This window comes from Streptomyces sp. NA04227, from assembly GCF_013364195.1.
GTDB lineage: Bacteria > Actinomycetota > Actinomycetes > Streptomycetales > Streptomycetaceae > Streptomyces.
Genome location: NZ_CP054918.1, coordinates 2,817,301 through 2,874,232 on the forward strand (window position 1 = coordinate 2,817,301; position 56,932 = coordinate 2,874,232).

The 56,932-nt window shown below is 70.9% G+C and carries 48 protein-coding genes, 1 tRNA gene, 1 pseudogene and 1 riboswitch (2 of these 51 running past the window's edge); of the genes and pseudogenes, 20 read left to right on the plus strand and 30 right to left on the minus strand.

What is annotated here, in order from left to right:
• On the minus strand, positions 1 to 751 hold the 5' portion of the coding sequence (locus HUT18_RS11990) for a cyclopropane-fatty-acyl-phospholipid synthase family protein (protein ID WP_176100303.1). It extends 713 nt beyond the left edge of the window; only the first 751 of its 1,464 coding nucleotides appear in the window; it begins with the start codon at positions 749 to 751; the stop codon falls past the left edge of the window.
• Positions 752 to 1,127: 376 nt separating this feature from the next.
• The gene (locus HUT18_RS11995) at positions 1,128 to 2,513 is read right to left on the minus strand and encodes an NAD(P)/FAD-dependent oxidoreductase (protein WP_176100304.1); all 1,386 of its coding nucleotides are present in this window, start codon (positions 2,511 to 2,513) and stop codon (positions 1,128 to 1,130) included.
• Between the two features lie 557 nt (positions 2,514 to 3,070).
• On the opposite strand from HUT18_RS11995, the gene HUT18_RS12000 reads away from it, so the two are divergent.
• Together HUT18_RS12000 and HUT18_RS12005 are read left to right on the plus strand one after the other, a co-directional pair.
• On the plus strand, positions 3,071 to 3,343 hold the full coding sequence (locus tag HUT18_RS12000) for a type II toxin-antitoxin system Phd/YefM family antitoxin (RefSeq protein WP_176100306.1): 273 nt from the start codon (positions 3,071 to 3,073) through the stop codon (positions 3,341 to 3,343).
• On the plus strand, positions 3,340 to 3,609 hold the full coding sequence (locus HUT18_RS12005) for a type II toxin-antitoxin system RelE/ParE family toxin (protein ID WP_176100308.1): 270 nt from the start codon (positions 3,340 to 3,342) through the stop codon (positions 3,607 to 3,609). Before HUT18_RS12000 ends, HUT18_RS12005 begins: the two co-directional genes overlap by 4 nt.
• Positions 3,610 to 3,662: 53 nt before the next feature.
• On the opposite strand, the gene HUT18_RS12010 is transcribed toward HUT18_RS12005, so the two are convergent.
• The 9 genes from HUT18_RS12010 to HUT18_RS12050 form a co-directional block, all read right to left on the minus strand.
• Positions 3,663 to 4,673, minus strand: a complete 1,011-nt coding sequence (locus tag HUT18_RS12010; protein WP_176100310.1) for a Ppx/GppA phosphatase family protein — start codon at positions 4,671 to 4,673, stop codon at positions 3,663 to 3,665.
• Positions 4,670 to 5,275, minus strand: coding sequence for a DUF501 domain-containing protein (locus tag HUT18_RS12015; RefSeq protein WP_254878983.1), 606 nt, complete (start codon positions 5,273 to 5,275; stop codon positions 4,670 to 4,672). The genes HUT18_RS12010 and HUT18_RS12015 overlap by 4 nt, the downstream gene beginning before the upstream one ends.
• A 283-nt stretch (positions 5,276 to 5,558) precedes the next feature.
• On the minus strand, positions 5,559 to 6,056 hold the full coding sequence (locus HUT18_RS12020) for a septum formation initiator family protein (protein WP_176100312.1): 498 nt from the start codon (positions 6,054 to 6,056) through the stop codon (positions 5,559 to 5,561).
• A 106-nt stretch (positions 6,057 to 6,162) separates the two neighbouring features.
• Complete coding sequence (gene eno, locus HUT18_RS12025) at positions 6,163 to 7,449, minus strand: phosphopyruvate hydratase (protein WP_176100314.1); 1,287 nt, start codon at positions 7,447 to 7,449, stop codon at positions 6,163 to 6,165.
• 365 nt (positions 7,450 to 7,814) lie between these two features.
• A complete protein-coding gene (locus HUT18_RS12030; RefSeq protein ID WP_176100316.1) occupies positions 7,815 to 8,498 on the minus strand; it encodes a transglycosylase family protein in 684 nt (227 codons plus the stop codon).
• 4 nt (positions 8,499 to 8,502) lie between these two features.
• Positions 8,503 to 8,724: riboswitch (cyclic di-AMP (ydaO/yuaA leader) on the minus strand.
• Positions 8,725 to 8,888: 164 nt separating this feature from the next.
• Positions 8,889 to 9,950 (minus strand): transglycosylase family protein, encoded by a 1,062-nt coding sequence (locus tag HUT18_RS12035; protein ID WP_368661520.1) that lies wholly within the window; start codon positions 9,948 to 9,950, stop codon positions 8,889 to 8,891.
• An 829-nt stretch (positions 9,951 to 10,779) separates the two neighbouring features.
• Positions 10,780 to 12,159, minus strand: a complete 1,380-nt coding sequence (locus tag HUT18_RS12040; RefSeq protein WP_176104446.1) for a cytochrome P450 — start codon at positions 12,157 to 12,159, stop codon at positions 10,780 to 10,782.
• Positions 12,160 to 12,161: 2 nt separating this feature from the next.
• Positions 12,162 to 13,211: a MazG family protein gene (locus HUT18_RS12045; protein WP_176100319.1), complete on the minus strand. Its 1,050-nt coding sequence runs from the start codon at positions 13,209 to 13,211 to the stop codon at positions 12,162 to 12,164.
• A 209-nt stretch (positions 13,212 to 13,420) separates the two neighbouring features.
• Positions 13,421 to 14,098 carry a SurA N-terminal domain-containing protein gene (locus HUT18_RS12050; protein WP_254878542.1) on the minus strand — a complete coding sequence of 226 codons (678 nt, stop codon included), beginning with the start codon at positions 14,096 to 14,098 and terminating at the stop codon, positions 13,421 to 13,423.
• A gap of 352 nt (positions 14,099 to 14,450) precedes the next feature.
• On the opposite strand from HUT18_RS12050, the pseudogene HUT18_RS12055 reads away from it, so the two are divergent.
• Positions 14,451 to 15,161, plus strand: a pseudogene (locus HUT18_RS12055) (phosphatase PAP2 family protein); the annotation flags it as partial.
• A 96-nt stretch (positions 15,162 to 15,257) separates the two neighbouring features.
• Here the strand turns inward: HUT18_RS12055 and HUT18_RS12060 are convergent.
• Entirely contained in the window at positions 15,258 to 15,995 is a 738-nt protein-coding gene (locus tag HUT18_RS12060) for a response regulator transcription factor (protein ID WP_303246539.1), read from the minus strand.
• Positions 15,992 to 17,599, minus strand: a complete 1,608-nt coding sequence (locus HUT18_RS12065; RefSeq protein ID WP_176100324.1) for a sensor histidine kinase — start codon at positions 17,597 to 17,599, stop codon at positions 15,992 to 15,994. Before HUT18_RS12065 ends, HUT18_RS12060 begins: the two co-directional genes overlap by 4 nt.
• 330 nt (positions 17,600 to 17,929) lie before the next feature.
• Here HUT18_RS12065 and cpt point away from each other — a divergent pair, with 330 nt between their 5' ends.
• On the plus strand, positions 17,930 to 18,487 hold the full coding sequence (gene cpt, locus HUT18_RS12070; protein WP_176104448.1) for a chloramphenicol phosphotransferase CPT: 558 nt from the start codon (positions 17,930 to 17,932) through the stop codon (positions 18,485 to 18,487).
• Positions 18,488 to 18,577: 90 nt separating this feature from the next.
• On the opposite strand, the gene HUT18_RS12075 is transcribed toward cpt, so the two are convergent.
• On the minus strand, positions 18,578 to 19,600 hold the full coding sequence (locus HUT18_RS12075) for an NADP-dependent oxidoreductase (RefSeq protein WP_176100327.1): 1,023 nt from the start codon (positions 19,598 to 19,600) through the stop codon (positions 18,578 to 18,580).
• Positions 19,601 to 19,701: 101 nt separating this feature from the next.
• Here HUT18_RS12075 and HUT18_RS12080 point away from each other — a divergent pair, with 101 nt between their 5' ends.
• A complete protein-coding gene (locus HUT18_RS12080; protein WP_176100330.1) occupies positions 19,702 to 20,622 on the plus strand; it encodes a LysR family transcriptional regulator in 921 nt (306 codons plus the stop codon).
• A 29-nt stretch (positions 20,623 to 20,651) separates the two neighbouring features.
• Here the strand turns inward: HUT18_RS12080 and HUT18_RS12085 are convergent, their stop codons facing one another.
• The 3 genes from HUT18_RS12085 to HUT18_RS12095 all read right to left on the minus strand — a co-directional run bounded on the left by HUT18_RS12085 (position 20,652) and on the right by HUT18_RS12095 (position 22,929).
• Complete coding sequence (locus HUT18_RS12085; RefSeq protein ID WP_176100331.1) at positions 20,652 to 20,981, minus strand: hypothetical protein; 330 nt, start codon at positions 20,979 to 20,981, stop codon at positions 20,652 to 20,654.
• A 135-nt stretch (positions 20,982 to 21,116) separates the two neighbouring features.
• Positions 21,117 to 21,878: an HNH endonuclease family protein gene (locus tag HUT18_RS12090; protein WP_176100333.1), complete on the minus strand. Its 762-nt coding sequence runs from the start codon at positions 21,876 to 21,878 to the stop codon at positions 21,117 to 21,119.
• Positions 21,879 to 22,092: 214 nt separating this feature from the next.
• A complete protein-coding gene (locus HUT18_RS12095) occupies positions 22,093 to 22,929 on the minus strand; it encodes a hypothetical protein (protein WP_176104449.1) in 837 nt (278 codons plus the stop codon).
• Between the two features lie 260 nt (positions 22,930 to 23,189).
• Between HUT18_RS12095 and HUT18_RS12100 the strand changes: the two genes are divergently transcribed.
• The gene (locus HUT18_RS12100; protein WP_176100335.1) at positions 23,190 to 23,849 is read left to right on the plus strand and encodes a TetR/AcrR family transcriptional regulator; all 660 of its coding nucleotides are present in this window, start codon (positions 23,190 to 23,192) and stop codon (positions 23,847 to 23,849) included.
• A gap of 75 nt (positions 23,850 to 23,924) precedes the next feature.
• Here HUT18_RS12100 and HUT18_RS12105 read toward each other — a convergent pair whose 3' ends face one another.
• A complete protein-coding gene (locus HUT18_RS12105) occupies positions 23,925 to 24,977 on the minus strand; it encodes a GNAT family N-acetyltransferase (RefSeq protein ID WP_176100337.1) in 1,053 nt (350 codons plus the stop codon).
• A gap of 148 nt (positions 24,978 to 25,125) precedes the next feature.
• A complete protein-coding gene (gene mfd, locus HUT18_RS12110) occupies positions 25,126 to 28,680 on the minus strand; it encodes a transcription-repair coupling factor (RefSeq protein ID WP_176104450.1) in 3,555 nt (1,184 codons plus the stop codon).
• Positions 28,681 to 29,074: 394 nt separating this feature from the next.
• On the opposite strand from mfd, the gene HUT18_RS12115 reads away from it, so the two are divergent.
• Positions 29,075 to 29,662 carry a Uma2 family endonuclease gene (locus HUT18_RS12115; protein WP_176100339.1) on the plus strand — a complete coding sequence of 196 codons (588 nt, stop codon included), beginning with the start codon at positions 29,075 to 29,077 and terminating at the stop codon, positions 29,660 to 29,662.
• Positions 29,663 to 29,751: 89 nt separating this feature from the next.
• Here HUT18_RS12115 and HUT18_RS12120 read toward each other — a convergent pair whose 3' ends face one another.
• The 4 genes from HUT18_RS12120 to HUT18_RS12135 all read right to left on the minus strand — a co-directional run bounded on the left by HUT18_RS12120 (position 29,752) and on the right by HUT18_RS12135 (position 31,506).
• Positions 29,752 to 30,405, minus strand: coding sequence for a bifunctional 2-polyprenyl-6-hydroxyphenol methylase/3-demethylubiquinol 3-O-methyltransferase UbiG (locus HUT18_RS12120; RefSeq protein ID WP_176100341.1), 654 nt, complete (start codon positions 30,403 to 30,405; stop codon positions 29,752 to 29,754).
• A gap of 48 nt (positions 30,406 to 30,453) precedes the next feature.
• On the minus strand, positions 30,454 to 30,747 hold the full coding sequence (locus HUT18_RS12125; protein WP_176100342.1) for a hypothetical protein: 294 nt from the start codon (positions 30,745 to 30,747) through the stop codon (positions 30,454 to 30,456).
• A gap of 12 nt (positions 30,748 to 30,759) precedes the next feature.
• On the minus strand, positions 30,760 to 30,978 hold the full coding sequence (locus tag HUT18_RS12130; protein ID WP_254878543.1) for a hypothetical protein: 219 nt from the start codon (positions 30,976 to 30,978) through the stop codon (positions 30,760 to 30,762).
• A gap of 114 nt (positions 30,979 to 31,092) precedes the next feature.
• Entirely contained in the window at positions 31,093 to 31,506 is a 414-nt protein-coding gene (locus HUT18_RS12135) for a hypothetical protein (protein ID WP_254878544.1), read from the minus strand.
• Positions 31,507 to 31,702: 196 nt separating this feature from the next.
• Here HUT18_RS12135 and HUT18_RS12140 point away from each other — a divergent pair, with 196 nt between their 5' ends.
• Together HUT18_RS12140 and HUT18_RS12145 are read left to right on the plus strand one after the other, a co-directional pair.
• On the plus strand, positions 31,703 to 32,557 hold the full coding sequence (locus tag HUT18_RS12140; RefSeq protein WP_176100344.1) for a helix-turn-helix transcriptional regulator: 855 nt from the start codon (positions 31,703 to 31,705) through the stop codon (positions 32,555 to 32,557).
• Positions 32,558 to 32,573: 16 nt separating this feature from the next.
• Complete coding sequence (locus HUT18_RS12145; protein WP_176100346.1) at positions 32,574 to 32,771, plus strand: DUF397 domain-containing protein; 198 nt, start codon at positions 32,574 to 32,576, stop codon at positions 32,769 to 32,771.
• A gap of 131 nt (positions 32,772 to 32,902) precedes the next feature.
• On the opposite strand, the gene HUT18_RS12150 is transcribed toward HUT18_RS12145, so the two are convergent.
• Both HUT18_RS12150 and HUT18_RS12155 read right to left on the minus strand, forming a co-directional pair.
• Positions 32,903 to 35,473 (minus strand): ABC transporter permease, encoded by a 2,571-nt coding sequence (locus HUT18_RS12150; protein ID WP_176100348.1) that lies wholly within the window; start codon positions 35,471 to 35,473, stop codon positions 32,903 to 32,905.
• A complete protein-coding gene (locus tag HUT18_RS12155; protein ID WP_176100350.1) occupies positions 35,470 to 36,258 on the minus strand; it encodes an ABC transporter ATP-binding protein in 789 nt (262 codons plus the stop codon). Before HUT18_RS12155 ends, HUT18_RS12150 begins: the two co-directional genes overlap by 4 nt.
• Before the next feature lie 538 nt (positions 36,259 to 36,796).
• Between HUT18_RS12155 and HUT18_RS12160 the strand changes: the two genes are divergently transcribed.
• Positions 36,797 to 38,470, plus strand: coding sequence for an MFS transporter (locus tag HUT18_RS12160; RefSeq protein WP_176100352.1), 1,674 nt, complete (start codon positions 36,797 to 36,799; stop codon positions 38,468 to 38,470).
• A gap of 38 nt (positions 38,471 to 38,508) precedes the next feature.
• Here HUT18_RS12160 and HUT18_RS12165 read toward each other — a convergent pair whose 3' ends face one another.
• The 3 genes from HUT18_RS12165 to HUT18_RS12175 all read right to left on the minus strand — a co-directional run bounded on the left by HUT18_RS12165 (position 38,509) and on the right by HUT18_RS12175 (position 43,536).
• Positions 38,509 to 39,531 (minus strand): LCP family protein, encoded by a 1,023-nt coding sequence (locus HUT18_RS12165; protein ID WP_176100353.1) that lies wholly within the window; start codon positions 39,529 to 39,531, stop codon positions 38,509 to 38,511.
• Between the two features lie 80 nt (positions 39,532 to 39,611).
• Entirely contained in the window at positions 39,612 to 42,554 is a 2,943-nt protein-coding gene (locus HUT18_RS12170; protein ID WP_176104453.1) for an SUKH-4 family immunity protein, read from the minus strand.
• A 7-nt stretch (positions 42,555 to 42,561) separates the two neighbouring features.
• Positions 42,562 to 43,536: an SMI1/KNR4 family protein gene (locus HUT18_RS12175; protein WP_176100355.1), complete on the minus strand. Its 975-nt coding sequence runs from the start codon at positions 43,534 to 43,536 to the stop codon at positions 42,562 to 42,564.
• A gap of 359 nt (positions 43,537 to 43,895) precedes the next feature.
• Here HUT18_RS12175 and HUT18_RS12180 point away from each other — a divergent pair, with 359 nt between their 5' ends.
• A complete protein-coding gene (locus HUT18_RS12180; protein ID WP_176100357.1) occupies positions 43,896 to 44,447 on the plus strand; it encodes a YwqJ-related putative deaminase in 552 nt (183 codons plus the stop codon).
• Positions 44,448 to 44,474: 27 nt separating this feature from the next.
• Complete coding sequence (locus HUT18_RS12185; protein ID WP_176100358.1) at positions 44,475 to 44,960, plus strand: SUKH-3 domain-containing protein; 486 nt, start codon at positions 44,475 to 44,477, stop codon at positions 44,958 to 44,960.
• A 130-nt stretch (positions 44,961 to 45,090) separates the two neighbouring features.
• Here the strand turns inward: HUT18_RS12185 and HUT18_RS12190 are convergent, their stop codons facing one another.
• The gene (locus tag HUT18_RS12190; protein ID WP_176100360.1) at positions 45,091 to 46,839 is read right to left on the minus strand and encodes a sensor histidine kinase; all 1,749 of its coding nucleotides are present in this window, start codon (positions 46,837 to 46,839) and stop codon (positions 45,091 to 45,093) included.
• A gap of 167 nt (positions 46,840 to 47,006) precedes the next feature.
• On the opposite strand from HUT18_RS12190, the gene HUT18_RS12195 reads away from it, so the two are divergent.
• From HUT18_RS12195 to HUT18_RS12225, 7 genes are all read left to right on the plus strand, one after another.
• Complete coding sequence (locus HUT18_RS12195; RefSeq protein WP_254878545.1) at positions 47,007 to 47,741, plus strand: hypothetical protein; 735 nt, start codon at positions 47,007 to 47,009, stop codon at positions 47,739 to 47,741.
• A 36-nt stretch (positions 47,742 to 47,777) separates the two neighbouring features.
• Positions 47,778 to 47,849, plus strand: a tRNA-Gln gene (locus tag HUT18_RS12200).
• A 119-nt stretch (positions 47,850 to 47,968) separates the two neighbouring features.
• Positions 47,969 to 49,465 carry a bifunctional UDP-N-acetylglucosamine diphosphorylase/glucosamine-1-phosphate N-acetyltransferase GlmU gene (glmU, locus tag HUT18_RS12205; protein WP_176100362.1) on the plus strand — a complete coding sequence of 499 codons (1,497 nt, stop codon included), beginning with the start codon at positions 47,969 to 47,971 and terminating at the stop codon, positions 49,463 to 49,465.
• Between the two features lie 145 nt (positions 49,466 to 49,610).
• Positions 49,611 to 50,585: a ribose-phosphate diphosphokinase gene (locus HUT18_RS12210; RefSeq protein WP_176100363.1), complete on the plus strand. Its 975-nt coding sequence runs from the start codon at positions 49,611 to 49,613 to the stop codon at positions 50,583 to 50,585.
• A 390-nt stretch (positions 50,586 to 50,975) separates the two neighbouring features.
• On the plus strand, positions 50,976 to 51,581 hold the full coding sequence (locus tag HUT18_RS12215; protein ID WP_176100365.1) for a 50S ribosomal protein L25/general stress protein Ctc: 606 nt from the start codon (positions 50,976 to 50,978) through the stop codon (positions 51,579 to 51,581).
• 146 nt (positions 51,582 to 51,727) lie between these two features.
• Positions 51,728 to 52,330, plus strand: coding sequence for an aminoacyl-tRNA hydrolase (gene pth, locus HUT18_RS12220; protein ID WP_176100367.1), 603 nt, complete (start codon positions 51,728 to 51,730; stop codon positions 52,328 to 52,330).
• A 236-nt stretch (positions 52,331 to 52,566) separates the two neighbouring features.
• Positions 52,567 to 53,058 (plus strand): hypothetical protein, encoded by a 492-nt coding sequence (locus HUT18_RS12225; protein ID WP_254878546.1) that lies wholly within the window; start codon positions 52,567 to 52,569, stop codon positions 53,056 to 53,058.
• A 272-nt stretch (positions 53,059 to 53,330) separates the two neighbouring features.
• Here HUT18_RS12225 and ppc read toward each other — a convergent pair whose 3' ends face one another.
• The gene (gene ppc, locus HUT18_RS12230) at positions 53,331 to 56,078 is read right to left on the minus strand and encodes a phosphoenolpyruvate carboxylase (protein ID WP_176100368.1); all 2,748 of its coding nucleotides are present in this window, start codon (positions 56,076 to 56,078) and stop codon (positions 53,331 to 53,333) included.
• Positions 56,079 to 56,338: 260 nt separating this feature from the next.
• On the opposite strand from ppc, the gene HUT18_RS12235 reads away from it, so the two are divergent.
• Positions 56,339 to 56,932, plus strand: the 5' portion of a protein-coding gene (locus tag HUT18_RS12235; protein ID WP_176100370.1) for a fatty acid desaturase. It continues 396 nt past the right edge of the window; the window shows 594 of its 990 coding nt (coding positions 1-594); it begins with the start codon at positions 56,339 to 56,341; its stop codon lies beyond the right edge, outside the window.

A 56,932-nucleotide genomic window follows, 5' to 3' on the forward strand; every position in this document is an offset into this window, starting at 1 on the left:
TCCCGGGCCGCAGCCCCAGCTTGCGGCAGACGAGTTCGAGCTTGTCGCGCTGGGCTTCCTCCAGGGTGGGGCCGGGTTCAGCGGGTTCAGCGAGGTCACCCGGTGCAGCGGGTTCAGCGGGTTCGCCGGGCCAGTAGGCGCAGGAGTACACCATGGAGGGGCCGAGAACGAGGGCGTAGAAGTCGTTGCCGACGTCGTAGTGGTGGGTGACGGCGCGGCGGTCGGTGCGTTGGGTGTGCAGGTGCAGCCTGCCGCGGGCGCGGATCTCCTCGCGCGGAGGCCGGGGCGGCGGCAGTGGCCGGGCCAGGCGCACCAGCGCCGCGGCGGCTGCGCGTGCCCGTGGTTGGCGGAGGGCGCGCAGGGTGCGCAGTGCGCCGCGTACGCGTGAGGCGCCCGCCGCGCCAGGGGCTTCCGTGCGCGCCGAGGCGCTCGCCGGGCCCGGGGCCGTTCCCGCCGTTCCCGCTGCTTCGGCCCAGATGATCCCGGCGTCCCAGACGATTCCGGCGATCCGCGCGAGACCCTCGTAGAGATCACCCTCGACGTCGAGATCACCGGCGACCCAGGCACGGGCGAGGCCCAGCTCACCGGGGCTGCCGAGCAGATGCCGCAGGGCTCGTCGGCGGCGCAGGACCAGTACGGCCCCGCCGGGCGGCCCCGCTTCGCTGCCGTCCCAGGCGCGCAGCCGCACCGGCAGCTCCACGCCCGTCAGCTCCTCGGCGATCCACTTCAGCCGCTGTGCCGCGTCCCGCATCGGTGCGCACCTCCGGTCGCTTCGGCCCCGGTGCCCCGGGGGACCGGGTCCCGACGGAACTTCCGGGGATCCCGCAGGGTCCTCACCACGTAAACACCAACCGGGGGATCGAACAGTCCCGTTGACATGTCATACATGCGCAAAGTCGTCAAAATCCACGGCGGGGCATACGTATATACGGAGGAGCTACGCCACGGACGGCACGAGCGGCACCAGCGGCACCGGCGACCCATCCGCCTCGGGGGTCACACACCGCGGCGGATGCGCGCGGGCGCGCACACAGCGGATACGCGGGAGCACACGCCGAAGGGGCGCTCGCACCACGGATGGCGAGCGCCCCTTCGGGCCGTACTGGGCTGTGCTGGCGGCCGTTGCCTCAGGAGGCCTTGGCCTTCTCCGCCTCGGGCTTGGCGACCGCCGGGGCCGGGGCGGGCTTGGCGGCCTCGTAGAACTCCTCGCGGGGCGACTCGATGGCGCCGAGCGAGACGACCTCGCGCTTGAGGAACATGCCGAGGGTCCAGTCGGCGAAGACGCGTATCTTGCGGTTGAAGGTCGGCATCGCCAGGCCGTGGTAGCCACGGTGGAAGTACCAGGCCAGACGGCCCTTGACCTTGATCTTCATCTTGCCGACGACGACCATCGCGACACCCTTGTGCAGGCCCAGGCCCGCCACCGCGCCCTTGTTGGCGTGGCTGTACTCCTTCTGCGGGAAGCCCCGCATGCCGGAGATGACGTTGTCCGCGAGGACCTTGGACTGGCGCAGCGCGTGCTGGGCGTTCGGCGGGCACCAGGCGTTCTCGTTGCCCGCGCGGCGGCCGACCATGTCCGGGACCTGAGCGTTGTCGCCCGCGGCCCAGATGTAGTCGGTGCCCTGCACCTGGAGCGTGGCCTGGGTGTCGACGTGGCCGCGCGGACCGAGCGGCAGGCCGAAGCGGGCCAGCGCCGGGTTGGGCTTGACGCCCGCGGTCCACACGATGGTGTTGGAGTCGACCTCGAGACCGTTGTTGAGCACCACATGGCCGTCCACGCAGGAGTCCATGCCGGTCTTGAGGTAGATCTCGACGCCGCGGCCCTCGAGGTGCTCCTTGCCGTACTGGCCGAGCTTGGGACCGACCTCGGGAAGGATCTTGTCCGCGACGTCGACGAGGATGAACCGCATGTCCTCGCGCTTGACGTTGCTGTAGTACTTGGCCGCGTCACGGGCCAGGTCCTCGACCTCACCGACGGTCTCGGCGCCCGCGAAGCCGCCGCCCACGAAGACGAAGGTCAACGCCTTGCGGCGGACGTCCTCGTCGGTGGTCGAGTCGGCCTTGTCGAGCTGCTCGAGCACGTGGTTGCGCAGGCCGATGGCCTCCTCGATGCCCTTCATGCCGATGCCCTGCTCGGCGAGGCCGGGGATCGGGAAGGTACGGGAGACGGCGCCGAGCGCGATCACCAGGTAGTCAAAGGGCAGTTCGTAAGCCTCACCGACCAGCGGGGCGACCGTGGCGACCTTGCGGTCCTGGTCGATGGTGGTGACCCGGCCGGTCAGAACCTCCGCCTTGGGCAGCACGCGCCGCAGCGGGACGACGACGTGCCGCGGCGAGATGTTGCCGGCAGCCGTTTCGGGAAGGAAGGGCTGATACGTCATGTACGAACGCGGGTCGACGACCGTGACGGTCGCCTCGCCGTAGCGCATCTTCTTGAGGATGCGGCGAGCCGCGTACAGGCCTACGTACCCGCCGCCTACTACGAGGATCCTGGGACGCTCCGTGGTGCTCATGCCATCGAGTATCCACCCGCCCCGAGGGGGTCGCTCGTGCGCCCCTTCACAAGCATGGGTATGCCCTCTGCTATAGTGCGCGACTCCGTTGCCGCTGATCATGGTCCGGCGGACCGGCCGCGGACCGCCTCGCACCGGCCTCGACCCCGTGTGAGCTGCGCCTCTGATTCCCAGGCGGGCTGAAAACACTGCCTCGCTTCACACGGTTGCAATGCACCGCTTCCCTGGCGGAGTTCGCGTAAATCGCCTTCCGGCACCCCTCCGGGGGCCCTCCAGGGCGCTGCGCGGGACCGAATGAGGCCGAATCCTTGTGAAGAACTTCACGAACTTTTCCCGCGGGGTGAGCGCCGAGGGTCTCCCGGCCTCCCTGGTACGCGCTCAGACGATACCCGAACCGCTCAGCGGAAGCATTACCCACAAGTAACAAAGCCCTGTGAGCAGGCCCTTCACCGGTGGTGAGGTGCCGTCGCGAGAACGGACCCAATGACCCCGGGAAGAACCCGTGAGGGCGAGCCATAGGGCGTACCCGTGTACACGAAGACGCGTACACTCGTTTCATGGCAGATAACAACGTGACCGTACGGGAGGCCCGCGCACACCTCGCGGACCACATCAATCGGGCAGAGGAGGGTGTTCCGACAGTCATCACCCGCAATGGCGCTCCCGTGGCTGCCGTAGTGCCGATCGCGGACTACGAAGCGCTTGAAGAGGCGGCCGACGTGATGCTGGCCCGCGAGGCGGAAGCGGTCCTGGCCGAGGGCGGCCCCACCGTGACGATGGCAGAGCTGCTGGCAGACCTGTTCACCGAGCACGGCGACTCCGTCGCGTGAAGTACGCGTTCCGGTTCACCACTGCGGCACAACGACAGCTTCGAACCATCAGCCGCCCCGAGGCCATGCGCATCCTGGCCGCGCTGACCGCACTCGGCGACGATCCCTACCGTGAAGACGCCGACATCAAGAAACTCACCGGCCCGTCGGGGCTCTACCGACTCCGGGTCGGCAACTACCGGGTCGCTTACCAGATCAACGACGGCGAACTCCTCATCCTCGTCGTCAAAGTGGGCAACCGACGAGACATCTACCGCAATCTGTGAAGTCCTGCCGCCCTGACGGCACCTCACCCGCGCAGGGCCGGGCCCCCGGCCTCTCACTCAGGGTCGGGCACCAGGCTCCAGGCGATCCCGTCCAGAATGTCGTGCTCGCTCACCACGACCTCCCGCGCGCCGGTGCGCTCCATGATCGTTCGCAGGACGAGGGCGCCCGCACCGATGACGTCGACCCGGCCGGGGTGCATGACCGGGATCGCGGCGCGTTCGGCGTGGGTGGAGGTGAGCATCCGCTCGGTGACGGCGTCGACCTGGGCGCGGCTGATGCGGGAGTGGTGGATGGCGGCGGAGTCGTACGCGCTCAGGCCGAGCGAGATCGCGGCGACCGTGGTGACCGAACCGGCCAGGCCCACCAGGGTGCGCGCCTCGTGCAGCGGAACGGTGCGCTCCACCTCGTCGAGCGCCGCCTCGATGTCCGCCTTTATGGCGGCGATCCGCGCGGGCCCCGGCGGATCGGCGACCTTGCCGTCGTGGACGAGATGGCGCTCGGTCATCCGTACGCAGCCGACGTCCACGGAACGGGCCGCGCGTACGTGCTGCTCGCCGACGACGAACTCGGTGGAACCGCCGCCGATGTCCACGACGAGGAAAGGCAGTTCGAGGCCCTCCCGTCGCCCACCCCCGCCCTTCTGCCGAGAGCGCTCCGCGCTCGCGCCTTCCCTTTCACGGCCCGCCAGCTCCCTGGTCGCCCCCGTGAAGGAGAACTCCGCCTCCTGGTCGCCGCTGATGACCTCCGGTTCGACGCCCAGGATGTCCAGGACGCCCCGTACGAAGTCGGCGCGGTTCTCGGCGTCGCGGGAGGCGGAGGTGGCGACGAAGCGGAGGCGCTCGGCGCCGTGTTCCTTGATGAGTGCCGCGTACTCGTGGCAGGCGGCGAAGGTGCGCTCCAGGGCCTCGGGGGCGAGGCGGCCGGTGCGGTCGACGCCCTGGCCGAGGCGGACGATCTGCATCCGCCGGTCCAGGTCGGTGAGTTCACCGGTCGCCGGGTCGGCGTCGGCGACGAGCAGACGGATGGAATTGGTACCGCAGTCGACGGCCGCTACCCGGGTCACTGGGACTCCTCGTTCACTTCGCCGGACGGGGCCGGGTCGACGGTGGCGCCCGGCGAACCGGCGCCGGAAGCGGAACCAGTACCGGAACCGGAACCGGTCCGACTGTGGCCGACGCAGGGGCCCTTGCGCCACCACGCGGGCAGCATCTCGATCGCCTCGTCGCCGAGCGGGTTGACGCCGGGGCCCGCGGCGAGCGCGTGGGCGACGAGTACATGCAGGCACTTCACGCGGTCGGGCATCCCGCCCGCCGAGGGGAAGCCGGTGAGCTCCTCGATCTCGTCGCGGCGGCGCAGGTAGTCCTCGTGGGCGGCCCGGTAGTGCGCGGCGAGTTCGGGGTCGGTGGCCAGACGGGCGGTCATCTCCTTCATGACGCCCTCGGCCTCCAGGGTGCCGATGGCCGAGGAGGCCCGCGGACAGGTCAGGTAGTACAGCGTCGGGAACGGCGTACCGTCCGGCAGCCGCGGCGCCGTCTCCACCACATCGGGTTCACCGCAGGGGCACCGGTGCACGATCGCGCGCAGCCCGCGCGGGGGCCGTCCGAGCTGCTGCTTGAAGGCCTCGACGTCCGCCTCGGTCGGCTCGGTGCGCGCGGTCGGCGGCAGGTCGGAGCGGGTGACGACGGCGAGTTCGCCGTGCGGGGAGGCGGGGCGGCCGGGCGTGGTGCCCGCGCTCGCGGGCCCCTCCTCGGGGTTGCCGGGCGCCGGGGCGGAGGTGTTCATGCCTGAACTGTGTCTTTCCGTCGTGGTCTTGGGGCACCGGGGCGGTGTCCGCTCGGTCCGCTGAAGCGGCCGGGCCGGTACGGTCCCCAGCGCCGGGGGCGGGGCGGGGCGGGGACGGCGGGACGTCGGGGTCGGGGAGCGCGTCGGGAACGGCGCTCAACGGCGCTCAGCCGACCGGACGGTCCGCCCGGTCGACGCCGTCCCAGACGTTCGAGTACCAGGGACGGTCGGTGCCGCCCTCGGAACGCGGGCGCTCACCGCTCGCCTCCGGGCCGACGACCGTGTACCCGGTCTCGCCGGGGCGTACGTAGTGCAGCCGCTCGCGGATCTGCTGCTCCGCGTACTTGTCGTCCTGCCAGCGCGCCTTGGCGTCCCGCAGCTTCTCCACCTCTTCGCGCTGCTCGGCCTTCTCGCGCCGCAGATCGTCGATCTCGGCCTGCTGCGAGACGTACTGGCGCATCGGATACGCCAGCGCCACCACCAGCGAGCAGAGCACGAGGGCGAGCAGAGCGGCGCGGCCGGTGAGCCGGGAGCGGCGGGCCTGGCGGCGGGTCTGGGAGCGGTAGACGCGTTCGGCGGTCTGTTCGCCGATCAGCCTGAGCCGGGTGGCGGTGGAGAATCTGTCGGCATCCCGCGGTCCTCCGGGGGCCTGACGGCCTGCCATGTGACGCCTCCCCACTGCTCCCATGCACGTACCTGTGTCCCCGCACACGGTACGGGACCGGGCGCGAGGACACAGGTAACCGGGCGCGGGCCGAACGGCCCCGGGCCTACTGGTCGGCGCGGAACCGCGGGAAGGCGCTGCGGCCCGCGTACAGCGCGGCGTCGTCGAGGATCTCCTCGATACGCAGCAGCTGGTTGTACTTGGCCACACGCTCGGAACGGGCCGGAGCACCGGTCTTGATCTGGCCGCAGTTGGTGGCGACGGCCAGGTCGGCGATGGTGACGTCCTCGGTCTCGCCGGAGCGGTGCGACATCATGCACTTGAAGCCGTTGCGCTGGGCCAGCTCGACCGCGTCCAGGGTCTCGGTGAGCGAGCCGATCTGGTTGACCTTCACGAGGAGCGCGTTGGCCGCGCCCTCGTCGATGCCGCGGGCCAGACGCTCCGGGTTGGTGACGAACAGGTCGTCGCCGACGAGCTGCACCTTGTCGCCGAGCCGGTCGGTGATGACCTTCCAGCCCTCCCAGTCGTCCTCGAACAGCGGGTCCTCGATGGAGACCAGCGGATACGCGGCGACGAGCTCCTCGTAGTACTCCGTCATCTCGGCGGCGGAGCGTGCCTTGCCCTCGAACTCGTACGCGCCGTCCTTGTAGAACTCGGAGGCGGCGACGTCGAGGGCGAGCGCGACCTGCTGGCCGGGGACGTAACCGGCCTCCTTGATCGCGACCAGGATCAGGTCCAGGGCCTCGCGGTTGGAGCCGAGGTTGGGGGCGAAGCCGCCCTCGTCACCGAGGCCGGTCGACAGGTTGCGGTCCTTCAGGACCTTCTTGAGGGTGTGGTAGACCTCGGTGCCCCAGCGCAGCGCCTCGGAGAAGGACTCCGCGCCGATCGGGGCGATCATGAACTCCTGGATGTCCACATTGGAGTCCGCGTGCGAACCGCCGTTGAGGATGTTCATCATCGGCACCGGCAGCAGGTGCGCGTTGGGTCCGCCCAGGTAGCGGAACAGCGGCAGGTCGCTGGCCTCGGAGGCGGCGTGGGCCACGGCGAGCGAGACGCCGAGGATGGCGTTGGCGCCGAGCGAGGACTTGTCCGGGGTGGCGTCCAGGTCGAACATGGCCTGGTCGATCAGGCGCTGCTCGGTGGCGTCGTAGCCGACGAGCTCCGGGCCGATCTGCTCGATGACCGCGAGGACGGCCTTCTCGACACCCTTGCCGTTGTAGCGGCTGGCGTCCTGGTCGCGGAGCTCCAGGGCCTCGAAGGCGCCGGTGGAGGCGCCGGACGGGACGGCCGCACGGCCGGTGCTGCCGTCGTCGAGGCCGACCTCGACCTCGACGGTGGGGTTGCCTCGGGAGTCCAGGATTTCCCGGGCTACGACGACGTCGATGGACGGCACGAGCATCTCCTTCTGGGATGTGACGTGGGACTGCGGGACGGCCCCTCGGTGGAGGCTGCCCACGCGGCAAGAGCCTAGCCGCAGTGACCCCGGGCGAGGTTCGACGGCCCACACACCGGGACGAAATGGGGGACAAAGGCGGCTGAATGCGGGTGAAGCCGGTGAGTGGTGGGTGAACTCGGCTTTCCTGTGCGGGTGCGGAGTGCGTACGACGCGGGGCACACCCCGGCCGCAAAAGAGCCCCGCCCCGGCGCGTACGGGGGAGAACGCGCGGGGCGGGGCGGTCTGCGAGAGCGGTGACGGTCCGGGCGGACCCAGGGGGGTGAAGCCGCCCGGTCCGGACGGGGTCGCCCTCGCGGGCAGGGTCAGCTCAGGTGGAGCCGCTGACCCGGGTAGATGAGGTCGGCCTCGTCGACGATGTCGTCGTTCAGCTTGAACAGCTTCTGCCAGCCGCCCTTGACCTTGTGCTCGGACGCGATCTCGCTGAGGGTGTCGCCCTTGACGACCTTGTACTCGCCGTCACCCTTGGCGACCTTCTTGCCGGTCGGGGTCTTGACGGTCTCCTGCTTCGCCGGGGCCTTGCGGTCCTCGGTGCGCGAGGAACGCTCCTCGGCGGGCTTGGTCTCCTGCTGCGGGGCGGGCTCGGCGGTGCCGCCACCCTGGTACGGGGTGTTGGACAGGCCCACACCGCAGGACGGCCAGGCGCCCTTGCCCTGGCCCGCGAGGACCTTCTCGGCGACGGCTATCTGCTGCTCCTTGGTGGCCAGGTCGGCGCGCGAGGCGTACTGCGTACCGCCGTAACCGGCCCAGGTGGAGCTGCTGAACTGCAGGCCGCCGTAGTAGCCGTTGCCCGTGTTGATGGACCAGTTGCCGCCGGACTCGCACTGGGCGACCTTGTCCCACTCGGAGGCGGTGGCGGCGGAGGCCGAGCCGGTGGCGACCAGCGGGGCGGCGACCGCGGCGCCGGCGACACCGGCGAGCGTGACGACGCGGGCGGTGCGGTTGAAGAAGGTCGGGCGACGGTGCTTGCCCTTGCCGGAAAGCAGCATGGAGTGATCCCCTCACCGACGCCTGCGAGGTGAGCTGTCGGGTTCGGGCCGATGGGGTGCCCCCGACTCGGACGAGCCGGTGACGAATTTGCCCGGCCGCACGCTTCAGCTGTGCGACTTCACCCCTAGCCGGTTCCCGCGGGCGGGCAGCAGCTCGCTGCCCGGCCGGCACGGGCCCCGGCGCAAACCTTGGGTCCCCCGCTCCTGCCAACGGCGCTTGACGCGACGACTGTTCCCGGCGGACGTCGGCAGGATTCGGCGTGACGACCACAGGGGCCCGCTGTGGCGAGCGGTCACGACCGTAAACATGCGATCGTCGGTTTTCCAAAGACGATCAGGGCTTCTGAGACCCATCTCTCAGTTTCACCAAAACGGACATCAAGGCACTAACTAGCCTTTGCGTGCGTCCGATTCGGACCCAAGAGACAGCGTCTGACCGGGGAGAATGAGGTCCGGATCGCCGCCGACCGTCTGCCGGTTCAGCGCGTACAACTCCGGCCAGCCGCCCTCGATGTCATGTGCACCCGCGATGGCCCAGAGATTGTCCCCGGCCCGGACGGTGTACGAACCCTCCGCACCCGCAGGCGCATCACCCGGGCGCGAGTGACGGCCGGAGCCCCTGCCGGGGTGCTCATCAGGGGTGTCGTCGGGAGCCGGGTCGCCGCGGTGACGGCCGGTGGGGTCTTCGGAGGGGGGGTCGGACGGAGTGTCCGAGGGGGTGCCGGACGGGCTGTCCGGCGGGGTGCCCGAAGGGGCGTCCGAAGGGGCGTCCGAAGGGGCGTCCGAAGGGGCGTCCGAAGGGGCGGGCTTCGGGTTTGAAGTCTCGCCGGTTTCGGGGGAGTTGTTGCCTCCGGGGGTGGTATCGCCCGAGTTATCGGGGTTTGTGGGCTTCGGGGTGGTGGGGGGTGTGGGGCTGGTGGGGTCGTCGGACGGGTCCGTGGAGTCGGACGGGTCGGACGGGTCCGTGGAGTCGGACGGGGCGGGGCTCTCGGTGGGAGTGCCGGGGTCGTCCGTGGGGGTCGCGGGGTCGTCCGTGGGGCCGTCTGTGGGCTCCGGGCTTTCGGTGGGGTCGGGTGCCGGGGTGCGGGGCGGTTCGGACTCGTCGCGGTCCGGGACGCCCGGGTCGACGGACGGGTCCGGGCCGTCGTCGGTCAGCTCCGCGACCGCCGCACAGGCCGCCCACTCGTCGGCGCCGAGGTCGTCGAGTATCTGCTCGGCGACGGCTATCTGCTGGGAGCGGCTTGCCAGATCGGGACGCTCGGCGTAGTCGAGCCCGCCGTACTTCTGCCAGTCCCCCAGGGTCAACTGCAGGCCGCCGTAATAGCCGTTGCCCGCGTTCGCGCTCCACGCACCGCCGCTCTCGCAGTCGGCGAGCCGGTCCCAGGTGGCACCGTCCGCGGCGTGCGCGACGGTACCGGCCAGCAGCGGCAGAGCCAGTGCCGTGCCGGTCACTCCTGCTGTGACGACGAACGCCGGAGCCTGACGGGGTCGACGGTGACGACCGTTCCCGGAGAGCATGCGGAGCCCTTTCGCGTGACAGCTGTGACGACTGCGGCAGCTGTGGCGCCCGCCGCCGAGTTGCCCGTGAACGTAGCCGGGTCGAACGCATGTCACAAGTCGATGCAGCGGGGATCACGCGAAGATCACAGTCGTGACGAGGCGTCAGTTTCCCGCCGTTCTCATGGGAGTTCCCGGGTGGACGCCAAGGTTGCGGTCGGTCGTGAATCGACTTTGGGGTGGGTGGGGATTTGGGGTGGTGCGGGTGTTTGGTTCGGGGCGGGGGGGGCGTTCGGTTCGGGGGGGGTGGGGTGCGTTCGGTTCGGGGGTGGGGAGCATTCGATCCGGGAGCGGAGCGCGTTCGGTTCCGGAGCGGGGCGCGTTCGGTTCGGACGGCGCGGCAGGCTGCGGTTCGGGGCGCGGTCTCAGCCTGGTGCAGGGAGTTGGGGCGCGGGGTGCGGTTCGGGGCTTGCTCGGCTGCGGTTCGGGGGCTTGCCCAGGGTGCGGTTCGGGCTCGTGCCGCCTGCGGTTCGGGCTCGCGCCGCCTGCGGTTCGAGGCTCGGTCAGGGTGCGGTTCGAGCTCGCGCCGCCTGCGGTTCGAGCTCAGGCGGGCTGCGGTTCAAGGTCGAGTGGGCTGCAGCTTCCGCCGCTTCGCCTCGCCATTTGCCTCGCCATTTGCCTCGCCTTCCTTGGGGGCCCTCCCCTCCCCCACCCCCCTCCCTCCCCCACCCCCTCCGCGCCCTCCCACCCCACCCCACACAAGCCCGCGAACCGGAACCGCCCCTCAGCACCCTCCATTCGGCAGCGAACCGGACCTTACGGTCGGCTCGAAGGTGACCGGCAGCGTCCGCAGTCCCCGCATGATGAGTCCGCCCCGCCAGCGCAACTCCTCGGGATCCGCGTCGAGTTGGAGATCGGGTATCCGGCTCAGCAGGGTGCCGAGCGCGATCTGGCCCTCCAGGCGGGCGAGCGGTGCGCCGAGGCAGTAGTGGATACCGTGGCCGTAGCCGAGGTGCTGGTTGTCGCTGCGGGCGAGGTCGAGGGTGTCCGGTTCCGTGAACCGCTGCGGGTCGCGGTCCGCGGCTGCGAGGACGACGAGTACCGGATCACCGGTGGCGATGGACTGCCCGCCCAGCTCCAGCGGCTCGGTGGCGAACCGCCAGGTGGCCATCTCCACCGGGCCGTCGTAGCGCAGCAGTTCCTCCACCGCCGAGGCGACGAGTGCCGAGTCCCCGGCCGTCACCGCATCCTGGAAGCGGAGACGGTCGGCGGGGCGCCGCAGCAGCGTGTACGTACCGTTCCCGATGAGGTTGACGGTGGTCTCGAAGCCCGCGAAGAGCAGGATGAAGGCCATCGCGACGACCTCGTTCTCGGTGAGTTGCTCACCGTGGTCCGAGGCACGGATGAGACCGGAGATCAGATCGTCCTCGCCCTCGTGCCCGAGCCCCGCGCGTTTGCGGTGGATCAGCTCGGCGAGATAGCCCCGCATCATCTTCACCGACCGGGCGACCCCGCCCCGCGACCCTCCGGAGTTCTTCCCGCCCCCGCCGCCACCGCTGCGGCTGCCACCCCCACCCGCCGGGTTCCCGTGCCGGATCATCATCCCGGCCCAGTCACGGAAGTCGTCCTGGTCCTCGCGGGGGACGCCGAGCAGGTCGCAGATGGCGTAGATGGGCAGCGGGAAGGCGAACTCGTGGATGAGGTCCGCCTCGCCGCGCTCCGCGAATCCGTCGATGAGCCGGTCGGTCAACTCCTGGACGCGCGGGGCGAATTCGGCGACCCGGCGTGGGGTGAACGCCTTCGAGACGAGTCGGCGCAGACGGGTGTGGTCGGGCGGGTCGATGTTGAGCAGGTGCGTCATCAGCTCGGCCTTGCGCTCACCCGGGATGCCCGTTTTCCCCTTGGCGTGCGCCGGTTCGTCGTGATGCGCCGGGTTCTTGCTCAGCCGGGGGTCGGCCAGCGCCAGGCGGGCCTCCGCGTACCGCGTCACCAGCCACGCCTCCACCCCGCTGGGCAGCCGGGTGCGGTGCACCGGGGCGTGCTCGCGCAGCCAGGCGTACGCCGGGTAGGGGTCGGCGGCGAACTCCCAGGTGAACAGTTCGGGGGCGCCCTCCGTCCCCGAGCCGCCGGACACGTTCGCCCCGGACAGGTTCGCCCCGGACATGGTCATCGCCCCTCCGCGACCAGGATCGCGTCCCGGTAGGCGCGCGCCGCCGACCGCAGCGCCGCCTCGGGGTCGACACCCTCGCGCTCCGCACTCAGCGCCAGTGCGAGCAGTTGGTAGCCGATCCCCTCACCGGCGGGAAGCGGAACGTCGAGCCCGGCGCCGCGCGCCCGTGAGCCGAGCTTGGCTGCCAGGGCGAGCCCCGGCTGCCCGAGCGGCACCCCTTCGGTGACGGAGTCCCGCTGCTTCTCCTCCGCCTTGGTACGCATCCAGTGCGCCTTCACGTCCTCCGGCGTGCTCGCCGTCTCGTCCCCGAAGACGTGCGGGTGGCGGTGGATGAGCTTGTCCACGATCCCGGCCGCGACGTCGTCGATGGAGAACGCCCCCGCTCCTGCCTCTTCTCCCTCTCGCCCTTCCTCTTCCTCTTCTTCTCCATCTCCTTCTTCCTGGAGTCCCGCTTCTCCCCCGGCCAGGCCCTCCTCGGCGATCCGGGCGTGGAAGACGACCTGGAGCAGGACGTCGCCGAGTTCCTCGCGGAGTTCGTCGCGGTCGCCCTGTTCGATCGCCTCGACGAGTTCGTACGCCTCCTCGATCGCGTACTTCGCGAGCCCTTCGTGGGTCTGCCGGGAGGACCAGGGGCACTCGGCTCTGATGCGGTCCATGACCTGGACGAGGTCGAGGAGCCGGGCGCCCGGGAGGTCGTAGGAGGCGGGCAGCAGTTCCAGTTCGGGCATGGTCACTCGGCCCGAACCCGCCAGCGTGGCGAGGCCGTCGGTGAGTTTGCGGTCGCCCTCACCCGTGGCGACGACGACCACGGTGCGGCCGCCGTCGCACCAGTCGACGAGTTCGCGGGCGACCGGCACTTCCTGCTCGACCAGGACCCCGGCCTCCCGCAGGTAGGGGAGCTGGGGGTGCGCCGCTTGTGCGCACAGCACACGGTCCGCCGCGTGCAGTGCCTGCCAGGCGGGCCAGGCGAGCAGGCCCGGGGCGACCCGGTGGCTGGTGGTGAGCAGGACGATGCGGCCGGCGGCCGTTTCAGGCGTAGCGTTCACGCACCGAACGTAACCCACCGGGCGTATGCCTCACGCGGCCCTGTGGACAACCTGCCCGCGGAGGCACACCGACCCTGTGGAAAACTCGTTCCACCGCAGGTCACAGCGGGAAACCCCTCGCTCCGGCCGACACCGCAGAGCCGCCGACCCGGGGCGTCGTCCCGGGCCTCACCCCCGGGCCTCGTCCACGAGCTCGGACACAGCTGGCCTCAGACTGACCTCTCCTGCCCGGACACCTCGCGCAGCCACGGCGTGCGGATGTCCGCGCGGCGGCTGTTGTCCACGTCCCAGGTGCCGTAGCGGGGGTTGAGGTCGACGTCGAGCTTCTTCGAGGCGCGGGAGAGTGCGGCCCAGAAGGTGCTCTGGCCCTGCTTGGTGTTCATGTCGGCGCCGATCTTGCGGGCGAGCTTCTGGGCGAGCAGCTCCGAGCGCAGCGATTCGTCGAGCCGTTCCGGGGCGACGGCGTACTGCTGGAGCCAGCTCGCCTCCAGCCCCTTGGCGCCACCGGTCTGGCCTTCGAGTTCGCCGCGCATCTCCTGGATCTCGCGCCGGTTCACGCTGACACCGGCGTCCTTGGCGGCCTGGTCGAGGATCCGGTCGAGCACCATGGTGTGCAGGGTTTCGCGGGTCAGGCCGCCGGTCTTGGCGATGGCCTGGGCGTATCGCTGCCCGCCGCCGGTCGCGTCCCGTTGCGCGTCCCGGACCTCGTTCACCCGGTTCTCCAACTGCGAGACCGTGATGCGTTCGTCGCCGACGACGGCCGCGGCGCCCGGGTGGGCCTCGTTGCCGCAGGCGGCGAGCAGGGGCGCCGCGGCGACGAACGCGGCGGAGAGCGCGAGCGCGGTACGACGGCGGTGCGGACGACTGCCGCGGTGCGGGCTGTGCAAGGTGGCCTCCCGGCGAGCTTGTGCGACGGTGCACAAAGTCTTGCGGTGATCGATGGTAGGCAGTCGGCGTGGCCCGGGCCACAGGTTCGACAGCACTGATTCGACCAACGAGCGAGTCAGGCGGGGGTACCGGGACCGCTGGGCCACCCGGACCCACCCCCGACACCCACCCGAATCCACCCCCTGACGAAGGTCATACGCCCGCCCTCACCTTCGCCCGATCCCCACCCACCAGCCCTTTTCCTAACTTCACGGCATGACGAGGCAAACAGCCGACACGACCGGGACGGCCCGGACAGCCAGGACAGCCAGGACAGCCAGGACGACCGACGCGACCGGGACAGCCAAAGCAATGAGTACGGTCCGGCCCCTCGTAGCGACGAAACCAGACAGGCGCGGCAGCACCCCCTCCCGCTCCCGATCCCGCTCCCGATCCCGCTCCCGATCCCTCTCCCGCTGGACAGGCCCAGCCCTCGCCACCCTGACGGCCGCCGCCACCGCCACCGCAGTGACCGCGCTCGCCCCCGGCGGCCTCGGCACCCCGGAAGCCGTACGCGTACGCCACGGCTGGTCGGCACGGGCGTACGGGGAGCTCACGGACACCGTCGACGCGGCGCCCGGATGGCTCGGTGCGCTGCTCGAACTCGCCTCGCCCGCAAGCCTGTTGGCGCTGGCGACACTGCTCGCCCTGCTCGTGTGGCAGGGCGTGCGCGGGCGGGACGCGCGGCTGCTCGGCGGCACCGTGGCGGCCGGTTCCGGCACGCTCGCCGCGTATGCGCTGAGCGAGGCGGTGAAGCTGGCCGTGGACGAGGAGCGGCCCTGCCGTGTGCTGCGGGACGCGGCGGCGGCCGGTGACTGTCCGCCGACCGGCGACTGGTCCTTCCCCAGCAATCACGCGAGTCTCGCCTTCGGCCTGGCCGCCGGGATCTGCGTACTGCGCCCGCGCCTCGCCGCCTACGCCCTGCCGCTGGCAGCGTCGGCGGCCCTGCTGCGCGTACTGCTCGGCGTCCACTACCCGCACGACGTGCTCGCCGGTGCCGCCCTCGGCGCGGGCACGACTCTCACCTTCATGCTCGCGCTCCTGCCCCTGGCCGCCGCCACCGCTACCGCTACCGCTACCGCTACCGCCAACCTCCTTTCACGGCTTGTCGGTTGGGGCTCAGGTGGCGTCGAGGGCATCGCCGGCTGCCACGCCGCCACCCGGCGGAATCAGCCCCGCCTCGTGGGCGACCACGGCGGCAGCGGCACGGTTGTCCACGCCGAGCCTGGCCAGGATGGAGCTGACGTGCGCCTTCACCGTGCCCTCGACCACATGCAGCCTGCGCGCGATACGGCCGTTGGACAGACCGGCGCCGATCAGGGCGAGTACCTCGCGCTCCCGGCCAGTCAGCGCCTCGATCCGTTGCCGGGCCCTGCCCCGGCGCCCGGACAGGTCGCCGCCCGCCGAGAGATGGGCGAGGACGCGGGCCGCGACGCGGGGTGAGAGGTAGGCGGCGCCGTCGGCCACCGCCCGTACCCCGGCGAGGAGTTCCTCGGGTTCGCCGGACTTGATGAGGAATCCTGCGGCGCCGTTCTCCAGCGCCCGCAGGATGTACTCGTCCTCGCCGAAGGTGGTCAGTACGACCACGCCGGTGCCCGGCACGGTCCTGCGGATCTCCGCCGTCGCCTCGATGCCGTCGGTGCCGGGCATCCTGATGTCGAGCACGGCGACGTGCGGCCGGTGCCGCTGCGCCAGATCCACCGCCTGCCGCCCGTCGGCCGCCTCCGCGACGACCTCGATCCGCGGATCCACCGCCAGCACGGCCCGCACACCGGCCCGCATCATCGGCTCGTCGTCGGCGACGAGTACGCGGACGGGAGCGGCGGGGGCGGCCCCGGCCCCAGGTTGTTCGGTCACGCGATCCGTTCCTCTCCTTCTTCCTGTCCCTCTTGTTCCGGTTCTTCTTGCCCCTCTCGCTCCTCTTGCTCCTCTCGCCCCTCTCGCTCCTCTTGCTCCTCTTGCCTCTCTTGCTGCGGGCTTCCGGCACCGCCCGACACCCTCATCCCGTACGCGTCGAGAGAGCGAACCCGCCCCTGCGCGAAGCAGACCCGGTACACGTCACCGGACAGATCGTCGAAACGGTTCGCGGTGCGCGCGTAGTACTGGCAGCTCACGTCGGCGCCGTCCGGCTCCGCCGCGTCGGGACGGTCGGCGGTCTGGTGGTCCGGCAGCAGCCGCTCGGCCGAGGCCCGGTTCTGGCCCACGTGGAGGCGGGAGTAGTTCTCCTCGCTGAGCACCGTGCGGGCGGCCGAGCGCATGTTCCAGCCCACGATCACGGCGTACAGCACGGCCCCGGTGGCAAGCGGCAGCACACACGCCGCGAGCAGAATCCGCGCCGTACCGCGACGGGCCCTGCGGTGCTCCACCGGCAACTCGCCCGCGCCGCCCGCCTCGTACCGCTCCCCGTACTCGTACGACTCCCCCAACTCGTACGCCCCGGACCGTACGGGACCACCCGCGGCCCCGTGGGCGTGCGGCAGCCGGGCCTCCACGGTGAACACCCCGCCGCGCGGGCCGTACGCGAAGACGCCGCCCGCAAGGCGCACCCGCTCGTCGAGACTGATCAGCCCGGTACCGCTGCCGACGCCCCGCAGTGGGGCCCTCGTTCCCCCGCCGCCGCTCTCCACCCGTACGGAGGTCTCGGCCGCGCCGTGGCTGAGCAGGACGCGGGTGGTGGAGTGCGGGGCGTGTTTGGCGGCGTTGGTGAGGGCTTCCTGTACGACGCGGTGGGTGGCGTGCCTGACCACCGTGGGAGCCTCCAACGGGTCGCCCTGGGCGCGCAGTTCGACAGTGAGCCCCGCCGTGCGGGCGGCGTCGACGAGGGCGGTGATGTCGGTGTCGGCGGGGCCGAGCGGGGCTGTGCCGTTGTCCTCGCGCAGTACGCCGATGACCTCGCCGAGGCGTTCCACGGCGGCACCGGCGCGGGAGCGGATGTCCTGTGCGACGAGACGGTGCCGTTCGGCGAGGCCGGGTTCGAGTTTGAGCGCGCCCGCGGACAGGGCGATCAGGCTGAGTTCGTGTCCGAGCAGATCGTGCATGTCCTGGGCGATACGCGCCCGTTCACGCAGCCGGGCCTGTTCGGCGACAAGCCTGCGTTCGCGCTCCAGTTGCTCGGCACGCTCCCAGCCCGCGCGCGTCAGGAGCCGGCACTGGCGCCAGAACCGTCCGGCGAACCAGGGCACCATCGCGGCACCCACCAGCACCCACACGAAATCCGTACCCCGGACCAGCCACACCGGACGCACGACCACGGCGAGCGCCGCGAGCAACACCCCGGAGGCGAGCACCCAGGCCGCGCTCCCGCCACGCCCGGGCCCCCGCCCCGCCAGAAACGCGGCGACCACGGCGAGCAGGGCCCACCAGCCGCTGACGGTACTCAGGACGACGGCGACGGCCGCGAGGGCGAGCGGCAGAGTGCTCCCCGAGACGAGCGCCTGCCCGCATTGGCGTACGTACGACACGTCCCCGACCGTAAGTGAGGAAAGCGAGGGCCCGACACTGACCAAAGTCCAATCTTCGGGCGCTGCCGCTCCACCCCTGGGAGGAGCCCGGAGGAGCCGGGAGGAGCGCGGTGGAGTGCGGGCGTCGCGCAGGAGCGGACGCGGGTGGAGGCGGTGGACCCGGCGGTGGACCCGGCGGCGGCGAGGCCCGTGGCACGTGGCACGCGGACCGGGCGGGAAGCCCGGAACAAATTCGCTTGCCCCCGCCGCCCCGGTCCCTACTCTCGACGGGTGACCACACGGACAACGGCCCAGACGACGACGCATACGACCACACGGATAACTGCACGCGTGATCGTGCTCAACGGAGGTTCCAGCGCGGGCAAGACCGGGATCGCGCGCTGTCTGCAAGCGGTGCTTCCCGAGCCGTGGCTGAGCTGCGGGATCGACGGCTTCGTCGACTCGCTGCCCGCCGCGCTGCGCGCCTCGGACACCGGGATCGCCTTCTCCGACGACGGCCAGGTGGCCGTCGGGGACACCTTCCGGGCGCTGGAGGGTGCCTGGATGCGGGGTGTGGCCGCGACCGTACGCGCGGGAGCGCCGGTGATCGTCGACGACGTCTTCCTCGGCGGCGCCGACTCCCAGGCGCGCTGGCGCGAGGCGCTGGAGGGGCTTCCCGTGCTCTGGGTGGGGGTCCGCTGCGACCCGGCCGTCGCGGCGGGACGGGAGATCGGACGCGGGGACCGGGCCGCCGGAATGGCCGCGACCCAGGCCGAACTCGCGCACCGGGGCGTCACCTACGACCTCGAAGTGGACACCACCCGCACCGAATCCCTGGAGTGCGCCCGCACCATCGCCGCCCACCTGACGGCCGCGCCCTCACCACAGCCCACGCCACACGCTCACTGACAACTCCCGTACTGGGCGCGGCACTTCAGCAGTCAGGGACCCTGCCCCGCCTCACCCGACCCCGGCGGACGAGAGCCCGACGTCCCGGTGTCAGCCGACGGCCGGGACTTCCCTACGATCCCGCACGATGATCTTGCCGGTGTTGCGGCCCCGCAGCATGCCCAAAAACGCGTCCACGATGTGCTCGAACCCGTCGACCACCGTCTCGTCCAGAGCGAGGCGGCCGCTCTGCAGATGCGGCACCGCGAACTCGTACAACTCGTCCTGTACGTCCCGGTAGTTGCTGACCAGGAAGCCCTCCATGCGCAGGCTCTTCTCCACGATGTCCGCGTAGTTGAAGCGCGGCGGCGAGGCGTCGGGGTGGTTGTACTGGCTGATCGTGCCGATGCGGACGATGCGCCCGAACTCGCGCAACGCACCTACCGCCGCGGCCAGTTGCTCACCGCCGACGTTGTCGACGAACAGGTCGATGCCGTCGGGTGCGGCCTTGCCGAGGAGTTCGGCGGCGGGTCCGTCGTGGTAGTCGAAGACCGCGTCGTAGCCGACCTCCCGCACGAGATGGTCGGCCTTCGCCGCCGAGCCCGCGCTGCCCACGAGCCGTCCGGCGCCGAGCAGCCGCGCGATGCGCCCGGTCGCCGTGCCGACCCCGCCCGCCGCGGCCGACACGAACAGGTCGTCGCCCTCCTGGAGTCGGGCGATGCGGGTCAGGCCCACGTAGGCGGTCAGGCCGGTGCCGCCGAGGATGCTCAAGTACGCGGTCAGGGGCACCCCGTCGAAGCGGGGCAGCCGCCGGATCTCCTCCGGCGTGACCACCGCGTGCGTGCGCCAGCCCTGCCGGTGGAACACGATCTCGCCCTCGGCCAGCCCCGGCGTGCGCGAGGCGACGACCCGCCCGACGGCACGGCCCTCCAGCGGCGCGTCGAGCGCGAAGCCGCCGGGCACGTCGTCCATCAGCTCGCGGTGATACGGGTCGACGGACCAGTAGAGGTTCTCCACCAGCGCGGTGCCGACCGCCGGCTCGGGAAGCGCGGACTCGACGAAGGCGAAGTGCTCGGCTGTGGGAAAGCCGTGCGGTCGGGCGGTCTGGCGCACGGTGAGCGCGGTCTGGTTCATGACCGGACCGTAGGACGGGAATGCGGCCGGTGGGCAGGCTGTTGGGCTCATGCGACGACCCGTTCCATGAGCAGTTCTCATACGCCGAGGTGAGCGCCCCGATGGCCCGCACGACGGACTCCGATCTCGCCCCGCACGAACTGCGGGTACTGGTGGCGGTGGCGGACACCGGCGGCTTCTCGGCGGCGGCCGGGACACTCGGCCTGACGCAGTCCGCCGTCTCCCACTCCGTTCGCGGCAGCGAGCGCAAGATCGGTGCCGTGCTCTTCGAACGCGGCCGCACCGGCGCCCGCCCCACCCCGGCCGGGGACAAGGCCGTCACACACGCACGCCGCGTCCTGCGCCTGCTGGACGTCCTGATCGCCGAGTCACGCGGTGCCGCGCACTCCGACGCGGCGCAAGGGCCACTGCGCATCGCGGCCTTCCGCAGCGCGGCGCTCCACCTGCTGCCACCCGTCCTTCAGCGGCTGCGCGCCCGGCACCCCGGGATCGATCCACGGGTACGGATCGTCCGCGAGGTGGGACGCGGCACCGCGGGCGAAGTGGCCGACGGGAAAGCCGACATAGCCCTCGGCACACTCGGCGGCTCCGTGCCGCTGCCACCGGGCCTCGTCGCGAGCGGGCTCTTCGACGATCCGTACGCCCTGGTGCACACGGCGGGTCACCTCGCCCCGCGTTCACTGCCGCTGGTCGACTGGGCCGAGAACTGCGGCTCCTACACCCGCGACTGGTGGGCCGCCCAGGACTGGATCCCCGAGGCGACCATCGAGGCCGAGGACGACGGAGCGGTCCTCTCCCTGGTGAGCGCGGGCCACGGCATGGCGATCATGCCCGCGCTCTCCCTGGCCGGAGCACCGCCCTCGATCGGGATCACCGACCTCGGCCCCAAGCGCCCGACCCGCCGCATCGGCTATGTCACCACCGCCGAACTGGCCGGGTCCGCCGCCGTACGCGCCCTGGTCAGGGAACTGCGGGCCGCGGCCCCCCGGAGTGAGAGCGCTCTCGTCGACACCGGGGCCTGATCGGGCCCGGCGGCGAACCCGGGGCGGTCTCAGAGGAAAGCCCGGCCCCGCAGAGCCAGCGCCTCGATCTCGTAGCGCCCCTCGACGGTCGCCTCGACATCGAAGACATGCGACTCGGTCGGCGGGTAGCCGATCAACTCATTGGCACGACTGGGCAGTTGCCGCCCAGCCGCCTCGACGGACTCCCAGAGCAGGATCGCGCCCCATCTGTTCGTCTCCTCGTCGGCGATCCACACCTTGAGCCGCAGTCCCGGCACCTCGGCGAACGCCGCGACGGACTCCTCGGCGAGATACCTGCGCAACGACGCGATGTCCTGGGCCGATTCGGCCAGATCCCACCAGACGACGACGGTGTGCATCGGGTTCTTCTCCCTACGAACGGCTGCACGAACTGCTGCACGGAAGACTGCACGAACTGCGGCACAGACGGCTGCACGGCGGCTCAATTCCCCTGCCCCGTAAGCAAGTTCACGGGGCGGCCGGACTCCGCCCCCTCACCCGGAACACTGCGCCGTCATCGCCCTCTTGTCCGCCGAGGTGACCGAGAGAGCGTACTTCTCGGCGACCTGGGCGAAGCGCAGTACGTAGGCGCAGCGGATGCCCTTGGCGGGCGGGAGCCAGGAGGCGGGGCCCGAGTCGCCCTTCGCGGAGTTGGTGGGTCCGTCCACCGGCAGCAGGTTCAGCGGATCGTTCGCGAACTGGCGGCGCTTGTCCGCGCTCCAGCGGGAGGCGCCCAACTGCCAGCCGTAGGACAGCGGTACGACGTGGTCGATCTGCACGGCGGCGGCCCGCTGCTTGCGCCAGGTGAGGGTCTTGCCGGTGTACGGGTCGTGCAGCGTCATGGCGACGACCACGCAGTCCGATCCGGAGCGCAGCCGTATCCGTTCGCCGTCGCGCCGCAGCAGGTCGTTACGGGTGTCGCAGCCGTTACGGGCCAGCGGTACACCGTCGGCGGTGTCCAGCCACGCGTACCCGAACTCGTCCCGTTCGTAGCCGGTCCTGGGCCCGCGCCCCTTGGTGGCCAGCTTCTCGATGGTGCGCAGGGCCGCCGCGGTGCCGTCGTGGCCGGTCACGGGCGCGAGCCCCGGCCCGGTGCCGCGCGGATTGGCCAGCGGACTGAGCGCCCGGCCGGAGTCCGGGCCGCCGCCGGGCCCGCTCTCGCCGCCGCTGGGGCGCGGCTCCTGCCCGCCCTCGCCGGGAAGGCCGTCGCAGGCAGCCGAGGCGAGTCCCCCGCACAGCAGGAGACCCACGGCCACGCAGCGACGCACGTACGCCCAACTTCCCCACCCATACGCCGATGTGCCCCTGCGCTGCTTCAACTGGCCCTCGCCCGTGTTCCGTTCCGGTGTCGGGCACAAGGTAGCCCGTCGCCCCGGGGTGAATCGGTCTCCGGCCGGGGTGGATCAGGCTCCGGCCAGGACGGATCGGACTCAGACCGGGCGGATCGGACTCAGACCGGGCGGATCGGACTCAGACCTTGCCGATGCCCAGGGTGTTCTCCGCAGGGAGGAGACCCGAGCCGATGGCCGCGACCCAGAACTCGCCGAGGAGATCGGCGAGTTGGGTCATGCGCTCGGCGCCGAGTGCCTGCCAGGGGGCCAGGGCGAGGACGTCGGTCTGCTCCTCGATCCGTGCGCGCAGGGCGCGGCCCTCGGCCGTGGCGGTGCCGTCGGCGGCGACCAGGCCGCGCTCGTGCAGGCGGTCGCGTGCGGCGCCCCATTCCCGGTCGCTCCAGCCACGACTGTTGAAGACCTCGCGTGAGGCCGCGCCGACCGCCGCGAAGGAGACCAGGGACTCCACCGGGTCGAGCCCGGCGGTGAGCAGCGCCGCGAGGTGCCCGTCGCCCCGGTGCTCCCGCAGTACGGTCGCCGCCTGCCACAACCGTGGCAGAGGCTCCTCGGGCAGACCGAGGGCCGCGTTGGCGGCGGCGAGCGGCCGTCCCGCGAGCGGCGCCGCCTCGGCCGCGAGCCCCAACAGCCGTGCCGCCTGGGTGAGTTCGGGGCTCTCGTGCCGCTCCCCGAAGAGCCTGCGATACGTCCGCTCCATGCCCCGCAGCCGGGCCGCGATCACCTCGGTGGGACTCACCCGGTCCCAGGCAGCCGCCATGTTCTGGGCGACCATGCCCGGTTCGAGGCTGTAGAAGGCGGAGGCCACGGACGTCGCTCCGACCGCGCCGAGCGGTGCGGCACGCAGCGGGAAGTAACGCGGCCAGCGGTCGCCGCCCGGGTAACCGAGCGCCGCCATCTCCTCGTCCACCTCGGGCGCGTAGTAGACGAGTGCGTGCACCGGTTCGAAGAGATGCCACATCCGCCGCGCGTCCGCGGGGGTCACCGGCGCGACGCCGTCCGCCACCGCCACCGCTCCGGGTCCGTGCTCCGCACGCTCGGATCCGTGCTCCACCTGCCGATGCTCCTGCTGCTGCCGCATGACGACTCCTCTGCCGTGCCTGTGCCGTGCTTGCCGAGCCATCGGGGCGAACCAAGCCCTCGCACCCAATGTTGTCACTGACTAGATTGCGCCCCGAACCAGAAACTTGTCAACGTCTAGATCCTGCGTACGCTGGCCCCATGCCCCGTAAAGCCGCCTCAGCCCCGGCCACCGACCCCGCCCCGGACACCGAGTCCCCCGGCACCGAGTCCCCCGACGCCGCCAACTCCCCATCCACCGGCCGTCGTTACCACCACGGGGATCTGCGCCGGGCGGTACTGGCCGCGGCCCTGGAGGTGATCGCGGCCGACGGGCCCGCGGCGCTGAGCCTGCGGGATCTGGCCCGGCGGGCGGGGGTCTCGCACGCGGCGCCCGCCCACCACTTCGGCGACCGCACCGGGCTGCTCACCGCCATCGCCGCCGAGGGGTTCGACCTGCTCGCCGACGCGCTCGGCGCCGCGGACGGGCTGCGGGAGGCGGGCGTGCGCTACGTACGTTTCGCGCGGCAGCGGCCCGCGCACTTCCGGGTGATGTTCGCGCCGGACCTGCTGCGCGCCGACGACCCGGAACTGGCACGGGCCCGGGAGGCGGCGGGCGACAGACTGCGGGAGGCGGTGGCGGGGCTACCGCCCGAGGACCGCGGGCAGGACGCCCGGCTTGCCTCGATCGCCGCCTGGTCCCTGGCCCACGGCTTCGCCACACTGCTGCTCAGCCACAATCTGGACGCACCCGTGGGCGACCGGGACCCCGAGGACGTGTTCGCCGACCTCGCCACCATGCTGTTCCGCCCCGGCGGCTGAGTCCTGGCGCACCTGGCAGCCGGCTCCCGGGGCCAGCTCCCGGCGGCAGGACGAAGACCAAGCGCGACCGGAGGCTCAACTCCCCACCCCTGCCGCCTTGATGAGCGCCGCGTCCCGCGAGATCTCCCGGAACCCGACGCTGTAGTACAGCCCCCGCGCCGCCGGATGCCCCGGCGCGCCCAGACAGACGACGGTCATCCGGCGGGCCCCCGCCGCCCGGGCCAAGTGCATCCCGTGCAGCAGCATCGCCCGTGCCAAGCCGAGCCGCCGGTAGTCCGGGTGGGTGCCGACCGGCTCGAACTGGGCGGTCCTGTTCACCTCGTCGAGCCACATGATCGTCGAGGTGGCCATCGTCCCGCCCGGCGCCTCCACCAGAACATGCAGGTCAGCCCGGTACGGCGAAGTCGTCCGTACCCCCTCGTACGACTCGGCCGAATACGACGACGGGGCCCAGGCGTCCACATGGGCCTGGACCACGGCCCGCGGCCCGACCTCCTCGGCGGTACGGAACCGGAAGCCGTGCGGCAGCACCGGCCGCTCCAACTCGCCCTGGCCGGCGGGGTTGTGCGGGTCGCTCCCGCCCCCGAGGTCGTGGGCTTTGTTGTGGTTGTGGCTGTGATTGTGGCTGCGGCTGTAGTCGTCGCCGAGTTCGCGCAGATTGAGCTGGGTCCAGAAGCCCTTGTCCCCGAGCGAGGCCGGATCGGTCTCGTAGCCGTGCGCGGCCCATCGCTCGAGAGCGAACTCGTCGGCGAGTGAGGCCACCACCGTGCGCTCGGCACCGGCCGCCACAGCGTCGTACCAGTCGATGACCTCGTCCACCAGCGCACGGTGAGCGGGATGGACCTGGTACACCAGGTTGGCGCCGGTGACGTCCCTCACCGAGCCGTCGTTTCGCCTTACCCGGTGCGGGAGTTGGGCCCAGCCCCAGGCGACGAGCTCGTCAGCGGCGAACCAGAGCCGACGCGGCCAGCCGTCGCCGTACCGCGCGTGTCCCTTCCCCCAGTTCCAGGCCAGCTCACCGCACGTGGCGTCGGCGTTCACCAGTTCGGGGCCGACGGCGGTGACCCGCTGTGCCAGGCCCTGCATGAGCCGTATGTCCGCAGCGGTCACAAGCTCGGAGTCATCCATGGTCCGCCACTGTGCCAGCGCACCGCGAAGCCCTCGAACCCCTTTCCGGCCAACGACCGCGGCCGTGTACGCGCACCCGCCCTCGCGCCCCGCTACCGGCTACCGGCTACCGGCTACCGGCTACCGGCTACCGGCTACCGGCTACCGGCTACGACCCGAGGATCGTGGTGAGGAACTCCCCCGTCCAGCTGAGGAGTTCGCGTCCCGTCACCGGCTTGCCGCCCACCTTCGCGGTCTTCGGGCGCGGTACGAGCACCTGCCCGGCAGCGGCCTTGATGACCGTGCCGGGGTACAGACGCTTCAGCCGCAGCTCCTGCGATTCGCGCAACTCCACCGGCGCGAACCGGATGTTGTTGCCCTGCAGCACGATCTCGCCCACCGAGCACGCCCTCGCCAGCATCCGAAGCCCGGCGACGAGCAGCAGGTTCTCCACGGGTTCGGGCAACTTGCCGTAGCGGTCGGTGAGTTCCTCGCGTACCGCGGCGATGTCCTCCTCGGTATTGGCGGAGGCGATGGAGCGGTAGGCCGCCAGGCGCAGGCGCTCGCCGGGGGCGTAGTCGTGCGGGACGTGCGCGTCGACCGGCAGCTCGATCTTGACCTCCAGGGGCGCCTCCTCCTCCACGCCGCCTTCGAGGGAGGCCCGGTAGTCGGCGACCGCCTCGCCCACCATCCGTACGTACAGATCGAAGCCGACGCCCGCGATGTGCCCGGACTGTTCGCCGCCGAGCAGGTTGCCCGCGCCGCGGATCTCCAGGTCCTTCATCGCCACGTACATGCCCGCGCCCATCTCGGTGTGCTGGGCGATGGTGGCCAGGCGTTCGTGCGCGGTCTCGGTGAGCGGCTTCTCCGGCGGGTAGAGGAAGTAGGCGTAGCCGCGCTCGCGGCCACGGCCGACCCGGCCGCGCAGCTGGTGCAGCTGGGACAGGCCGAAGTTGTCGCCGCGCTCGACGATGAGGGTGTTGGCGTTGGAGATGTCGATGCCGGACTCGACGATCGTGGTCGAGACGAGCACGTCGAACTTCTTCTCCCAGAAGTCCACCACGACCTGTTCCAGGGCCTGTTCGGACATCTGGCCGTGCGCGGTCGCGATGCGCGCCTCGGGCACGATCTCACGCAGCTTGGCCGCCGCACGGTCGATCGACTCGACCCGGTTGTGGATGTAGAAGACCTGGCCCTCGCGCAGGAGTTCACGGCGGATGGCGGCGCCGATCTGCTTCTGCTCGTACGGTCCGACGAAGGTGAGCACCGGGTGGCGCTCCTCCGGCGGGGTGGTGATCGTCGACATCTCGCGGATGCCGGTGACGGCCATTTCGAGCGTACGGGGGATGGGGGTGGCCGACATGGTGAGCACGTCGACGTTGGCGCGCAGCTTCTTCAGCTGTTCCTTGTGCTCGACGCCGAAGCGCTGTTCCTCGTCGACGATGACCAGGCCGAGGTCCTTGAACTTGGTCTCGGAGGCGAACAGCCGGTGGGTGCCGATGACGATGTCGACCGCGCCCTCCCGCATTCCCTCCAGGGTGGCCTTGGCCTCGGTGTCGGTCTGGAACCGGCTGAGCGCCTTCACGCTGACCGGGAACTGCCCGTACCGCTCCGAGAACGTCCCGAAGTGCTGCTGCACAAGCAGCGTCGTGGGCACGAGCACCGCGACCTGCTTACCGTCCTGGACGGCCTTGAAGGCGGCGCGCACCGCGATCTCGGTCTTGCCGTAGCCGACGTCGCCGCAGATCAGCCGGTCCATCGGGACCGTCTTCTCCATGTCGTCCTTGACCTCGGCGATGGTGGTGAGCTGGTCGGGCGTCTCCGCGTACGGGAAGGCGTCCTCCAGCTCGCGCTGCCAGGGGGTGTCCGGGCCGAAGGCGTGGCCGGGCGCGGCCATCCGCGCCGAGTACAGCTTGATCAGGTCGGCGGCGATCTCCTTGACCGCCTTCTTGGCGCGCGCCTTGGTCTTGGTCCAGTCGGCGCCGCCGAGCCGGTGCAGGGTGGGCGCCTCGCCACCGACGTACTTGGTGATCTGCTCCAGCTGGTCGGTGGGGATGTAGAGCCGGTCGCCGGGCTGGCCGCGCTTGGCGGGCGCGTACTCGACGACGAGGTACTCGCGGGTGGCGCCCTGCACGGTGCGCTGCACCATCTCGATGTAGCGGCCCACACCGTGCTGCTCGTGGACGATGTAGTCGCCCGTCTCCAGGGTGAGCGGGTCGATGGTCTTGCGGCGCCGGGCGGGCATCCGCTGCCCGTCCTTGCCCGCCGCCTTCTGGCCGGACAGGTCCGTCTCGGTGAGCACGGCGAGCTTCAGCGCCGGGTCGACGAAGCCGTAGTCGAGCGAGCCGCAGGAGACGTGCACCACCGACGGCGTCAGCGCGTCGAGGTCGGCGTCCAGGCGGGCGGCGATGCCCTCGCCGCCGAGGACCTCGACGGTACGGACGGCGGTGCCGTGGCCCTCGGTGAGGTACACGGTGCGCCAGCCGTCGGCGAGCCACTGCTTGGTGTCGGCAAGGGCGCGGGCGGTGTCGCCCCGGTAGGTCTCGGTGGCGCGCATGCCGAGCTTGAGGGTGTCCGGGGTGGTGCTGTCGGCATAGCTGACGGCCAGGTCCTCGTCCGCGGCGAACGGCGAGACCGACCACCAGGGCATGCCCAGCTCGCGGGCATGCTCGCGGATGTCGGCGATGGAGCGCAGCGAGGCCGCGCCCACGTCGATCGGCGCCTCCCCGCCCCCGGCCGACGCCGCCCAGCTCGCCTGGAGGAACTCCTGCGAGGTGGCCACCAGGTCGGCGGCGCGGGTACGCACCCGCTCGGGGTCGCACACCACCCCGATACTGCCCTTCGGCAGTACGTCGAGCAGCAGCTCCATGTCGTCGACGAGGACCGGCGCGAGCGACTCCATGCCCTCCACCGCGATGCCCTCGGCGATCTTGCCGAGCAGCTCGCCGAGTTCGGGGTGCCGCTCGGCGAGCGCGGCGGCCCGCCCCCGTACCTCGGCGGTCAGCAGCAGCTCCCGACAGGGCGGCGCCCACAGCCCGTGCTCGGCGACCTCCAGGGACCGCTGGTCGGCGACCTTGAAGTACCGGATCTCCTCGACGTCGTCGCCCCAGAACTCCACCCGCAGCGGATGCTCCTCGGTGGGCGGGAACACGTCCAGAATCCCGCCGCGCACCGCGAACTCACCGCGCTTCTCGACGAGTTCGACCCGCGCGTACGCCGCGGCCGCCAGCGCCTCGACGATCTCCTCCAGGTCCGCGCTCTGCCCACTGCGCAGCGCCACCGGCTCCAGCTCACCCAGCCCCTTGACCTGCGGCTGAAGCACCGAGCGGATGGGCGCGACGACCACCGAGACCGGCCCGGTCTCCGGGTCGTCGGCGCTCGGGTGCGCCAGGCGGCGCAGTACGGCCAGGCGGCGCCCGACGGTGTCCGAGCGCGGCGAGAGCCGTTCGTGCGGCAGGGTCTCCCAGGACGGATAGTCGACGACGGCCTGCGGCGGCAGCAGGCTGCGCAGCGCCGCGGCCAGATCCTCGGCCTCCCGCCCGGTCGCGGTGACGGCCAGCACCGTACGCCCGCAGTCGCGCGCCAGCGCCGCGAGCGCCAGCGGCCGCGCGGCGGGCGGACCGACCAGATCGACGTGCATCCGGTTGCCGTCCCGGGCAGCCGTCACCGCCTCGGTGAGTGCCGCGTCCTTGACTACGGCGTCGAGCAGACCGGTGAGGCTCATGAGGACGTTCGCTTCCCTCTGGTCGTGGAGCCGGGCCGTGGGGGTCCGGCTCCAGGTGGCGCTGATCCGGGTGGTCGTACGCACGCACGTGTACGTACGCGTATCCACGCACGTGCCTGTGTGCGGCGAGGTGCGAGCCGCGCGAGGCGTAGGACCGACCGACACGGACAGCACGAGCGCCCCTCACGCAGGACGTGACGGGAAGTCCAAGACTACGACGGGCTTGACGGGGGCGGGCGCGCTGTCCACAGGGAGGGTGAGATGCCGATGGTTACCGAGTGTGGACGGTGAGTGAATGGCGTGAGCGGCGGCCTCTTTGTCCACAGGGGTTGCGGTTCCGCCCCTCCTCTGCCACTTCCCGTCCGCCTTCTTTGCGCAACGCTAGGGTTGACCCATGACCGAGCCACTGCCCGACTGGATGCGCCCGCCGCGCGAGGAAGGTTGGTTCGCGGAGGATCTCGACCGCCTCCCCGAGGCGCCGCGCCACACCGAGCTGATCGACGGAGCCCTCGTCTTCATGATGTCCCCGCAGCGGTCCTGGCACGGCCGCGTCGTCACCGCCCTGACCACGACCCTCATGGACATGGCGCCCGAGGGCGTGGAGGTCGAGCGGGAGATGACCATCCGCCTCGACGCGCGCACCCGCCCCGAACCCGACCTGCTGACGACCACGGCTCCCTACGACCCGGAACGCACCTGGTTCGCCCCCGAGGACGTACAGCTGGTCATCGAGGTGGTCTCTCCCGAGTCGGCCCACCGCGACCGCACCGTCAAACTCCGCAAGTACGCGGAGGCCGGTATCCCCCACTACTGGTGCGTCGAGGAAGAGGACGGCGCACCTGTCATCCACATCTACGAACTCGACAAGCCGACGCAGACGTACGTGGCCGCCGGTATCCATCGCGGCACCCTGCGGCGCCCGGTGCCTTTCGACATCGCCCTTGACCTCGACGGCTTGACGCCCCGGCCTCGTCGCCACTGACGCCTGCGGCGCAGCCGGGCAGCTTCAACTGCCTTCGCTTTGCCGCCCGTTGTCGTCACGGGTCACGCGTCGGGCCACCGCACGCACGATCAACGTCCCGCCCGCACGATCAGCGTCCCAATGTGACCGGCCTCGGGCGCGTCCAGCACCTCTGCCTTCGCCGAGGCGAAACCGGCACGCGTGAGGAACCGCTCCCACACAGCGGGCCGATAGCCGTAGCGGTAGGTGAACATCGCCTTGCCCGCGAACCCGCCCTTGTACATGCCCTGCGGACCGTAGGCGCCGGGGATGGCCGGAGCCTGCGAGAAGACGAACGTGCCGCCCGGGTTCAGCCGCTCCCGGACCAGTGGGAACAGCCTGCCCGGGTCGGTGAACCAGGCAGCACCGAAGATGCTGTAGACCGCGTCGTAGGTCTCGTCGTGCGCGGCCAGGTACTCAAGTACCTCCGCCTGTACGAAAGTCGCACCGGACTCGGCCCATCTCGCGTTCGTCTTCTCGACCATGACCGAGGAGAGATCCACCCCTCGGCCACGGACCCCACAGGTGGCGAGGTGAGCCAGTGCCCGGCCGGTTCCACAGCCGAGTTCCAGCACCGTGCTCGCGTCGCCCAGGAGTTCGGGTCCGGGGCCGTGCCCCGCGTACTGAGTCCAGTTGAAGACCGGTTCCGCATCGTCCTTGAACACGGACAGGGCGTAGGCGTCCCAGAGTTCGGCTTCGGCGGGGATGTTGTGCGGGACGGGCAAGAGAGGTCCTTCGCGGCGGTAGCTGAGGGCCGGGGCGGTGAACGGGGATCACGCGACGGTCGCGAGCCCGTCCAGGTCGGAGCGGTGCTCTTCGTCCACCTCGATACGGACAGTGCGCGCGCCAAGGTGCTCGTAGATGGCGGAGGCTGCGCGGATCACGGCGTCGAGGAGGGAGACGCCGGGGGTGAAGCAGTGGCACTCGGACGGCTCCGCGCCTCCGAATGTCGAACCGAGTGAGCCGTTGGCGGGGTCGCCGAGATCTTCTCCCAGTTCGGCGAAGGGCTGTAGGTCCGCTTCGGTCAGCGTCCGGTCGAGAATGAGGGTGAACTCCCACTCGCGCATGGTCTCTCCCGCTCAGCCGTGTCGCTTGGTGTGCTTGCGTACGAAGTCGTTGATGCGTTTTGCGGCATTGTCGGCGCTGCGTGGGGTGCAATCGACACGATCACGGTCCCCACAAGCGCAGCAGATCACGTATCCCCACACGTGGCCGTTATGGACCTCTTTGACTTCGAAGCCCGCCTTCTCAGCCTCGCGTAAGGCCTTGGCCATCTGCTTCTTCTGATGCGGACTCACCGCGCCCCTTCCTCGACGTCGGCCGGCGAGGAGCAGCGGAGCGATGCTACGCCTGAACTCCTTTCGGGTGCCCACGCGTTCAGAGCGCGTGCTGGGCGCTGACGATCCGACCCCTCAGGCGGCTTCGGCACGCGGCGACACCTCGTTCTCGCTCTCATCGAGCACTGCCGAGTCGGGTTCGGCGAGCCATACGAGACGGGCTCGCGTGCCGTCCACCCCGCAGTACCACCGCAACGCCCTTTCCGGCGACGACAGATGCAGGGTGCGCCTGCCGTCCACGTCGATGACCCGGGCGCTGCCGTCCTCGTCGGCGAGCCCCCAGGCCATCACCACCCCGTCGGCGTCGGCGGTGCCCCGGCCGAACTCCAGCACTACGGCGAACAGGCGCGGGGCGGTGTCCAGGACGAGGCTGCGCAGTCCCTCGTCCAAGTCGAAGTCGAGTACGTCCTGAGCGGGCGGGGCCCCCTTGGAGGTGAAGGGCTCGGCGGAAGCCGCGTCGTCGGAGGCGTCCGGCGTTACGTTGGCCATGGAAATCCCCTGTCGGGAGGAGGAGTTGGGCAGGCGGGGCCACTCGAAGAGAGCGGCGATCCCCGCACCCTGAACTTGAATTAGGGTACCGACATGGGATGACCCATGACCTATAAACGCTCCAATACTTCATAACACTCCACGTTCGTGTGACACGCAGCCCGCACGCCCGCGCCCGGAGGGAACAGGAACGACAATGGCCCGCCTGAAACTCCCGCCCACGATCCGTCAACGTCGTCTGGGGGCTGAGCTGCGGCGTCTGCGCGAGCAAGCCGAACTCAGCGCCACCGCGGCCGGGCAGTTGCTCGGACAGTCGCAGTCGAGCATCAGCAACACCGAGTCGGGCAACTACCCGGTCAGTGCTGAGCGAGTGCGGGTCATGGCTCGCGCATACATGTGCACGGACGAGACGTTGATCGAAGCGCTGGCTTCCTACACGGGCGGGCGCACGCGAGGTTGGTGGGACGAGTACCGGGACATGTTTCCGGCGTCGATGCTCGACCTGGCTGAGTTGGAGCACCACGCCACGTCCATGTGGACGATCACCGTTCTCCACATCCCCGGCCCACTTCAGACCCGCGACCACGCTCACGCGCTGATGACCGAGGCTCTGCCGAATCGCCCGCCGCACGAGATCGAGCACCGAGTGTCCTTCCGGATCAAGCGGCAAGCGGTCCTGTACGGAGCACGACCGGCCCCCTATACCGCCATCGTTCATGAGGCAGCGCTACGCATGGGCTTTGGTGGGCCGAGAGTTGCCCGCGCACAGCTTGAGCACCTGCTCGCGATGAGCGAGCGAAAGAACATCAAGGTCGCTGTTGTCCCGTTCGGCGCAGGCACGTTCTCCATCGCGGGCCACGGGATCACCAACCTGGGTGGGGAAGTGCCACATCTGGACACCATCCAGATCGACACGGACACCGAATCAGAGTTCCGGGACACTCAGGTTCAACTTGACTGGTATCGCCAGGTGTTCACGCGCATCCAGAAGTGCGCTCTCGATGAAGACGAGTCGCGTGGCATCATCCGCCGTATCGCGCAAAGCATCTGACCCAAGGAAGAATGTCGTGCCCACCCTGAACTGGCAGAAGTCCTCCTACAGCGCCCAGGCATCCGACTGCCTCTACCTCGCCCCCGCCGAAGACGGCACCATAAAGCTCCGTGAATCCGACGACCCCGCCACCGTCGTCACCACCACCCCCCAGAACCTGAAGGCCTTCATCCTCGGCGTCAAGGCAGGCGAGTTCGACCACCTCGCCCAGTAGGCAACCCCGGCGCGGACGCGACGCACACACCAACAGGCCCGGCCCCGAGGCAAGTTGCCTCGGAACCGGGCCTGTCCCCCGTTCCCCCGTGGTGGTGGACCGTGTACCGCGTAAGCGGTGGCCGCTGCCGGTCAGTCCGTAGCGATCGCCTTCAGGATGTTCATCCGTCCCGCCCGGAAGGCCGGGAACAGGGCGGCGAACAGGCCGACGAACGCCGAGCCGATGAACACGAACACGATGGTCGGCCAGGGGATCTCCAGGACCTTGAGTCCCTCAAGGGCGAGGAGTTTGTGCGCGGTGGCTCCCCAGCCGAGGCCGAGGCCGATGCCGAGCAGGGCGCCGAAGAGGGCGATGACGACCGACTCCAGGCGGATCATGCGGCGCAGTTGGCGGCGCGAGATGCCGATGGCGCGCATCAGGCCGATCTCCCGGGTGCGTTCGACCACCGACAGGGCCAGGGTGTTGACCACACCGAGGACCGCGACGATGATCGCGAGCCCGAGCAGGCCGTAGACCAGGTTGAGCAGCTGGCCGACCTGCTTCTTCAGGTCTTCCTTGAAGTCGGCCTGGTTCTGCACCTTGTACGTCGGGTTGTCGGCGATCGCCGCCTTGAGGCCCTTGTACGCCTCCTTCTCCTTGCCTTCGACGGCGGAGGCGAACATGATCTCGCTCAGCGGCATGCTGTCGGCGGGTACGTATCGCTTCGCCGTCTGGAGATTGAGGTACTTGGCACCCTTGTCGAGGCTGCCCTCCTCGGTGGTGATCGCGGCGACCTTCAGCTTGGCGGTGTCGCCCTTCTTGAAGTCGACGGTGATCGTGTCGCCGACCTTGAGCTTGTGCTTCTTCGCGTAGCTCTCACCGACGGACATCGCGTTGGCCTTGTAGGCATCGGCAAGCGTTCCGCCGACCGTCTCGTGACGCAGGTCCTTGGCGTACGTCGGGTCCGCGGCGACCAGATCCGCCTGATCGGTCTTGCCGTCAGGGGTGGTCAGTTTCGCCGGGACCTGCTTGTAGTCGGTGACGTAGGCGACGTGCGGCGCCTTCGCCAAAGACTCCTTCACACCGTTGTTGAGACCCTGCATGCCGCCCTGAACGATGAAGTCGGCGCCCACCGACTTGTCGAGTTCGTCCTCCGCCGAGGCCACCATCGAGGAGCCGACCACCGACAGGCAGGCCACCAGGGCCAGGCCGATCATCAGGGCGGAGCCGGTGGCGCCGGTGCGGCGCGGGTTGCGCAGGGCGTTGCGCTCGGCCATGCGGCCGACCGGGCCGAAGATCCGCAGTACCACCAGGCCCAGGCCACGCACCACGGCGCTGGCGAGCAGCGGGCCGATGACGACGAAGCCGACCAGGGTCAGCAGTACGCCGAGGCCGAGCATCGACGAGGCGGGCTTAGCCTCGTCGGCGGTACCCGCCGCGTAGAGGGCGGCGGTGCCCGCGGCGGTCAGGACCAGGCCGATCACAGCGCGCACCTTGCCCGCGCGGCCACCGGTGGGCAGACCCGTCTCCCGCAGCGCGGCCATGGGCGAGATCTTCCCGGCACGGCGGGCGGGGCTGTAGGCGGCGAACACCGTGACGAGTACGCCCAGCGTCATGCCGACGACCGGGGTCGGCCACAGCACCGTGAGGTCCTCGGTCGAGGTCCCCATACCCATGGAGCCCATGAGCTTCATCAGGCCGATCGCGACGCCCACACCCGCGCCGATGCCCAGCGCGGAGCCGACGATGCCGAGCAGCAACGCCTCGGTCAGCACGGAGCGGTTGATCTGCCTGCGGGAGGAACCGATCGCCCGCATCAGACCTATCTCGCGGGTGCGCTGGGCAACCAGCATCGAGAAGGTGTTGATGATGAGGAAGACACCGACGAGGACGGCGATACCGGCGAAGCCGAGCATCACGTACTTCATGATGTCGAGGACCTGGCTGATCCCCTCACGGTTTGCGTCGGCGTTCTCCTTCTGCGTCTGCACCTTGAAGCCGCCGTCGAGCGCGGTGGAGACCTTCGCCTTGAGCGCGTCGTCCGTCACCCCGGCTTCGGCGGCGAGGTTCACCTGCGTGAACCGGCCGGCGGTGCCCAGGAGTTGGCGCTGTGCGGTCTGCGTGTCGAAGTAGACGACCGTGGCGCCGGGGTTGGTGACCTTGAAGGAGGCGATACCGGTGATCTTGGCCCGGTGGTCGCCGACGACCGAGATGGTGCGCAGCTCGTCGCCGAGCTTGAGGTCGTGTTTGTCGGCGGTGTCCGAGTCGACCATCACCTCACCGGCACGCTGAGGTGCGTGACCGGAGGAGATCTCCATGGCCCGCAGGTCGTTCTTGGTCCAGTTGCCGGCGATGGTGGGGCCGCCGTTGCTGGGGCCCATGTTCTTGTTCTTGTTGTTGACGACGGTCACGCTCATGCTGGAGACCGCGCCCTCGGCGGAACGCACTCCCTCGGCCTTGCGGACCTTGTCGACCGTGGACGCCGGAAGCGACTCCGGCTTGCCGTTCTCCGGCAGCTGGTCGGGGTCGGTGGCGTTCTTCGGCAGCACCGTCACATCGGCGGAGGTGGCCGCGAACAGCTTGTCGAACGTCGTGTTCATGGTGTCCGTGAACACCAGCGTGCCGCACACGAACGCCACCGACAGCATGACCGCCACCGCGGACAGCGCCATACGTCCCTTGTGCGCGAGGAAGTTGCGCACGGAGGTTTTCATGACGGTCATGACGTGCGCCCCCGCGCGTCGAAGTCCTTCATGCGGTCCAGGACCTGCTCGGCGGTCGGGTTGAGCATCTCGTCGACGATGCGGCCGTCGGCCAGGTAGAGGACGCGGTCGGCGTAGGAGGCAGCGACCGGGTCGTGGGTGACCATGACGATGGTCTGGCCGAGTTCGGTGACCGACCTGCGCAGGAAGCCGAGGATCTCGGCGCCCGCGCGGGAGTCGAGGTTTCCGGTCGGCTCGTCGCCGAAGATGATCTCGGGCTGGGCGGCCAGGGCGCGGGCGACCGCCACGCGCTGCTGCTGACCGCCGGAGAGCTGGGTCGGGCGGTGCTTGAGGCGGCCCGCGAGACCGACGGTCTCCACCACGCGGTTGAGCCACTGGGCATCGGGCTTGCGGCCCGCGATGTCCATCGGCAGCGTGATGTTCTCCAGCGCGTTCAGCGTCGGAAGCAGGTTGAACGCCTGGAAGATGAAGCCGACCCGGTCCCGGCGGAGCCTGGTCAGCTTCTTGTCCTTGAGGCCGGTGATCTCCGTCTCGTCCAGGTAGATCTGGCCGGAGCTGACGGTGTCCAGGCCCGCGAGGCAGTGCATCAGCGTCGACTTGCCGGAGCCGGAGGGGCCCATGATCGCGGTGAACTGGCCGCGGGCGATGTCGACGTCGACGTGGTCGAGGGCGACGACGCGGGTCTCACCGGAGCCGTAGGCCTTCACGACCTGCCGCGCTCGTGCGGCAACGGCCGTACGCCCTCCAGTGCCCCCGTCCCTGGGAATGGTCACAGCCGTAGTCACGGTGATTCTCCTCGTCGTGTGGAACATGCGGACTTCGTTGTCGTGCGCCGGAGTCCGAGGCGGGTGGGCACTCGGGGTCTGTTCGCCGTCGGCACCCGGCCCGTGCGGGCCTGCGTGGTGGCTTCGGCCGCGGGCGGCTCCGGGTTCCGCCCGCGTCGTGTACTCAAGTCTGGTCGGCGGGTGGGGTCTTGCGCCCTGGTGCTCGGCGCAGTCTTTTCCTGAGGAAAACCCCACCCCGGGCCCTGGGGCCCGCCCCTTCCGCTCAGGTAAAGCCAGGTTAAGGAGTGCCGTGACACTCCCTCGTCCTCCGGCGGTACGAACCGCCCCCGGTCCCAAGTACTGACATCCCCCTAGGGGACTCCACCCCTCGGTGGACCTTTCTCAGGGACCACCTCCACCCATGTGTCCACCCGCACACCCGCCCGGGCCCCATCCGGCGGCCCTCCGCTCCTCGGCCTCTGGGCTCCCGCCTGCCCGGATGAGAAGGTGTACGCGGCATGCACACGGGTGGACGCGGGTGGAGAGAGGTGCGGGGGGAATGGGGGCGGACTCCGGGAGGGGCGGTACGGACGACAGAGCCGAGGGCGGAACCGAGGGCAACACCGAGGGCATAACCAACCGCGGTACGGACGGCGGTGCGGACAGCGGTTCGGACGACGGAGGCGCTCACATACGGCGGCCGACCCGGGCCGTGGTCGCCGCGCTCATGCTCACCATGGCGCTGCCCGCGCTCGACGCGACCATCGTGTCCACCGCCGTCCCGCAGATCGTCGGCGACCTCGGCGGGTTCTCCGTCTTCTCCTGGCTGTTCTCCGGCTATCTGCTCGCCGTCACGGTCTCCCTGCCCGTCTACGGCAAGCTCTCCGACACCTTCGGCCGCCGCCCCGTCCTCATCGCGGGCAGCCTGCTCTTCCTCGCCGGGTCGCTGCTGTGCGCGCTGGCCTGGAACATGGCCGCGCTGATCGCCTTCCGTATCGTCCAGGGCCTGGGCGGCGGCGCCCTCCAGGGCACCGTGCAGACACTGGCCGCCGATCTGTACCCGCTGCGCGAACGCCCCCGTATCCAGGCCAAGTTGTCCACCGTGTGGGCGCTGTCGGCGGTCGCCGGACCGGCCATCGGCGGTGCGCTCGTCGCGTACGCGGACTGGCGGTGGATCTTCCTCATCAACCTGCCCGTCGGCGCGTTCGCGCTGCTCCTGCTGGTCCGCGGACTGCACGAGCCGAGCCGCCCGGCGGGCCCGCGCCCCCGTATCGACTGGGCGGGCGCGCTCACCGTCTTCGCCTGCGGCGGCGTGCTGCTGACCGCTCTGGTGCAGGGCGGCGTCGCCTGGGACTGGTTCTCCGCGCCCTCGCTCGGCCTGTTCGCCACGGGCCTCGCGCTCGCCGCGCTCCTGGTGGTCGTCGAACGCCGCGCCGCCGAGCCCGTCATACCGGGCTGGGTGTGGCGCCGCCGCACCATCGCCGCCGCCAACCTCGCACTCGGCGCCCTCGGTGTCCTCATGGTCGCGCCGACCGTCTTCGTGCCCACGTACGCCCAGGCCGTCCTGTCCCTCTCCCCGATCGCCGCCGGGTTCGTACTCTCGGGGATGACGCTGAGCTGGCCGGTCTCCGCCGCCTTCGCCCAGCACGTGTACGCGCGGGTCGGCTTCCGCAACTCGGCGCTGCTCGGTATGAGCGGGTCGCTGCTCGTGCTGCTGGCCTGGCAGTCGCTGCCCTACCCGGGCGCGGCCTGGCAGCCCGCGCTGCTGATGCTGCTGCTCGGCGCCACCCTCGGCATCTTCCAGCTGCCGCTGATCGTCGGCGTGCAGTCGACCGTCCCGTGGTCCGAACGCGGCACCGCCACCGCCTCCATACTCTTCTGCCGCCAGATCGGCCAGACCCTCGGCGCCGCCGTCCTCGGCGCGATCGCCAACCACGTACTGTCCGACCGGCTGCGCGACTCCGGCGGCCCCGGCGACCTGGAATCGGTCAACCGCGCCCTGGAGGAACCCGACGAGGTCACGGCGGCCCTGCGCCACGCCGTCGACGCCGCCGTCGACTCGGTCTTCCTCGGCGCCGCCGCGGCGGCGGGCGCGGCCCTGCTCGCCCTGCTCCTGCTCGCCCCGCGCCGTTTCCCCGTACTCGCCAGTGAGACCGGCCACCCGGGCGCACGGGTGCAGGGAAAGCCCGAACCCTCCAGGAGCGCCGAAGCGGCCGAGGCGGCGGAGGGCTGAACTCCCGCGTGCTGCTCGGCCGTTGAGGCGCCGCCGCCTCACCCCTTCGGCAACCGCTCGTCCTCCCGCAGTGCGCGGAACAGCCGCTTCGCCTTCGCCTCGTCCCACAGGACGACGTCGCCGACTCCGGCGATCGTCGTCTGCGAGCCGATCGGTACGGTCGTCGTCGCGCCCTTGCCCTCGGAGAGGTCCTTCGTCTTGAGTCCCATCCGGGTCAGCGGGGCGATGCCGGTGCCGGTGTCCACGGTCAGGGCGTCCAGGGCGCTCTCCGTGAACGGGATGTGCCGCCAGGGGCTGACCAGTACCGGGAAGCTCAGCGCCTTGTCGGCGACCGCGCCCACCAGTTGCCGCTGCCGCCTGACCCGGCCGAGGTCGCCCTGCGGGTCGCTGTAACGAGCCCGTACGTACGCAAGTGCCTGGGTGCCGTTCATCTCCTGGCAGCCCGCGTCGAAGTCGGCGCCGGACTTCTCGTCGTGCAGACCGCCGCGCGGTACGCAGATGCGGACGCCGCCGAGTTCGTCCACGACATGTACGTAGCCGAGGAAGCTGACCTCGGCGTAGTGGTGCAGGTGCAGGCCGGTGGCCTGTTCGACGGTGCGGGTGAGCAGGCGGGGGCCGCCGAGCGCGTAGGCGGCGTTGATCTTGCCCCGGCCGTGGCCGGGGATGGCGACGTACGAGTCCCGGGGCAGTGAGACCAGGTAGGGGCCGCTGCTGCCGTAGTGCAGGATCATGATCGTGTCGGTGTTCTGCCCGTGCTCGCCGCCGACGTGGAGCTTCCTGCGCTGTTCGGGTGTCAGCCGCTCCCGGCTGTCCGAGCCGACCAGGAGCCAGTTGGTGCCCTCGCCGGTGTCCGGGCGGCCCGGGTAGCGGGCGAAGGCGTCGGTGGTGTGCAGCTTGGAGCCCGCCCAGAAGTACAGGGCGATCCCGTACCCGAGCAGGAGCAGCACCAGGACGAGCACGGTCACCAGGACCCGGCGGGGCCAGCGGCCGCCGCGGCGCGGCCGGTCCGCGGGCGGGGCCGCGCCGGGCGGCTGCGGCTCGGGCAGCGGCTGCGTACTCATGCCCGCATGATCCCGGCGCCCGGACCGCCTCGCAGTCCGAGCGCCGCGCCGCTTGCGACGCCCCCCTTACGGCAGGGCCGCTACAGCAGTCCGTCCCACATCTGCTCCACCAGCACCGACCACCAGCTCTCCTCGGAGGCCAGCGCGGTCGGGTCGAGCTGGGCGAGCTGCACCTGGAAGTCCATCGTCCAGCGGGCCGCCTGCTCCTGGTTGAGGCCGAACCGCAGCCGCCACATCCGGCCGAGCAGAGCCATGCAGCGCACGAACTCCGGCAGCGAGTTGTTCACGTACTGCGGGGCCGGGGGCGCGAGACCGGGCTGGTGCTCCACGGGGACGGCCACGATGTGCGCCGTGCCGTACTGGACGCAGATCGCCCGGCCGAAGTCCGAACCCATCACCAGGTACGAACCGGCGTCCGGCAGCGCGGGCACCGCGCGCTCGGCCGCCATCTCGGCCAGCGTCGGCACCGGGCGGCCCGGCTGGGCCTGCGCCCAGAAGAACGGGCCCATGTCGACCGGCAGGCCCGCCCACACCAAGGTCGCCGCCACCACGTCCGGCACACCCTGACGGGCCACCGCGTGCTGCTCGAAGCGGAAGATGTTCGGGCCGAACGCCTGCCCGAGCTCCTGGGCCACGCCCTCCGGCGGTACCGGCGGCAGCGGCTGCACCGGAGGCATCGGCGGCCGGACCGGCGCCGGACGCGCGGGCCCGTCCGCGACCTGGTGCAACTCGCCCTGGTGCGCGAGCAGTTGCTGCATCCCCTGACGGCGCGAGGCGTGGTCCCTGCCGTACGGGGCGATCGAGGTGATCCGCGCCTGCGGCCAGTTCTCCCGGATCATCCGCGCGCAGTAGGCGCCGGGCAGCTCGCAGGACTCCAGCTCGGTGTGCAGTTCGAGGACCTGCTGCGGCGGCACGTTCATCGCCCGCAGCTCGTGCAGGATCTGCCACTCCGGGTGCGGGGTGCCCGGCGCGCTGCGCCGGATGAGCTGCTGCTCACTGCCGTCGGCCGCGCGGTAGCGCAGGACGGCCTGATACCCGGGGCCCACCATCGGCTGGCCGCCGGGCTGTTGCGGATAACCGTACGCGGCGGGCTGGCCCGGGGGCATGCCCATGCCCGGGGCGCCGGGGGGCGGGGTGGCGGGGGCGCCCGGCGGGGGCATACCCGGGGCGCCGGGCGGCGGCATGCCGGGAGCGCCCGGGGGCATTCCGGGTGCGCCGGGCGCGCCCGGCGGCATGCCCGGGGCTGCGGGGCCGGGCGGGAGCGGGGCACCGCCGAGGCTGGGGGTGGCGAGCATCGTCGCGGCCTGGTGGACGCCTCCACCCGGGGGAGGAGTAGCGGCACCCGGCGGAGGGGTGGAGCCGGGGGCGGGCGGCGCACCGGGCGGCGGGGTCGAGCCGGGCGCGGGCGGGGCGCCGGGGGGCGGAGTGGAACCGGGAGGGTTCGGCACGCCCGGCGGCTTCGGCATCGCCATGCCGCCCTGGCTCGGGTCGGCCAGCATCGTGGCTGCCTGGTGGACACCTCCGCTCGGAGGCGGAGTCGCACCGGGAGGCTTGGGCGCACCCGGCGCACCCGGCTGCCCGGGCGGGGGCGTCGCGGCGCTGTCGGGCAACTGCGAGACGAGCTGCGTCGGTACGTAGCCTCCGGCCGGGGTACCCGGGGCGCCCGGGCCCGAGGGCGGGGGCGTCGCACCGGAACCGGCACCGGGCACACCCGGCGCTCCGGGCGGGGGCGGAGGCGTGCCGCCCCGCGACTTGCGCGGCGGGGGCGTCGCCTTGCTGGTCGCCGCGTCCGCGATGTCACCGGAGGGGGACGGGACCTGCGGCGGAGGTGTGGGCGCACCCGAGGGAGCGGGGGCACCGGGGGCGTGCGCGCCGGGGGGCGGCGGGGTGCCGTGCGCGGGCGGGGGCGGAGTGCCGTGCGCGGGCGGCTGCGCCGGATTGCCCGGCAGGCCGAGCGCGGGCGCGATCGCGGTCGCCGGGAGCTGGCTGCCGCCCGAGATCAGCGCGGTCTTCGCCTCCGAGGAGACGGACGGCGGAGGCGGCGTCGCCGGGTCCTGCAACTGCGGCGCGAACACCGTCGCGGGCAGCGGGACCGAACGGTCCTCCTCCGACTCGGCGTTGGTGTCCGTACCGGCCCACGGCGTCGCGTCCGAAGAGGCGGCGGGGAACGCGGCCGGGGACGCATGGGCGGCGCTCGACGACGAGGGCGCGGGCGCAGGTGCGCCGCCCGAGGAACCCGTACCGGCGGGCGACGAGGCGCCGGACGGACCACCGTCGTCCGAACCCGCGGCGGCGGGCCAGGCCGGGGCGCCGGCGGAGGCGGCCGCTGCGGAGGCCGCCGAGGGGTCAGGCGTGGCGGGCGCCGCGGGCGCGTCCGCGGATACGGAACCCGGCGCGGCCGAAGCCCCGGACGGTGCCTGAACACCGGAGGCACCACTGCCACCGGAGGCACCACTCAGCGAACCGCCCGTACCGCCCGTACCGCCCGTACCGCCGGAGGAAAGCGAACCACCCGTACCGCCGGACGAACCCGAGGACCCCGAAGCGGCCCCGGAGGCTCCCGCACCGGCCCCGGCACTCGCCGAACCGGCACCCGAACTCCCGCTCCCCGCACCGGAGTTCGCCGAGGCCCCGCCCCGGCTGTCCCCGATGCCGAGCTTGTCCGCGGCCTCCTGGAGCCACTCCGGCGGGCTGAGCAGGAACGAGGTCTGGTTCAGGTCCACGCGCTGCGGCGGCGCGGGCTCCGGCTCCGCGGCGGCGTCCTTCGTCCCGTACTCCTCCTCGTACCGGCGGATGACCTCACCCACCGGCAGCGAGGGCCACAGCGTCGCGTCGCCGCTGTCCCGGGCGATCACCAGACGCTGGCCGCCGCCGTCGCCGCGGACCTGGCCCGCGCGGTTCTCCGCCCAGACCACGAAGCCCAGGTCGAACTCGCGCACCCGCACCTCGCGGTGCTGGTACACGGGCACGTCGGCGTTGATCCACTCCTCGGCGCGCTCCTGCGCCTGTGCGAAGGTCACCATCGTCAAGTCACTCCCCCACCGGGACGACATGCGCGAATCCGCCGTCCACCATCAGGTTCGCCACGGTCTCCAGCTCCGGCGGATTGCCGGCGAGCCGTCCGAGGAACGCGTCGAAGTCGTCGCCGCAGGGCAGCAGCAGCCGCTCCACGCGCTCGGCGACCGACCAGCCGTCACGGTCCCGCGCGTCGTCGTACGCGCAGAACCACACCGAACCGGTCCGCTCGCCCTTCACCTTCACCGCGAGCAGACCGCCCTGCACGAAGGCCACACCCAGATAGTCCTTGGTCAGATGGTCGCGCAGACACTTGTTCACGTAGACGAGGTCGTTGACCGCCGCCTCGTCGCGCACCGTGAAGAACGGCTGGTCCACCAGGAGCCCCAACTCGGCGTCCAGCGCGGCACCCACCGGTGCGCAGCCGCCCGCCGCCTTCAGGAACGAACGGTAGGCACCCGGCAGCCGGTAGCCCAGGTCCTCCTCGACGCTCTGCACCTGCTGCTCGGTCACCGCCGCCGACCTCGGCAGCCCGAAGTGCGCCGGACGCACCTCCTGCAGCGGACGCGTACCGCGCTTGTCGTGATCGACCGCCGCGGTCGCCAGACCGCCGTGATGCCGCAGCAGGGCCTTCACCTCGACCGGCACCAGCTCCAGGCGGCGCGATCCGGCGACGTGGTGCCAGGTCCAGCCGTGCGGCGTGGCCACCGGCGGGATCGTCTCCCACAGCTCGTGGCCCGAGGCCGCAAGCGCCGCGTTCGCCGACACGAAGTCCGTCAGCCGCAACTCGTCGACGCCGAAGCCCTCCGGCGGCTCCGCGATCTCCGCCGCCGCACGCGCGTACGCCGAGAACACCGGGAAACCCCGCTCGTCCATCCGCACACCCCGCGGATGACGGGCCGCACGCACCGGATCAGGGAAACTCACCACCTGACCGGCATACGCCGCGTTCGGCGGCGCGGCCTCCTGCCCGAGCCGACCAGTCGTCATGGCAGTTGCCCCCATAGGTCCCGTTACGTCCAGCAAAGCGATCCAGCCGCTGCCGAACAGCCTAAGGGCTCCCCGCGACCCGGTCACCGGCCGCCCGTCACCCACCCCTGCCCACCCAAGTTGGTCGCACAGGGCGTCCACGTACCGCCACCTCCGTCACCCTCCAGGGTGACCCGACGTCACCGCATCCTCACCCGCCCCCGCCGGAACCCGCACCTCAGCGGGCCCCAGCTACCGCCGCCCCCGCCCCCTTTGGCAGGATCTTCGAGCACTCGCCGCCACCGCCGCACGCGGCGGGCAGCCCGTGGAACCGAAGGAACCCGCAAAGCCGTCCAAACAGGCGGGGAGGGGGACATCACATGCACACCGACAGCACCGGTACGTACGAGTCCGGGGCGCCCGCCGAGCCGGCGCCCGAAAGTCCCGGATTCGACCCCCGCGTCGGCTGGAGCACCACCCAGACACCCGCCGCCCCACGGCTGCACGCCCGCCGCGACGGCATCCTGCCCGCCATCGCCGCCGCGCTCACCCTCTCCGGCGGCACCACCCCCAGCCTCACCAGCACCGCCGCCCGCGCCGACGCACCACCCCAACTGCACCACCTGGTCCAGGACTTCCTCGACGCGCTCCCCACCGCCGAGCGCACCCGCTTCACCGGCCGCTGCGCCGAAGCCGTCGTCCTCTCCCGCCACCTCACCACCGCCGACGCCGCCCGCAGCAAACGCGCCAAACGCAAACCCATGACCAACGGCGAGGCCCGCAAAAGCCTCAAACACGCCCGCCTCACCACCCGCCGCATCCGCGAGGACGGCGACCCCATGCACGGCGACTACGCCCCGCCCTGCCACGCCTGCACCGCACTCGCCGCCCACTTCGGCATCCACCTCGACGACCCGACCGCGTCCCCCTGACCGCGGCCCCGCACCCCACGAGGCACCATGTCCCAGCCGACCCACCGCTTCCCCGACGCCATCGAGACCACGCTGCGCGGCGTCGGCTGGCAGCCCGGACGCTGGAACATCAAACAGGCCGAGTTCTGGGCCGACACCCTGCGCGAACACACCTCACCCGCGGGACATCGGCACTCCGTCTTCCCCGCCGCCGTCGAAGCCTGGGCCGAGTTCGGCTCCCTGCTCCTGACCCCACCGGGACCCGGCCGCGACATCGCACCCGCCACCGTCCACCTCGACCCGCTGCGCGGCCTGCACATGGCCCGCACCCTCGCCGACCTCGGCCGCGCCCTCGGCACCCCCACCGCACCCCTCGGCGAGGAAACCGAAACCGGCGCCCTGCTCGCCATCGACACCGAAGGCCGCGTCCACAGCCTCGACCACACCGGCGACTGGTACCTCGGCCCCGACATCGACCAGGCACTCACGGCCCTGCTCACGGGGGTCCAGCCGACTCGGCTGACGACCGGCTGAGGTACGTGTCATGTGGCCACCGGCTGAGGTACGCACCGTGTGACCACCGGCCGAGGGGCACGCACGTTGTGCGGGCGGTACGGCCCTCAGCGGTACGGCACCCGGCGGTGCAGTCCTCAGCGGTGCAGCCTCAGCCGACCGGCAGCACCGCCGACACCCGGAACCCGCCCGCATCGGTCGGCCCCGACACGAACACCCCGCCCAGCGCCGACACTCGCTCCCGCATCCCCACCAGACCGTTGCCCCCGCTCGGCAGCCCCGCATCCGGCACCCCGCCCGACGGCGGTTCGTTCTCCACCTGCATCGCCACCTCGCCGCCGCGATGCGCCAGCCGTACCCGCGTCCGCGCACCGCCCGCGTGCTTGTGCACGTTGGTCAACGCCTCCTGCACCACCCGGTACGCGGTCTGCTCCACCGCCGACGCATACGCCCGCGCCTCCCCCTCGACGAGCAACTCCACCGCCATCCCGGCCGCCCGGGACTGCCCCACCAGCTCCTCCAACTCCGCGAGCGAAGGCCCACCCTCGCTCCCGTCCCGCGCCGCACGCGAAGCGGCGGCCGCGGCGGCGGCACCCACCGCGGCCAACGGCACGTCGGAGGAGGCCGGGAAGCCCGGGGAACCCGAGGACCAGGGCTCGGAGGACGAGGAGGCAGCGGCGGAGGAAGAAGTCTCAGGAGAAGAGGTAGCCGAAGAAGAAGACGCTGAGCGAGAGAAGCGTGCGGAGGGCGAGGCGGAAGAAGAGGAAGAAGCAGAGGAAGGGGTACGCGACGAAGACGCGGACGCGGCGGGCTCCGCAGCGGACGAGGGCGCCGACGCGAACCCCGACGACGAAGCGCCCGAAGCCGAGGACCCGAACGACTCGGCAGCGGCGGCGGAAGCAGAGTCCGAAGCCGACCCGGACGAAGCCGAAGGCGCAGACGAAGAAACAGACCCGGAACCAGAAGACGAAGCCGAAGACGCAGCAGACGAAGCCGCAGCAGACGACGCGGCCGAGGCAGAAGATCCCGCCGATTCCGCGGGCGCGGAGACCCCCGACGCCGACACCGAAGGCGACGCCCCGTCCCCGGACCGCAGCACCCCCAGCATCTGACGCAACTCGGTCAGCGCCTGCCGCCCCATGTCCCCCACCAGCGCCGCGTTGCGCACCGCCTTCTCCGGGTCCTTACGGGCCACCGCCTGCAACGCCGCCGCGTGCACCACCATCAACGACACCCGGTGCGCCACCACATCGTGCATGTCCCGCGCGATCCGTGTGCGCTCCTCGTTGCGCGCCCACTCCGCACGCTCCTCCGCACGGTCCGCGAGCAGCTGCAACTCCCGCTCCAGCGAATCCGCGCGCTCGCGCAGCGACTCCATCAACCGCCGCCGCGCCCCCACGTAGAGACCGAGCAGCACCGGCGGCGCCGTCATACCGATCGCCGTACTGATCGCCACCGTCGGCACGACCCACTCGCCGATCTGCATGTCTCCGCGCGTCATGTCCTGCGACGCCCGCACAAAGGTCACGATCAACGTCGCCATCAGCGACATCCCCGACAGCACACCGATGATCCGCCGCGGCAACTCCGAAGCCGCCAGCGAGTACAGGCCCACCAGGCCCAGGAGCACGCCCATCCGCGCGGGCGACACCGCGACCCCGACGAGCACCACGGCAACGGGCCACCGGCGCCGCAGCACCAGCGCCGACCCCGCGAGAAGACCGAAAACAACCCCCACCGCGACCGGCAGCCCCGTGTCCCGCGCGAACGCCACACCCTCCGCGGCGCACTCCACCGCGGACAACAACGCCAGCCCCACATCCAACACCGCGCTGCGCGGTCTCCCCCACCACCACGGCCCGGTCACGGCCGCGGGGCGGTCCTCCCCCGTCGTGGTCATGGCACCAGCCTACGGGCGCCCGCCACCCGTTTTCCGGCAGGTTACCGACCCACCCCACCGCACAGATTCTCGGAGAGATACAACGAAAACCCCCAAGTAATGACCATTCCGGTGAATCAATTCGAACAAACTCGCCCTTACTTACCTCTTCGGCAAACACTTGCGCCATGACCAGTCAGCACACACCGACGCACTCCGGCGACACCCCCGACCGCCCCCGCCACCCCAACGCCAAGGACGACCTCCGCGCCCGCGCACGCAAGTTACGCATCCAGGGCTGGACGTACGACCGGATCCAACTGGAGCTGGGCTGCTCGAAGAGTTCGATCTCACTGTGGGTACGGGACCTGCCGAAGCCGGAGCCTCGCTACACACCCGAGGAGCAACAGGCCCTGATGAACAAGGGGTTGGCGCGGCTGCATGCCGACCAGGCCCGCGAACGCACCCAGCTGAAGGACATCTCACGGCAGGAGATCGGACGACTCACCGACAGAGAACTGTTCGTGGCCGGAGTCGCCCTCTACTGGGCCGAGGGACAGAAGAGCAAGTCGTACGCACGCCGGGAAGCGGTCATCTTCTGCAACTCCGACAGCGGCGTAGTCTCGACGTTCCTGGCCTGGCTCGAACTTCTACGGGTCGACAGATCTCAACTGCGCTTCCGAGTCATGATCCACGAGAACGCGGACCTCGCGGCAGCCGAGGCGCACTGGAGCCAGGTCGTGGGCGTCGCGGCCTCGGACTTCCAACGGGCAACCCTCAAGAAGCACAACCCGAAGACCGTCAGGAGGAACGTGTCCGAGGGGTATCACGGCTGCCTGACCGTCCGAGTGCTGCAAGCAGCCGATCTGTACTGTCGCATCGAAGGCTGGTGGTACGGCATAGTGGAGGCCGCCGGGCGCTGACGGACCTCTCCTTGTCCGTTTCGACGGCTTTGACTATCCCCTGTGGTGTAATCGGCAACACGGGTCACTTTGGATGATTTGTTCCAGGTTCGAGTCCTGGCAGGGGAGCTCTTCGAGGTTCGGGTCCTCACCGCGGCCCCTGGACCCACCACCCTCTGCGCCCCACTACGCCCCGGTATTCTGCGGATGTCCACACCCATGCATCCAGCCAGCCGAAGGGCATTCTCGTGAGCGCCAACCGTCCCCATGATCTCGGCTCCGCTCGGACGACGGACCAGGCCCCGCCGGCTGCCGTTGTCGTGCTCGCCGCGGGTGAGGGCACCCGTATGAAGTCGGCCAGGCCGAAGGTGCTGCACGAGCTCTGTGGCCGTTCGCTGGTGGGTCATGTGCTGGCCGCCGCGCGGGAGTTGGGGCCGAGCGAGCTGGCGGTGGTGGTCGGTCACGCGCGGGAGCAGGTCTCGGAGCACCTCGGGGCGATCGACCCTCAGGTGCGTACCGCGGTGCAGGAGGAGCAGCTCGGTACGGGGCACGCGGTGCGGATGGCGCTGACGGAGCTGGGCGCGGTGGACGGGACCGTGGTGGTGGTGTGCGGGGATACGCCGCTGCTGCGTGGACAGACGCTGCGGAGTCTGGTCGAGGTGCACGCGGCGGACGGCAACGCGGTGACGGTGCTGACGGCCGAGGTGCCGGACGCGACGGGGTACGGGCGGATCGTGCGGGACGCCGCTTCGGGTGCGGTGTCGGCGATCGTGGAGCACAAGGACGCGAGCGCGGAGCAGCGGGCCATTCGCGAGATCAATTCGGGGGTGTTCGCTTTTGACGGGCGGCTGCTCGCGGAGGGTCTGGGGCGGGTGCGTCGGGACAACAGTCAGGGTGAGGAGTATTTGACTGATGTCCTGGGAATTCTGCGGGAGTTGGGGCACCGGGTCGGTGCCGCGGTGGCGTCGGATCACCGGGAGATCGCGGGTATCAACAATCGGGTTCAGCTGGCCGAGGCACGGCGTCTGCTGAATGATCGGGTGTTGGAGTCGGCGATGTTGTCGGGTGTGACGGTGATGGACCCGGCGTCGACGTGGGTGGATGTGTCGGTGTCGTTCGGGCGTGATGTGACGCTGTTGCCGGGGACGATTCTGGCGGGTGCGACGTCGGTGGACGAGGGCGCGACGGTGGGCCCGAATTCGCGGCTTACGGATACACGGGTGGGCGAGGGCGCGCGCGTGGACAATACGGTCGCCGACGGTGCCGAGGTGGGTGCCGGGGCGAGTGTGGGTCCGTTCGCTTATCTGCGGCCGGGTACGCGGCTCGGTGTGCGGGCGAAGGCCGGGACTTTTGTGGAGATGAAGAACGCCTCGGTGGGTGAGGGTTCCAAGGTTCCGCATTTGTCGTATGTGGGTGACGCGACCATTGGTGAGTTCACGAACATCGGGGCGGCGAGTGTGTTCGTGAATTACGACGGTGAGTCGAAGCACCACACGACGGTGGGTTCGTACTGCAAGACGGGCTCGGACAATATGTTTGTGGCGCCTGTCACGGTGGGGGACGGTGCCTACACGGCGGCGGGATCGGTGATCACGAAGGACGTACCGCCCGGTTCGCTGGCCGTGGCCCGTGGTCAGCAGCGGAATATTCCGGGCTGGGTGGCGCGCAAGCGTCCGGGGAGCACGGCGGCGAAGGCGGCCGAGGAGGCTTCTCGTGAGGTGAGCGGCGAGGGCGCCGCGGAGTGAGGTCCGCCGGTTACGGCGTACCGTAAGGGGTGCACGTTCTGGGGGCTCGTGGGTGTCCCCCGAGTAAACACATGAGGCTGACACTCCGTCGCTGGGGGGCGCGGGCGGGTTTCGGCGCTTGAGATCACGTCGAGGAGACTGTTCTGTGACCGGGATCAAGACGACGGGCGAGAAGAAGCTGATGCTCTTCTCCGGCCGCGCGCACCCCGAATTGGCCGAGGCGGTCGGCCGTCAGCTGGGCGTCGGGATTGTGCCCACCAAGGTTTTTGATTTCGCGAACGGCGAGATCTATGTGCGCTACGAGGAGTCGGCGCGCGGCGCGGACTGTTTTCTGATTCAGAGTCACACGGCGCCGATCAACAAATGGATCATGGAGCAGTTGATCATGATCGATGCGTTGAAGCGTGCTTCGGCGCGGAGTATCACGGTGATCGTTCCGTTCTACGGTTATGCGCGTCAGGACAAGAAGCACCGTGGCCGTGAGCCGATTTCGGCGCGGATGGTGGCGGATCTGATGAAGACGGCGGGTGCGGACCGTATTCTCACGGTCGATCTGCACACGGATCAGATTCAGGGCTTCTTCGACGGTCCGGTGGATCATCTTTTCGCGCTGCCGATTCTGGCGGATTACGTGGGCGCGAAGGTGGACCGGTCGAAGCTGACGGTGGTCTCGCCGGACGCCGGTCGGGTGCGGGTGGCGGACCGCTGGTGCGACCGTCTCGGCGCTCCGCTGGCGATCGTGCACAAGCGCCGTGACAAGGACGTGGCGAACCAGGTGACGGTGCACGAGGTCGTGGGCGATGTGCGCGGCCGGGTGTGTGTGCTGGTGGACGACATGATCGACACGGGCGGCACGATCTGCGCGGCGGCGGACGCCCTGTTCGCGCACGGCGCCGAGGACGTCATCGTGACGGCGACACACGGTGTGCTTTCGGGTCCGGCGGGAGACCGCCTGAAGAACTCGAAGGTGAGCGAGTTCGTGTTCACGAACACGCTGCCGGACCCGGAGGGTCTGAACCTGGACAAGATCACGGTGCTGTCGATCGCGCCGACGATCGCGAGTGCGGTGCGTGAGGTGTTCGAGGACGGTTCGGTGACGAGCCTCTTCGACGAGCAGTAGTCCCGGTCGGGCGGTGGTGCTTCCGCCAGTAGAACCGTTTCAGCAGGCTTCGGTGCTCCGTGGTGCGGGGCGCCGGGGCCTGTTGTCGTTCTCCGGCGCCTCCCCTGCGTATGCCTTCGCTGCGTACGGCCCCGTCTGCCTCCGCTGCGTACAGCCCCGTCCGCCTCTCCCTGCGTACGGCCCCGTCGGTGATCCTTTTGGGCGGGCCGGGAGCTGCCGGTAGACTGCTGGAGTTGCTCGGCGAGGGAGGCCGCACCCGGTGTGCGGTGGTCCGTTATCGACGCGCTCTTCGTAGCAGGCCGTAGGTGGCCGGGTGACCAGCCATGAATGTCTGCCCGGCGATCCGCCCGCCCGATTGTGGCGGGGGTCGCCCTTCTGCGAGGAGTGCTTGTGTCCGAGGTGAAGATCTCCGCCGCGGCCCGTACCGAGTTCGGTAAGGGTGCCGCCCGTCGTATCCGTCGTGAGGACAAGGTTCCCGGCGTCCTGTACGGCCACGGTGCGGACCCGGTCCACCTGACCCTGCCGGGTCACGAACTGCTGCTGGCGCTGCGTACCCCGAACGTCCTGATCTCCCTGGACTTCGAGGGCAAGAACGAGCTGGCCATCCCGAAGTCGGTGCAGCGCGACCCGCTGAAGGGCTTCCTGGAGCACGTGGACCTGCTCCTCGTGAAGCGCGGCGAGAAGGTCGGCGTCGAGATCCCGGTGCAGACCGAGGGCGAGCTGGCCCCGGGCGGCAACCTGCTCGAGCACGTGCTGAACGCGCTGCCGGTCGAGGCCGAGGCCACCCACATCCCCGAGTCGGTGACCGTGTCCATCGAGGGCCTGACGGCGGGTGCCTCGGTGCTGGCGAAGGACATCACGCTGCCGTCGGGCACCACGCTGGCCGTCGACGGCGACGCGGTGGTTCTCCAGGTTCTGGCCGCGCAGGCCGAGGAGCCGGCCGCCGAGTCCGCCGAGGGTGAGGGCGAGGGCGCCGAGGCTTCCACCGAGGCCTGAGCGTTCGGGTAGTTTTCTGGTCGGCCGCCGACCGGTTGCCTGCGGGCTTCCGGCGGCGGCCGGTCTGCTGTGCGGGGCCGCCGCTGCCATGGCATGGGGCGCGGGGACGGCCCGGGTTCGGTCGTGGTGGGAAACGGAGTGGGCGGATGACGTCGGAGTCGGACAGCGGTGGGCCGTGGCTGGTGGTGGGCCTGGGCAATCCGGGGCCGGGCTATGCGGCCAACCGGCACAACGTGGGGTTCATGGTCGCGGACCTGCTCGCGGACCGGATGCGCGGTGCGTTCAAGCGGGCGGCGAAGGCACAGGCGACGGTCCTGGAGGGCCGGTTCGGCGCGCCGGGTCCGGCGAGCCGCCGGGTGGTGGTTGTGAAGCCCTCCTCGTACATGAATCTGTCGGGCGGGCCGGTGACGGCGCTGCGGGATTTCTACAAGGTGCCGACCGAGCGGATCGTCGCGGTGCACGACGAGCTGGACATCGACTACGGGACGCTGCGGCTGAAGCTGGGCGGCGGTGACAACGGGCACAACGGGCTGAAGTCGATGACGAAGGCGATGGGTCCGGGCTATCACCGGGTGCGGTTCGGCATCGGGCGGCCGCCGGGCCGGATGCAGGTCGCGGACTTCGTACTGAAGGACTTCTCCTCGGCGGAGCGCAAAGAGTTGGACTATTTCGTGGACCGGGCGGCGGACGCGGTGGAGTGCCTGGTGACGGACGGTCTGGAGCGGGCGCAGGGCACGTACAACTCGTAGGGAAGTCGTGGGGGATTCGTAGGGAAAGTCGTAAGTCGGCCCCGTGGAGCGGCGGAGGCGACTGTTGACCGGGGGCGGTCGGATGGCCAAGGATCCCGGGCATGCCTGCTGTGCCCTCCCCCAGACTCCGTCCGGGGGCACCCCCGGCCCGGTCCGCTTCCGATTCCGCTTCGCCGTCCCCGGCCGCCTCGACGGCTGCCCTGTCCTCACCCGTACCGGATTCCGCTTCGCCCCGTGTGAAGCGCTCACGAGTGCGCAGGACGGGCGAGAGCGCCTTCGGTCTGCTGCTGCTCGGCCAGCGGCTGCTGATGCTGCTGATCGCCGCGCTGCTCGTGGTGGCGGGGGTGTGGAGTTCGTGGGGCTCGGCGCAGTACGTACTGCTCGACAAGGGCCGCGAGCGGGGCACCATGCGGGTCGAGCGCTGCGGCGACGAGCGGTGCACGGGTGCGTTCACGCCGTCCTCGGCGGGCGGGCAGCGGCGTGAGGTGAGCGCCGAGTCGTCGGTGGTGGTGCGGGCCGGTGAGTCCGTGCCGGTGGTGCTGAAGCCGGACGGGAAGCGGGCCGTACGGGCGGGCGCGGCGGGTCTGTTGTACGCGTGGCTGCCGCTCGGCGGGGCGCTGGTCCTCGCGGCCACCGTGGTGGCGGGCGGTCTGCGGTGGACGCGGACGGCGTGGACGCTCGGTGTGGCGGGACTGGCCCTGGTGACGGCGGCGTTCGTGAGTATGTGAGGGCGTGCGGCCATCTCGCGCCGCGCCTCGTCGACGTTCCGCTCGTCGACGTTCCTCGTCCCCGACCGCACGGATGGGGTGCGCGCGACGCCCTGCCGAGACACGACGCCGCACCGAGACACGACGCCGCACCGAAACGAACGGCCGTCGGCGGCCCCCTCCCGGGTGGCCTCCGACGGCCTTCGTCGTGCGTGCACCGGCCGTCCCTCGGCCGCAGTCTCCGTGCCACCGGCCGTCCCTCGGCCGGAGTCCGCGTGCCTCGGAGTCGTCCGTCAGCCGGTGTTGCGCAGCCCCGCCGCGACGCCGTTGACCGTGAGGAGCAGGGCGCGCGCGAGCAGCGGGTCGGGCTCTTCCTCGGCCTTTGCGGCCGCGCGCTGGCGGGCCAGGAGCGCGACCTGGAGGTAGGAGATCGGGTCGAGGTAGGCGTCGCGGACGGCGAAGGTCTGCTGGAGCGCCGGGCTGGTGTCCAGGAGCTGCTCGCCGCCGGTGATGCGCAGGACCTCGCGGACGGTGAGCGCGTGCTCGGCCTCGATGGTGGCGAAGACGTGCTTGAGCTCGTCCGGTACGAGGGTGTCGACGTAGTGCCGGGCGATGCGCAGGTCGGTCTTGGCGAGCGTCATCTCGACGTTGGACAGGAAGTTCCGGAAGAAGTGCCAGTGGGTGTGCATTTCGTCCAGGACGCTGTCGAGTCCGGCCTCGCGCAGGGCCTTGAGCCCGGAGCCGACGCCGAACCAGCCGGGGACGATCTGGCGGGACTGGGTCCAGCCGAACACCCATGGGATGGCGCGCAGCCCGTCGAGTCCGGCGCCGGAGTCGGGGCGGCGCGAGGGCCGGGAGCCCAGGTGCAGGTCGGCGAGCTGGTCGACGGGGGTGGAGGCGAAGAAGTACGCGGGCAGGTCGGGGTCCTCGACCAAGCGGCGGTAGGCGTCGTGCGCGGCGTCGGAGACGAGGTCCATCGCCGCGTCCCAGCGGGCCAGCGCCTCGTCGGACTGGCGGGGCGCGGTGTGCAGGGCCGAGGCCTGGAGGGTGGCGGCGACGGTCAGTTCGAGGTTCTCGCGGGCCAGCGACGGCACGAGGTACTTGTCGGAGATGACCTCGCCCTGTTCGGTGACCTTGATCTCGCCTTCGAGGGTGCCCCAGGGCTGGGCGAGGATCGCGTCGTGCGAGGGGCCGCCGCCGCGGCCGACGGTGCCGCCGCGGCCGTGGAACAGACGCAGCCGTACGCCGTAGCGGTGGGCGACGTCGCGCAGGCGGCGCTGGGCGCGGTGGATCTCCCACTGGCTGGTGGTGATGCCGCCGAACTTGGAGGAGTCGGAGTAGCCGAGCATGACCTCCTGGACGTCGCCGCGCAGGGCGACCAGGCGCCGGTAGGAGGGGTCGGCGAGCATGGCGTCGAGGATGACGTCGGCGGCCTTGAGCTCGTCGGTGGTCTCCAGGAGCGGGACGATGCCGATCTTCGCCCAGCCCGCGTGCAGGTCGATCAGTCCGGCCTCGCGGGCCAGGACCGCGGCGGCGAAGACGTCGTCGGCGCCCTGGCACATGGAGATGATGTAGGACTCGATGACCTCGGGTCCGAAGACCTCCAGGGCCTTGCGGACGGTGAGGAAGACACCGAGGGTCTTGTGCCCGGCCTCGTCCAGGGGCGCCGGGGCGGGGGCGAGCGGGCGGCGCGAGCGCAGTTCCTTGGCGAGCAGCCGGGTGCGGTAGTCGCGGGGCATGTCCTCGTAGCGCCAGGACTCCTCGCCGAGCCGGTCGAAGAGCTGGCCGAGGGCGTGGTGGTGGGCGTCGGCGTGTTCGCGCACGTCCATCACGGCGAGCTGGAGGCCGAAGGCGGCCAGGGTGCGCAGGGTGATGCTCAGGCGGCCGTCGGCGAAGAGTTCGCCGCGGTGGGCGCGCAGCGAGCTCTGGATGACGGAGAGGTCGTGCAGGAGGCCCGCGGTGCCGAGGTAGTCGCGGCCCTCTTCGTGCGGGGTGCCCTTGGCCAGGCGCTGCTTGGTGTTCTCCAGCTTCTGCCGGATGCAGGTGGCCTTGAGGCGGTAGGGCTCCTCGGCGTTGAGGCGCTTGTAGCGGGGGCTGATCTCGGGGAGGTGGTCGAGGTCGGCCCGCAGCGAGTCGAGGAGTTCCTCGGTGGCGCCCGCGTAGCGGATGGAGTTGGAGAGCAGTCCGCGCAGCTGGTCGACGACGTCCAGGGCGCGGTTGATGCCGTGTTCGTGCTGGAGGATCAGCACGTCCCAGGTCACCTGCGGGGTGACGTTGGGGTTGCCGTCGCGGTCGCCGCCGATCCAGGTGCCGAAGGTGAGCGGCCGGGTGGTCTGTGGCAGCGGGACGCCGACGCGGTCGAGTTCGGCGGTGAGGTCCTCCAGTACGTCGCCGACGGCGCCGGCGTGGAGTTCGTCCAGGTAGTAGACGGCGTTACGGGCCTCGTCGGCGGGCTCGGGGCGGACCACGCGCAGTTCGTCGGTCTGCCAGACCAGGTCGATGTTCTCGGCGAGACGGCTGTCCAGGCGGCGCCGGTCACCGTCCGCGGTGGGCTGGTCCGCGGCCGTCTCCAGAAGTTCCGCGATCCGCCGCAGCTTGTTCAGTACGGAACGGCGGGCCGCCTCCGTGGGGTGCGCGGTGAACACCGGACGAACGTTGAGATGGGCGACCGACTGGCGCAGGTGCTCGGGATCGGCGTCCTTGAGGCGGTCCGCGGTACGCGCGAGCAGGGAGCCCTCGGCGACGCGGCGGGCGCGCAGCTCCCGGCCGCGGTGCACCTGTTCGGTGACATTGGCCAGGTGGAAGTAGGTGGAGAAGGCGCGCACCAGCTTGGCGGCGGTGGCCAGATCGGTCTCGCCGAGGAGGCGGGCGGCGGCCTCGCCGTCCTCACGGGTCAGTTGGCGGACCTTTTCCACCAGATCGAGCAGTTCGGGGCCCTCCTGGCGTACGAGGGTCTCGCCGAGCAGCTCACCCAGGCGGCGGATGTCGGCTCGCAGCTGGGCACTGGCGGACTGATGGCCGTTGTCGTCGGCGCTGCTCACAGGTGCGGCTCCTTGTGGTGTCGAGACAGGCACTGGCTCCGGGCCCCGCGTGACGGGGAGTCCCGGGCGGGTTTTCCGGGCAGAACTCAGCGGACCGCGCTGTCCGACCGCGTCCAGGATAGGCGCCGGGTGTGGCACCTGGCCGCGCACCTCTTGCCGCCGGGCCGGTCGCTGCCATACTTACGTCGCCGTAGGTTACGGGGACGCAGGGCGACCGTAACCAGCGACTTCCACCACCCTCGACCCCCAAGGGCCTGCCCATGTCCACACAGTCCGAAGTCATCGACGAACCCCTGAATCCAGCCGCCGACCAGCCCGCCTCCATCTCGGAAGGGACGCTCGGCGGCGACCGCAAGGGCATGCTCGAGAAGGTCACCCTCGGCCTGTTCATCGTCGTACCGTTCCTGGCGCTGCTCGCCGCCGTCCCGCTGCTGTGGGGCTGGGGTGTGAGCTGGCTGGACCTCGGCATGATGGTGTTCCTGTACTACCTGGGCATCCACGGCGTGACGATCGGTTTCCACCGGTACTTCACGCACGGCTCTTTCAAGGCCAAGCGCCCGCTGCGGATCGCGCTCGCGATCGCCGGTTCGCTCGCGGTGGAGGGCCCGCTGGTGCGGTGGGTCGCCGACCACCGCAAACACCACAAGTACTCCGACGCCGAGGGCGACCCGCACTCGCCGTGGCGCTACGGCGAGTCCGTGCCCGCCCTGATGAAGGGCCTGTGGTGGGCGCACATCGGCTGGATGTTCGACGAGGAGCGCACCCCGCAGGACAAGTACGCCCCCGACCTGGTCAAGGACAACACCCTGCGGCTGATCTCCAAGCAGTTCATCGTCTGGACGACGATCTCGCTG

What these genes read in the sequence shown, in the direction of transcription:
- HUT18_RS12000 (WP_176100306.1), top strand. Translation starts at nt 3,071, where the DNA reads ATGGCAGATAACAACGTGACCGTACGGGAGGCCCGCGCACACCTCGCG.
- HUT18_RS12115 (WP_176100339.1), top strand. Translation starts at nt 29,075, where the DNA reads ATGACCGAGCCACTGCCCGACTGGATGCGCCCGCCGCGCGAGGAAGGT.
- HUT18_RS12140 (WP_176100344.1), top strand. Translation starts at nt 31,703, where the DNA reads ATGGCCCGCCTGAAACTCCCGCCCACGATCCGTCAACGTCGTCTGGGG.
- pth (WP_176100367.1), top strand. Translation starts at nt 51,728, where the DNA reads ATGACGTCGGAGTCGGACAGCGGTGGGCCGTGGCTGGTGGTGGGCCTG.
- HUT18_RS12105 (WP_176100337.1), bottom strand. Translation starts at nt 24,977, where the DNA reads ATGGATGACTCCGAGCTTGTGACCGCTGCGGACATACGGCTCATGCAG.
- HUT18_RS12095 (WP_176104449.1), bottom strand. Translation starts at nt 22,929, where the DNA reads ATGTGGCATCTCTTCGAACCGGTGCACGCACTCGTCTACTACGCGCCC.
- HUT18_RS12185 (WP_176100358.1), top strand. Translation starts at nt 44,475, where the DNA reads ATGTCCCAGCCGACCCACCGCTTCCCCGACGCCATCGAGACCACGCTG.
- HUT18_RS12150 (WP_176100348.1), bottom strand. Translation starts at nt 35,473, where the DNA reads ATGACCGTCATGAAAACCTCCGTGCGCAACTTCCTCGCGCACAAGGGA.
- HUT18_RS12170 (WP_176104453.1), bottom strand. Translation starts at nt 42,554, where the DNA reads ATGGTGACCTTCGCACAGGCGCAGGAGCGCGCCGAGGAGTGGATCAAC.
- HUT18_RS12080 (WP_176100330.1), top strand. Translation starts at nt 19,702, where the DNA reads ATGGCCCGCACGACGGACTCCGATCTCGCCCCGCACGAACTGCGGGTA.
- HUT18_RS12160 (WP_176100352.1), top strand. Translation starts at nt 36,797, where the DNA reads ATGGGGGCGGACTCCGGGAGGGGCGGTACGGACGACAGAGCCGAGGGC.
- HUT18_RS12075 (WP_176100327.1), bottom strand. Translation starts at nt 19,600, where the DNA reads ATGAACCAGACCGCGCTCACCGTGCGCCAGACCGCCCGACCGCACGGC.
- HUT18_RS12040 (WP_176104446.1), bottom strand. Translation starts at nt 12,159, where the DNA reads ATGTCCGGGGCGAACCTGTCCGGGGCGAACGTGTCCGGCGGCTCGGGG.
- HUT18_RS12135 (WP_254878544.1), bottom strand. Translation starts at nt 31,506, where the DNA reads ATGGCCAACGTAACGCCGGACGCCTCCGACGACGCGGCTTCCGCCGAG.
- mfd (WP_176104450.1), bottom strand. Translation starts at nt 28,680, where the DNA reads ATGAGCCTCACCGGTCTGCTCGACGCCGTAGTCAAGGACGCGGCACTC.
- HUT18_RS12190 (WP_176100360.1), bottom strand. Translation starts at nt 46,839, where the DNA reads ATGACCACGACGGGGGAGGACCGCCCCGCGGCCGTGACCGGGCCGTGG.
- HUT18_RS12165 (WP_176100353.1), bottom strand. Translation starts at nt 39,531, where the DNA reads ATGAGTACGCAGCCGCTGCCCGAGCCGCAGCCGCCCGGCGCGGCCCCG.
- HUT18_RS12195 (WP_254878545.1), top strand. Translation starts at nt 47,007, where the DNA reads ATGACCAGTCAGCACACACCGACGCACTCCGGCGACACCCCCGACCGC.
- HUT18_RS11995 (WP_176100304.1), bottom strand. Translation starts at nt 2,513, where the DNA reads ATGAGCACCACGGAGCGTCCCAGGATCCTCGTAGTAGGCGGCGGGTAC.
- HUT18_RS12180 (WP_176100357.1), top strand. Translation starts at nt 43,896, where the DNA reads ATGCACACCGACAGCACCGGTACGTACGAGTCCGGGGCGCCCGCCGAG.
- HUT18_RS12020 (WP_176100312.1), bottom strand. Translation starts at nt 6,056, where the DNA reads ATGGCAGGCCGTCAGGCCCCCGGAGGACCGCGGGATGCCGACAGATTC.
- HUT18_RS12175 (WP_176100355.1), bottom strand. Translation starts at nt 43,536, where the DNA reads ATGACGACTGGTCGGCTCGGGCAGGAGGCCGCGCCGCCGAACGCGGCG.
- HUT18_RS12085 (WP_176100331.1), bottom strand. Translation starts at nt 20,981, where the DNA reads ATGCACACCGTCGTCGTCTGGTGGGATCTGGCCGAATCGGCCCAGGAC.
- HUT18_RS12100 (WP_176100335.1), top strand. Translation starts at nt 23,190, where the DNA reads ATGCCCCGTAAAGCCGCCTCAGCCCCGGCCACCGACCCCGCCCCGGAC.
- HUT18_RS12125 (WP_176100342.1), bottom strand. Translation starts at nt 30,747, where the DNA reads ATGCGCGAGTGGGAGTTCACCCTCATTCTCGACCGGACGCTGACCGAA.
- HUT18_RS12030 (WP_176100316.1), bottom strand. Translation starts at nt 8,498, where the DNA reads ATGCTGCTTTCCGGCAAGGGCAAGCACCGTCGCCCGACCTTCTTCAAC.